This is a genomic window from Pseudomonadota bacterium (assembly GCA_039024915.1).
Classification (GTDB): Bacteria; Pseudomonadota; Alphaproteobacteria; order Rhizobiales; family MH13; genus MH13.
The window spans coordinates 1-57671 of record JBCCPK010000010.1; the positions used below are offsets into that span (position 1 = coordinate 1).

General features: G+C 59.8%; 53 protein-coding genes (1 of these 53 running past the window's edge). 36 read left to right on the forward strand and 17 right to left on the reverse strand.

Translation table 11 applies throughout. From position 1 onward, the window contains the following. Positions 1-124: 124 nt before the first annotated feature. The 3 genes from AAF739_16530 to AAF739_16540 form a co-directional block, all read right to left on the reverse strand. On the reverse strand, positions 125-565 hold the full coding sequence (locus tag AAF739_16530) for a YqaA family protein (protein ID MEM6384281.1): 441 nt from the start codon (positions 563-565) through the stop codon (positions 125-127). A gap of 165 nt (positions 566-730) precedes the next feature. Beyond that, positions 731-1336, reverse strand: coding sequence for a thermonuclease family protein (locus AAF739_16535; protein MEM6384282.1), 606 nt, complete (start codon positions 1334-1336; stop codon positions 731-733). 66 nt (positions 1337-1402) lie between these two features. After that, entirely contained in the window at positions 1403-1903 is a 501-nt protein-coding gene (locus AAF739_16540) for a thermonuclease family protein (protein ID MEM6384283.1), read from the reverse strand. 277 nt (positions 1904-2180) lie between these two features. On the opposite strand from AAF739_16540, the gene sdhC reads away from it, so the two are divergent. From sdhC to lpdA, 27 genes are all read left to right on the forward strand, one after another. Beyond that, positions 2181-2579: a succinate dehydrogenase, cytochrome b556 subunit gene (sdhC, locus tag AAF739_16545; protein MEM6384284.1), complete on the forward strand. Its 399-nt coding sequence runs from the start codon at positions 2181-2183 to the stop codon at positions 2577-2579. Positions 2580-2639: 60 nt separating this feature from the next. Beyond that, positions 2640-3014 (forward strand): succinate dehydrogenase, hydrophobic membrane anchor protein, encoded by a 375-nt coding sequence (sdhD, locus tag AAF739_16550; protein MEM6384285.1) that lies wholly within the window; start codon positions 2640-2642, stop codon positions 3012-3014. A gap of 6 nt (positions 3015-3020) precedes the next feature. Beyond that, on the forward strand, positions 3021-4871 hold the full coding sequence (gene sdhA / locus AAF739_16555) for a succinate dehydrogenase flavoprotein subunit (protein ID MEM6384286.1): 1851 nt from the start codon (positions 3021-3023) through the stop codon (positions 4869-4871). A gap of 78 nt (positions 4872-4949) precedes the next feature. Continuing rightward, positions 4950-5606 (forward strand): class I SAM-dependent methyltransferase, encoded by a 657-nt coding sequence (locus AAF739_16560; protein MEM6384287.1) that lies wholly within the window; start codon positions 4950-4952, stop codon positions 5604-5606. Between the two features lie 66 nt (positions 5607-5672). Further along, positions 5673-6470, forward strand: coding sequence for a succinate dehydrogenase iron-sulfur subunit (locus AAF739_16565; protein MEM6384288.1), 798 nt, complete (start codon positions 5673-5675; stop codon positions 6468-6470). Between the two features lie 405 nt (positions 6471-6875). Further along, positions 6876-8570 (forward strand): hypothetical protein, encoded by a 1695-nt coding sequence (locus AAF739_16570; protein ID MEM6384289.1) that lies wholly within the window; start codon positions 6876-6878, stop codon positions 8568-8570. Between the two features lie 1084 nt (positions 8571-9654). Next, complete coding sequence (locus tag AAF739_16575) at positions 9655-10584, forward strand: endonuclease (protein MEM6384290.1); 930 nt, start codon at positions 9655-9657, stop codon at positions 10582-10584. A gap of 72 nt (positions 10585-10656) precedes the next feature. After that, a complete protein-coding gene (locus tag AAF739_16580) occupies positions 10657-11202 on the forward strand; it encodes a thioredoxin family protein (GenBank protein ID MEM6384291.1) in 546 nt (181 codons plus the stop codon). Between the two features lie 70 nt (positions 11203-11272). Beyond that, the gene (locus tag AAF739_16585) at positions 11273-12535 is read left to right on the forward strand and encodes an MFS transporter (GenBank protein ID MEM6384292.1); all 1263 of its coding nucleotides are present in this window, start codon (positions 11273-11275) and stop codon (positions 12533-12535) included. Next, positions 12532-12987, forward strand: a complete 456-nt coding sequence (locus AAF739_16590) for a YaiI/YqxD family protein (protein MEM6384293.1) — start codon at positions 12532-12534, stop codon at positions 12985-12987. Before AAF739_16585 ends, AAF739_16590 begins: the two co-directional genes overlap by 4 nt. Before the next feature lie 258 nt (positions 12988-13245). Next, positions 13246-14934 (forward strand): BCCT family transporter, encoded by a 1689-nt coding sequence (locus AAF739_16595; protein ID MEM6384294.1) that lies wholly within the window; start codon positions 13246-13248, stop codon positions 14932-14934. A 147-nt stretch (positions 14935-15081) separates the two neighbouring features. After that, a complete protein-coding gene (creD, locus tag AAF739_16600; GenBank protein ID MEM6384295.1) occupies positions 15082-16500 on the forward strand; it encodes a cell envelope integrity protein CreD in 1419 nt (472 codons plus the stop codon). A 111-nt stretch (positions 16501-16611) separates the two neighbouring features. Further along, the gene (gene msrA, locus AAF739_16605; GenBank protein MEM6384296.1) at positions 16612-17271 is read left to right on the forward strand and encodes a peptide-methionine (S)-S-oxide reductase MsrA; all 660 of its coding nucleotides are present in this window, start codon (positions 16612-16614) and stop codon (positions 17269-17271) included. Positions 17272-17336: 65 nt separating this feature from the next. Next, a complete protein-coding gene (locus AAF739_16610; GenBank protein MEM6384297.1) occupies positions 17337-17579 on the forward strand; it encodes a hypothetical protein in 243 nt (80 codons plus the stop codon). Between the two features lie 268 nt (positions 17580-17847). Beyond that, positions 17848-18339: a hypothetical protein gene (locus AAF739_16615; GenBank protein MEM6384298.1), complete on the forward strand. Its 492-nt coding sequence runs from the start codon at positions 17848-17850 to the stop codon at positions 18337-18339. A gap of 162 nt (positions 18340-18501) precedes the next feature. Then, on the forward strand, positions 18502-19125 hold the full coding sequence (locus AAF739_16620; GenBank protein MEM6384299.1) for an AprI/Inh family metalloprotease inhibitor: 624 nt from the start codon (positions 18502-18504) through the stop codon (positions 19123-19125). A 102-nt stretch (positions 19126-19227) separates the two neighbouring features. After that, on the forward strand, positions 19228-20409 hold the full coding sequence (gene zapE, locus AAF739_16625; GenBank protein ID MEM6384300.1) for a cell division protein ZapE: 1182 nt from the start codon (positions 19228-19230) through the stop codon (positions 20407-20409). Between the two features lie 224 nt (positions 20410-20633). Next, positions 20634-21596: a malate dehydrogenase gene (mdh, locus tag AAF739_16630; GenBank protein MEM6384301.1), complete on the forward strand. Its 963-nt coding sequence runs from the start codon at positions 20634-20636 to the stop codon at positions 21594-21596. A 33-nt stretch (positions 21597-21629) separates the two neighbouring features. Then, positions 21630-22931, forward strand: coding sequence for a hypothetical protein (locus AAF739_16635; GenBank protein MEM6384302.1), 1302 nt, complete (start codon positions 21630-21632; stop codon positions 22929-22931). Positions 22932-22960: 29 nt separating this feature from the next. Continuing rightward, entirely contained in the window at positions 22961-24151 is a 1191-nt protein-coding gene (gene sucC / locus AAF739_16640) for an ADP-forming succinate--CoA ligase subunit beta (GenBank protein MEM6384303.1), read from the forward strand. An 8-nt stretch (positions 24152-24159) separates the two neighbouring features. Continuing rightward, entirely contained in the window at positions 24160-24372 is a 213-nt protein-coding gene (locus tag AAF739_16645; protein ID MEM6384304.1) for a hypothetical protein, read from the forward strand. Next, positions 24372-25292 carry a succinate--CoA ligase subunit alpha gene (sucD, locus tag AAF739_16650; protein MEM6384305.1) on the forward strand — a complete coding sequence of 307 codons (921 nt, stop codon included), beginning with the start codon at positions 24372-24374 and terminating at the stop codon, positions 25290-25292. The genes AAF739_16645 and sucD overlap by 1 nt, the downstream gene beginning before the upstream one ends. Positions 25293-25390: 98 nt before the next feature. Then, positions 25391-28387, forward strand: coding sequence for a 2-oxoglutarate dehydrogenase E1 component (locus tag AAF739_16655; GenBank protein MEM6384306.1), 2997 nt, complete (start codon positions 25391-25393; stop codon positions 28385-28387). 76 nt (positions 28388-28463) lie between these two features. Beyond that, positions 28464-30002, forward strand: a complete 1539-nt coding sequence (gene odhB, locus AAF739_16660; protein MEM6384307.1) for a 2-oxoglutarate dehydrogenase complex dihydrolipoyllysine-residue succinyltransferase — start codon at positions 28464-28466, stop codon at positions 30000-30002. 1 nt (position 30003) lies between these two features. Further along, positions 30004-30426 carry a hypothetical protein gene (locus AAF739_16665; protein MEM6384308.1) on the forward strand — a complete coding sequence of 141 codons (423 nt, stop codon included), beginning with the start codon at positions 30004-30006 and terminating at the stop codon, positions 30424-30426. 16 nt (positions 30427-30442) lie between these two features. Further along, a complete protein-coding gene (locus AAF739_16670) occupies positions 30443-30838 on the forward strand; it encodes an MAPEG family protein (GenBank protein ID MEM6384309.1) in 396 nt (131 codons plus the stop codon). A gap of 27 nt (positions 30839-30865) precedes the next feature. Beyond that, complete coding sequence (gene lpdA / locus AAF739_16675) at positions 30866-32281, forward strand: dihydrolipoyl dehydrogenase (GenBank protein ID MEM6384310.1); 1416 nt, start codon at positions 30866-30868, stop codon at positions 32279-32281. A gap of 21 nt (positions 32282-32302) precedes the next feature. Here lpdA and AAF739_16680 read toward each other — a convergent pair whose 3' ends face one another. Further along, positions 32303-32662, reverse strand: a complete 360-nt coding sequence (locus tag AAF739_16680) for a hypothetical protein (GenBank protein ID MEM6384311.1) — start codon at positions 32660-32662, stop codon at positions 32303-32305. Between the two features lie 167 nt (positions 32663-32829). On the opposite strand from AAF739_16680, the gene AAF739_16685 reads away from it, so the two are divergent. Further along, a complete protein-coding gene (locus AAF739_16685) occupies positions 32830-34854 on the forward strand; it encodes a M23 family metallopeptidase (GenBank protein MEM6384312.1) in 2025 nt (674 codons plus the stop codon). Positions 34855-34862: 8 nt separating this feature from the next. On the opposite strand, the gene AAF739_16690 is transcribed toward AAF739_16685, so the two are convergent. From AAF739_16690 to AAF739_16705, 4 genes are all read right to left on the reverse strand, one after another. Beyond that, entirely contained in the window at positions 34863-35486 is a 624-nt protein-coding gene (locus tag AAF739_16690) for a YitT family protein (protein ID MEM6384313.1), read from the reverse strand. 61 nt (positions 35487-35547) lie between these two features. Further along, entirely contained in the window at positions 35548-36777 is a 1230-nt protein-coding gene (locus AAF739_16695; protein ID MEM6384314.1) for an argininosuccinate synthase, read from the reverse strand. Between the two features lie 86 nt (positions 36778-36863). Continuing rightward, the gene (locus tag AAF739_16700) at positions 36864-37310 is read right to left on the reverse strand and encodes a DUF4149 domain-containing protein (GenBank protein MEM6384315.1); all 447 of its coding nucleotides are present in this window, start codon (positions 37308-37310) and stop codon (positions 36864-36866) included. Positions 37311-37343: 33 nt separating this feature from the next. Next, positions 37344-37796 (reverse strand): GNAT family N-acetyltransferase, encoded by a 453-nt coding sequence (locus AAF739_16705; GenBank protein MEM6384316.1) that lies wholly within the window; start codon positions 37794-37796, stop codon positions 37344-37346. A gap of 99 nt (positions 37797-37895) precedes the next feature. Here AAF739_16705 and AAF739_16710 point away from each other — a divergent pair, with 99 nt between their 5' ends. Then, positions 37896-38549 carry a LysE family translocator gene (locus tag AAF739_16710; GenBank protein MEM6384317.1) on the forward strand — a complete coding sequence of 218 codons (654 nt, stop codon included), beginning with the start codon at positions 37896-37898 and terminating at the stop codon, positions 38547-38549. A gap of 94 nt (positions 38550-38643) precedes the next feature. Here AAF739_16710 and AAF739_16715 read toward each other — a convergent pair whose 3' ends face one another. The 3 genes from AAF739_16715 to AAF739_16725 all read right to left on the reverse strand — a co-directional run bounded on the left by AAF739_16715 (position 38644) and on the right by AAF739_16725 (position 41173). After that, entirely contained in the window at positions 38644-39213 is a 570-nt protein-coding gene (locus AAF739_16715) for a hypothetical protein (protein ID MEM6384318.1), read from the reverse strand. 6 nt (positions 39214-39219) lie between these two features. After that, entirely contained in the window at positions 39220-40494 is a 1275-nt protein-coding gene (rlmN, locus tag AAF739_16720) for a 23S rRNA (adenine(2503)-C(2))-methyltransferase RlmN (protein MEM6384319.1), read from the reverse strand. Between the two features lie 109 nt (positions 40495-40603). Next, positions 40604-41173 (reverse strand): invasion associated locus B family protein, encoded by a 570-nt coding sequence (locus AAF739_16725; GenBank protein ID MEM6384320.1) that lies wholly within the window; start codon positions 41171-41173, stop codon positions 40604-40606. A 544-nt stretch (positions 41174-41717) separates the two neighbouring features. Between AAF739_16725 and AAF739_16730 the strand changes: the two genes are divergently transcribed. After that, positions 41718-42296: a sigma-70 family RNA polymerase sigma factor gene (locus tag AAF739_16730; GenBank protein MEM6384321.1), complete on the forward strand. Its 579-nt coding sequence runs from the start codon at positions 41718-41720 to the stop codon at positions 42294-42296. A gap of 172 nt (positions 42297-42468) precedes the next feature. Here AAF739_16730 and AAF739_16735 read toward each other — a convergent pair whose 3' ends face one another. Then, positions 42469-42678, reverse strand: coding sequence for a DUF1674 domain-containing protein (locus tag AAF739_16735; GenBank protein MEM6384322.1), 210 nt, complete (start codon positions 42676-42678; stop codon positions 42469-42471). Positions 42679-42822: 144 nt separating this feature from the next. On the opposite strand from AAF739_16735, the gene htpX reads away from it, so the two are divergent. From htpX to purH, 4 genes are all read left to right on the forward strand, one after another. Then, positions 42823-43740, forward strand: a complete 918-nt coding sequence (gene htpX, locus AAF739_16740) for a zinc metalloprotease HtpX (GenBank protein MEM6384323.1) — start codon at positions 42823-42825, stop codon at positions 43738-43740. Then, positions 43731-45125, forward strand: a complete 1395-nt coding sequence (locus AAF739_16745; GenBank protein ID MEM6384324.1) for a transcription antitermination factor NusB — start codon at positions 43731-43733, stop codon at positions 45123-45125. Before htpX ends, AAF739_16745 begins: the two co-directional genes overlap by 10 nt. Before the next feature lie 191 nt (positions 45126-45316). Further along, positions 45317-47161, forward strand: a complete 1845-nt coding sequence (locus tag AAF739_16750; GenBank protein ID MEM6384325.1) for a heparinase II/III family protein — start codon at positions 45317-45319, stop codon at positions 47159-47161. Positions 47162-47239: 78 nt separating this feature from the next. Next, on the forward strand, positions 47240-48838 hold the full coding sequence (gene purH / locus AAF739_16755; GenBank protein MEM6384326.1) for a bifunctional phosphoribosylaminoimidazolecarboxamide formyltransferase/IMP cyclohydrolase: 1599 nt from the start codon (positions 47240-47242) through the stop codon (positions 48836-48838). 19 nt (positions 48839-48857) lie between these two features. Here the strand turns inward: purH and AAF739_16760 are convergent, their stop codons facing one another. The 3 genes from AAF739_16760 to AAF739_16770 form a co-directional block, all read right to left on the reverse strand. Beyond that, positions 48858-49571, reverse strand: a complete 714-nt coding sequence (locus AAF739_16760; protein MEM6384327.1) for a hypothetical protein — start codon at positions 49569-49571, stop codon at positions 48858-48860. A gap of 74 nt (positions 49572-49645) precedes the next feature. Continuing rightward, positions 49646-51031 carry an MFS transporter gene (locus AAF739_16765; GenBank protein ID MEM6384328.1) on the reverse strand — a complete coding sequence of 462 codons (1386 nt, stop codon included), beginning with the start codon at positions 51029-51031 and terminating at the stop codon, positions 49646-49648. Further along, positions 51018-55847 (reverse strand): NAD-glutamate dehydrogenase, encoded by a 4830-nt coding sequence (locus AAF739_16770; protein MEM6384329.1) that lies wholly within the window; start codon positions 55845-55847, stop codon positions 51018-51020. Before AAF739_16770 ends, AAF739_16765 begins: the two co-directional genes overlap by 14 nt. 212 nt (positions 55848-56059) lie before the next feature. Between AAF739_16770 and AAF739_16775 the strand changes: the two genes are divergently transcribed. Then, the gene (locus AAF739_16775) at positions 56060-56491 is read left to right on the forward strand and encodes a metallopeptidase family protein (GenBank protein MEM6384330.1); all 432 of its coding nucleotides are present in this window, start codon (positions 56060-56062) and stop codon (positions 56489-56491) included. Between the two features lie 9 nt (positions 56492-56500). Here AAF739_16775 and AAF739_16780 read toward each other — a convergent pair whose 3' ends face one another. Continuing rightward, positions 56501-56809 (reverse strand): AzlD domain-containing protein, encoded by a 309-nt coding sequence (locus AAF739_16780; GenBank protein ID MEM6384331.1) that lies wholly within the window; start codon positions 56807-56809, stop codon positions 56501-56503. After that, positions 56806-57531 (reverse strand): AzlC family ABC transporter permease, encoded by a 726-nt coding sequence (locus AAF739_16785; protein MEM6384332.1) that lies wholly within the window; start codon positions 57529-57531, stop codon positions 56806-56808. Before AAF739_16785 ends, AAF739_16780 begins: the two co-directional genes overlap by 4 nt. Before the next feature lie 139 nt (positions 57532-57670). Here AAF739_16785 and leuD point away from each other — a divergent pair, with 139 nt between their 5' ends. Further along, a protein-coding gene (leuD, locus tag AAF739_16790) for a 3-isopropylmalate dehydratase small subunit (protein ID MEM6384333.1) crosses the window boundary here: on the forward strand, position 57671 shows a 1-nt sliver of it. It continues 605 nt past the right edge of the window; a 1-nt sliver of its 606-nt coding sequence is all that appears in the window; only part of the start codon is in view: it crosses the right edge, with 1 base visible at position 57671; its stop codon lies off the right edge, out of view.

Here is a 57671-nt window from a genome sequence, read left to right on the forward strand (position 1 = left end):
ACCCGGCGCGCGCCTAATATACCGCGGCCGTTTAACAAGTAACCGCCCCCCCCCACCCCCCCCCCCCAAAAAAAAGACCTCGCCCACTCGTCATGGGCGGGGTCGTCTCGGGACGTTTTTCCCATCAGCCAATGATCCCCAGCGTGATCGCTGCGAGGGATACATAGCGTGTCACCTTGGAAATCGTCACGAGCACCAAAAATACCCAAAGCTTCTCGCGCATGACGCCCGCAACCACCGTCAGCGGGTCGCCGATCACCGGTGTCCAGGCGAGCAAAAGCGACCACCGTCCCCATTTCGCGTAGAACTTTCGGCCGCGCGCCAGCGCTTTCTCGTTGCCCGGAAACCAGGGTTTGTCACGGTAGTGCTGGATGCCAAGCCCGAGATAGTAGTTCACGACCGACCCAAGCACGTTGCCGATGCTCGCGACGATCAACATGCCAGCCACCGAGTGCTGTCCGGCGGTCAGAAAACCGATGAGAACCAGTTCCGACTGAGCCGGGAAGACCGTCGCCGCGAGAAACGCGGATCCAAACATCACGGCATAGGCGGCTAGATCGAGCATCAGGTCGAATAGAGGAAGAATTCAACCGACAGCAAGATGGCAGCGCAAATTCCAAGTGGCACCGGAACGATGACCAATCTTAGCGTTCACCGATCCTTCTGAGCAAAAGCGTTTGCTGCATAGCTGAACACGCCGATGAGCAACGCATAAAGGCCAAGCGCCAAGCTAACACCAACCGCGGCTGTTATCCCACCACTGCGCAAGACCATCCTCAACAAGACGCGAACCGACCCAGCCATCCTCCGTCCGAAGCCGCGCCAGCGTGCGACCGTAACGGTCTTTGTCCCCGCGGACGACTTCAAACGGTGCACCGGAAAGAAGCTCGGACAATCGGTAGGTCGCCAACTCCGCAAGCTGTCTTTCCGCGTGGCAGCTTGGCGAAAACAACTCTGGCGCATCAAGCGACTGTAGGCGAATGCTCTCGCCATAGAGCCGGATGGTGTCGCCATCGATCACGCAGGTCTGTGTAGACGACGAGCGGCAAACCGGCATGGCGACCGCGCTCCGGGCGGGGTCTCGGCTTACAAGCTCCGTACCCAACCTGTCGGCTACAGCGGCGATCAGGGTAGATATGCGCTCGCGTTCGGTAACCAATCCTACGGCAAGCATCCCGACACACACGCCAAGCACAGCAATCATAATAAGGTTCAGCCATCGCGCCCGACGAAGCGATGACAACGCGACCACGTTTGAGCCATCCGAACGAAGGGCGCGACCGCCGGAACCGGCGCGCGATTGGCTGTGGTGCTTTGAGGCTCGAAGGTGGCGCATGCCCAAACGCTAGATGCGAATAGCAAACAAAGCGCAAAGAAGGGCCTTCAGAAACTGATTAAGCGGCTAACACCAACCGCGACCGGTATCCCACCAATGCGCGAGGCCCTCGTCCACCAGAACCGAGCTGATCCAGCCATCCTCGGTCCGCAAGCGGGCCAGCGTACGCCCATACCGGTCATCTTCGTAGCGAACCACGCGGAAGGGCGTGTTGCTCAACGCAACAGAAAGCCGGTCACGGGCTTGCAGGGCGAGAATTTCCTCGTTCTCACATTGTGCATCGGCAATTTCGGGCGCGTCGATACGCTCAAGGCGCAATTGCTCGCCGCGAAACAGCACGCTATCGCCGTCGATGACGCAGGTATCGAAATCACCGGTTCGGCAAAGGGGGACAGGCCCGGAATAGTCGAAGCCTTTCGGACCGGTGACCCGGTCGATCAGAGTGGCAAGCGCTTCGCCGCGGGCTTTGCGGTCCGCCTCCTCGCCTTGGGTCAATACCCAGGATCCACCCAAAACCAGCGCCAGGGCGGCCAGCACCAAAGAAAGAACGCCGTCGGTAGACCGCATGCCATTGCCCTTCCGTAGGCCTTGAACGATGCACCAGCAGATCAGTTAGGGCGGTTAGGGTTACCTTTCCATTAATAAGGCGGCAAAAGAATGAGGCCTACAGGCATCTTACGTAAACGTAATGTTTGTGCGGCAATAAAGCGGCCCGGCTTTCGACCATGGTCGGCTCGACCGAGCCGACCGGCGGCGTTACAACACACTTGAAAGCCGTTTCGGGACATCGGGGTCCCTCGGGTTCGGCGGCATCTCACTCGGTTGAGCATTGAAGGGCGCTTCCATGGCAAGCACCGCACCGGGCGACAATCGCCCGCTTTCACCGCACCTGCAGGTCTATCGGATGCTGTTCACGATGCTTATGTCCATCGTGCACCGCATCACGGGCGCAGCGCTGTATTTTGGAACCGTTCTGATGGTGATCTGGCTGCTTGCTGCTGCCTCGGGGCCACAACCCTATGATGTCGTGACCGACCTTTTCGGGTCGATCTTCGGGCAGCTTGTCCTGTTCGGCTTCACCTGGGCATTGATGCACCACATGCTTGGCGGCATTCGGCACTTTGTTTGGGATACCGGGCGTGGCCTCGACAAGTTCGGTCGAAACTTTCTCGCCCGAGCAACCTTGATCGGCTCTGTGTCGTTGACGCTGATCTTGTGGATCATCGGTTTCGCGGTGCGATGAGCTTTGCGGTGCGATGAAGTGTGAAATGGGAAACAGACGCTAATGGCTGGAACGTCTAAAATGCGAACGCCTCTTTCCCGGGTCCGAGGCTTGGGCTCGGCCAAGGAGGGCACCGATCATTTCTGGCACCAACGCGTGACCGCTCTCGCCAACGTGCCATTAATCCTGTTCTTCATCGTGATGGTGATCGGACTTCAGGGCGCCTCTCATGCCGAATTTGTCGCGGTGATGGGTTCGCCACTTGCCGCTATCATCATGATGCTTGTGGTGATCTCGGGAACGATCCACATGCGCCTTGGGATGCAGGTGATCATTGAAGACTATGTTCACAACGAACTGACCAAGATCCTGGCCCTTCTGGGCAACACGTTTTTCGCCATCATCGTCGCTGCCGCGTCGATTTTTGCGATCCTGAAAATGAGCTTTGGAGGCTGACGCTTCGTGGCACAGCAAAATGGCAATGGAGCCGCAAACGGGGCATCGGGTCCCGCGACGAACGGCCAAGCCTATCCGATTACCGACCACACCTATGATGTTGTGGTTGTCGGTGCGGGAGGCGCGGGTCTTCGTGCGGTTGTTGGGGCATCCCAAGCGGGCCTGAAAGTGGCGTGCATCACCAAGGTGTTCCCGACACGCTCGCACACCGTCGCCGCGCAAGGCGGGATTTCCGCGTCGCTGGGCAATATGGGCCAGGATGACTGGCGCTGGCATATGTACGACACGGTCAAGGGATCTGACTGGCTGGGCGATCAGGATGCCATTGAGTATTTGTGCAAGAACGCACCGGAAGCGGTCTACGAGCTCGAGCATTGGGGCGTTCCGTTCTCGCGCACCGAAGATGGCAAGATCTACCAGCGGCCGTTTGGCGGCATGACAACCAAATATGGCGAGGGGCCACCCGCCCAGCGCACCTGTGCCGCTGCCGACCGGACGGGTCACGCGATCCTGCACACGCTTTACGGCCAGGCGCTGCGCAATAGCTCGGAATTCTTCATCGAGTATTTTGCCATCGACCTGATCATGGACGATAGCGGCGCCTGCCGCGGCGTTGTCGCCATGTGCATGGAAGACGGTTCGATCCACCGCTTCCGCTCACACAAGACGGTGCTGGCGACCGGCGGCTATGGCCGCGCCTATTTCTCGGCAACCTCTGCGCACACCTGTACCGGCGATGGCAACGCGATGGTGCTACGCGCGGGTCTTCCGCTGCAGGACATGGAATTCGTGCAGTTTCACCCGACCGGCATTTACGGCGCGGGCTGCCTGATCACCGAAGGCGCACGCGGTGAAGGCGGCTACCTGGTAAACTCAGAGGGCGAGCGCTTCATGGAGCGTTATGCGCCATCCGCCAAAGACCTTGCATCGCGCGACGTGGTCTCGCGTTCCATGACCATGGAAATCCGCGACGGGCGCGGCGTCGGCAAGAATGGCGACCACATCTTCCTTCACCTCGATCACCTCGATCCCGACATCCTGCATGAGCGCCTCCCGGGGATTTCCGAAAGCGCGCGCATCTTTGCTGGTGTCGATGTCACCAAGGAACCCATTCCGGTGCTGCCGACGGTTCACTACAATATGGGCGGCATCCCAACCAACTATCACGGCGAAGTGCTCACAAAGGTCGGTGGCGACCCGGACACCGTGGTACCCGGGCTGATGGCGATTGGTGAAGCCGCTTGCGTGTCCGTTCACGGCGCAAACCGCCTCGGCTCAAACTCGCTGATCGATCTGGTCGTGTTCGGTCGGGCGGCCGGCGCGCGCTGCGGCGATACGCTGGAGCCCGGTGAGAAGCATCCGGAACTGCCCGCCGATTCTGCGGACCTGTCGCTCTCGCGCCTTGATGCGGCTCGCTACGCCAACGGCTCGACGTCGACAGCTGATCTGCGGCTGAGGATGCAGCGGGTCATGCAGAACAATTGCGCGGTGTTCCGTACCGGCGAAGTTCTCGAGGAAGGCGCAACGCTGATCAACGATGTCTGGGCCGGTACCGACGATATCAAAACGACGGACCGGTCGATGATCTGGAACACCGACCTGATCGAAACTCTCGAATATGAAAACCTCATCGCGCAGGCGGTGGTGACCGTTGAATCGGCGGTCAACCGCAAAGAATCGCGCGGCGCCCACGCACGTGAGGATTATTCCGAACGCGACGATGTGAACTGGATGAAGCACACATTGGCATTTGTTGATGTTGAGGAGAGATCCGTGAAGCTCGATGACCGGCCGGTGCACACCTACACCATGTCGAACGACATCGCCTACATCAAACCGAAAGCCCGCGTGTACTAGGAGCGTACGACGATGTCGTCCAACTCGCCTGATTCCGCTTCGCTGGTCGATCGCGCAAAGACCGTTGCGAAGTATGTTGTGTACCGGACACCGGCGATCAATTCGGTCACCCGCCCGAAATACCCGTACGGCTTGGTTCCTGCGCAGCTAACCTGGCTGTGCAATGCCATCGACGCGACGCGCCAAGCCGATGGCGGCTCGGAACCTGGCTGCATTGTTGAAATTGGCGTCGCGCAAGGCAAGAGCACTGTCTTCCTGCTCGAGCATATGCGCGATATGGGCGACACACGTCCCTATTACTGTGTTGATACGTTCTCCGGCTTTGTCGACGAGCATGTCGAGCACGAGGTGAACGCGCGCGAGAAGAAACGGGCCGCGTTCAGCGCGTTCTCGTACAACGACGAAGAAATCTTCAAGAAGAACATCGAGGCGAACGGCTTCTCCAACATGCACACGCTGGCGGGCGACGCCGTCAAAGTGGACTGGAGCAGCCTGCCACCCATCGACGTGATGCTGCTGGATGTGGATCTGTACATCCCCACCCTGCAGATCCTGAACAACTCGCGCCCCTTCTGGTCGGCCAACGCGCATATCCTGCTCGACGATGTGAAGCCCGGCGGCAACTGGGACGGCGCTGAACAGGCGTATCGCGAGTTCACCGAGGCCAACGATCTGCCTTATGTGAAGGTTGGCTCGAAAGGCGGTTCAATTATCCAGGGAGGAAAGCAAGCCTGACAAGCGCCCCGACGCCGTCGGGGAACAGGGGGCACATGCCCTCGGCAGGATCGGTTTGCAGCACACATGGTTCAACTGACGCTTCCGAAGAATTCCACCGTCTCCACCGGCAAGACCTGGCCGGCGCCCACCAAAGAGGACGGAAGTGCCGCGACCAACACGCGGCAGTTCAAGATCTACCGCTGGAGCCCGGACGACGACGAGAACCCGCGCGTTGACACCTACACGGTGGACCTCGACGATTGCGGGCCGATGGTGCTCGACGCCCTCATCTGGATCAAGAATAGGGTCGACCCGACGCTGACCTTCCGCCGCTCCTGCCGCGAGGGCATTTGCGGCTCCTGCGCGATGAACATCGACGGCACCAACACGCTTGCCTGCACCAAGGGCACGGACGAGGTGCGCAAGAAGGACGTGCCGATCTACCCGCTGCCGCACATGAAGGTGGTCAAGGACCTTGTTCCGGACCTGTCGAACTTCTACGCCCAGCATGCGTCGGTTGAGCCTTGGCTGCAGACGGCGACGCCGCAGCCGCAGGGCGAGTGGAAACAGGCCCGCGAGGACCGCGAAAAGCTTGACGGGCTGTACGAATGCATCCTGTGCGCGTGCTGCTCGACCTCGTGCCCCAGCTACTGGTGGAACGGCGACCGGTATCTTGGCCCGGCGGTGCTGCTGCAGGCCTATCGCTGGCTCATCGACAGCCGCGACGAGGAAACCGGCAAGCGGCTCGACAATCTCGAAGACCCGTTCCGCCTCTATCGCTGCCACACGATCATGAACTGCGCCCAGGCCTGCCCCAAGGGGCTGAACCCCGCGCTGGCGATTGCTGAGATCAAGAAGATGATGGTGGAGAGAAGGGTGTAGCGGTCGGGTGGCACACCCAGAGCGAACGCACACGAAAAATGGGTGTAGCGGTTGGGCGGCACGCCCGGAGCGGGCGCGCACCAACAGCTATGGTCACGCCACTTTCACCAAAGCCCCGGACTTGATCCGGGGCCTCGTCGAATAGTCGGCTCAAGGCCCCGGACACGCTGACGCGTTCCGAGGTTTTTCCATTGTGCCTCGCCCCAATCCCATGCCGTCACCCCCACCCTTATGGCGGGGGTCCATGCTTGAGATTCCACCTTCCATCGGGCCGCCGGCATCGCATGGACCCTCGGGACAGGCCGGAGGGCGACGCGCAGTGGTAAGCTGCGGCGCCAGCGTTGATCATCTGGCCAGCCCAACCTGTGCGTGCCATGTTGTCCGCTTCTACGGGCTTGGGAACACATGGCCGACATCGACGTTACGAATCGCAAGCAGCTTGAGGCGTTTTTAAGCACCGTCGCCGAACGCGAGGGCGGGCGCGAGCAAGTGATCGCGTTCGCGGCAAGAGCGGCGCTACGCGCCATGCCGGCGTTTATTTCTCTCAAGCTTGATGAACGGTCCGAACTCGCCCGAACTATCCTGCTGCCCTGTCTTCGCGCTATGGCAGCGCCATGGGCTGCGGCCACATATCCAGCCCATGGCGCTGATCTTGCGTCTGCTGCCCGCGCTGCTGCCGATGCTGCTGCCCGCGCTGCCGATGCTGCTGCCTACGCTGCCGACGCTGCCGACGCTGCTGCCCGCGCTGCCGATGCTGCTGCCTACGCTGCCGACGCTGCCTACGCCGCTGCCGACGCTGCTGCCCGCGCTGCCTACGCCGCTGCCTACGCTGCCGACGCTGCCTACGCCGCTGCCGACGCTGCTGATGTCGAGGCAATCGAGGCGGGGAAAACCCTCGCTCTTCAACCATTATGGCCAGACGGAGAGAGCAACTGGGCGCGCAAGAATTGGCAGACCCTCCGCCAAAGCCTTCTCGATCTTGAGGAAGATTGGGAGGTCTGGATCGACTGGTACGAAGCGCGGTTGCAAGGCAAACCAACCTTTAGGCTATCGGCAGCCGCCAACGAGCGCATCGAAGTCGCCCGCGTCCTTGAGATCGAGGAAGAGGACTGGAAGCAAGGCCCCGCCCACGTCAACGCCAAGATCAAAGCGATCATCGAGCGGGAGACGGAACTCGACATCGTTGAGCGGGAGGCGAACGCATTTGGTGAACCTCTGGACAAGGCCGACGAACCGCCGGCTGAGCCTGATCCGGGACCGGGTCCAGCATACTCCGCGACAAACGGCAAACTTGCGCGTACAAGGGCGCCACCAACCGAGGATGATGCGAACGCGAGCGAGAAGCTTCTCCCCCGGCTGATTTCGACGACCGAGCGGCTGGCTGCAATGGCTATAAAGCTAGAGAATTCGCACCCGGAACTTGCTTTCGCAATCAAGGAGTATGCCGTCGAAATCAATCGCCCGTTTGAGGAGCTAGACCTTGCCGGACTCTTCGCGACCGGCGGAGCGTTGATGGAAATGCACCTTGCATTTGAAAGTGCCGACGGGCCGACCATGACGGAAGAGCTTGAGCCCGAAGTTAACGGGCTTCTTGCCAACGTGGCCCGGCAGCACGGAGCCTTTCTGCTTGGCACGGAAGAAGGAAAGAACTTGGTCGAGCGCGCTGACCGGTTCCTTCAACAGGCACAACTGCTTCGTGAAATTGAAGCACCCGGGAACACCCTTCTCGGTATTCTCACTGATGACGCTGATCTCGTTGATGAAGAGACGAGGAGCGCGCACAGGCCGCTGCGAGACCTATTGCTTCACTTTGACTGGACCGTTGGCCGGACGGGTTACGCAGCAATGGTTACCGTCCGAAAGGCCGTCTTCTTCTGTTTAATGTCGATTGTTGCGGCAGGTGCTGTCGGCGGTGGTCTACAGCTATTTGGAACGCTCGCAGGCGATCCTCAAATGCAGTTTTTGCACGTTGTAATTCCGTTCGTTCGCGACTACGCGGCGCAAATCCTTGCCTTTTACCAACATAGCCCGGAGATGCGCGCCTACGCTGAATATGCGATCGCATTAGCCAAGAACGCAGACAGAGACAATAAAGCCTAGCCGTTTTCCCGCCGGGCGATGCGTAGGCCGTCATCGCTTTACGGTTCAGCCAGAAGGGTTCCAGCTCCACAGACCGTCATCCTCGGGCTTGGCCCGAGGACCCATGTGGTGCTTGCCGCTATTATGACGCGGCCGGGATGGTATGGACCGTAGGCACGAGGCCTAGGGTGACACTTGGTGATGGAACCGCTCGTTCAGCACGCTCGCGGCTGCGTTACTTTCGCTGCACGACCGACATCCTTCTTTGCTCTGTGCCTCCTTTTTTGCTCTGTGCCACCGACCCTACGTGTCTGCGGCACAACCGCTGGATTTATCCCCGCCCCCTATTCCTTCCCCCATCATCCCTCCCGCCTTTCGCCGATCATCTGACGAGGCGCTCGGGGTCGTGTCCCGGGCCGGTGGAGGGGCGAAGCGCTCAGTCTTCTTTATGGGGTCACGCCCAGCAAAGGTGCTGAGGGTGAAGTCAAAGGCGTCTGATGGTTTGCATCAGGCCGACAGTGTTGGTGGGGATGACGCTCCGGTCCATTCTTGTGGCTCTGTTCCTCCGGAACAACCGCAGGTTGTGGCTCTGTTCCTCCGGAACAACCGCAGGATGTGGCTCTGTTCCACGGCAAAAGCCGTCGGAACAACCGCGAATGGCCCGACCGCTTTCATCCCGAACCCATCCCTGGCGCGTTGATTCCGCTAGAGGTAGCGCCTTACGGTCCGGGTGGCTCGCCTGCCCAAGCCGCCTTTGTATAAGCCAAAGAACGCTTCGCACGGGGTGCTCGAGCCTCTGGTTCATCCGTGAGGCAGCGCCACAGACATATCAAAGACACAGGCGACGCCGCACGGCACCCCGTCTGCCCCGCATTGCTGATAGCGCTGGTCTTGCGCTTCCCCGGATCAAGTCCGGGCTCAACGTGCGATCAGCACGATGACACCGCGAACCGGCAATGTCGGCTCGCGCTTCTTGTGCTGCGCCTTTTGAGCTGCAAACGGAAGACATGCCCGGTCACACGAGTGTGAAGGCGCGGGGCTGGAGCGCTGCATCCAAAACGTGCTTGGCTGACGGGCCTCCGCCTGCCGCACCCACGGACCGTCCTTGCTCCTGCGCATCCTCCAGTTCGTCTTCGCCATCATCGCCGGGCTTGCGGCGGTGGTCGCGTTTCAGCACCTGCGCCTGTCGACGGCCTCCCCGCCGCCGGACAAGCCCGAAGGCGCGATCCGGATCGCCTCCTACAATGTCCACTACATCGTGCTTTTTCAGGGGGAAGGGCGCTGGGGCCTGTCGGGCTGGGAGGAGCGCAAGGGGCCGATGGACACCGTGTTCAAGGCGCTCGACGCGGACATCATCGCCTTCCAGGAGATGGAGAGCTTCTGGCGCGGCAGCGATGGCAGCATCAATCTGGCGCGCGACTGGCTGCTCGAGAACAACCCCGGCTATGCCGCGGCAGCGATGGGCGACTGGCGCGCCTTCCCCGGCACCCAGCCGATCTTCTACCGCCCCGAACGCTTCGGCGTGCGCGATCAGGGCTGGTGGTTCTTCTCCGAAGAGCCGGACCGGATCTATTCGCGCGGGTTCGATGGCGCTTCACCCTCCTTCGCCTCGTGGGTGCAGTTCGAAGACAGGGACAGCGGCGCCCTGTTCCGCGTGGTCAGCGTGCATTTCGATGCGTTCAGCCGGACCAACCGCAACGGCGCCGCCGCGCTGACCGCTTCACGCGTCGCGCCGTGGATCGAAGCTGGCGAGACGGTGATCCTTGCGGGCGATCTCAATGCGCTTTCGGGCTCGCGCATCCATGCGACGCTGGAAAGGGTCGGGCTGACGTTCCCCAGGGTCCCGCACGCGAGCTTCCATCTCAATCGCGGGCTGCATCTGTTCGGAGCAATCGACCATTTCGGTCTGTCAGGCACCGCCCAGGCTGTCGCCCGGCCCTTCGTGCTGCAGATGAGACCTGATGGTGTCTGGCCGACCGATCACCACCCGGTCGGCATCGACCTGAACATCGATCCATCGGTCCCTGATGGTTGATCATCGTCCTGCGTTGCGCTTGTCGGCGCGGGCCTCTACCCTCGCGTGAGACGACGCGGAAGGCGGTGCGGCATGCTCACCCAAGACACACACCCAATGGGCTGGAAGGCGGAAGCTTTTACGCTTCCCGATTGCGACGGAAACCAGCACAGCCTCGATAGCCTGATGGGCGAGAAGGGTCTCGTGCTCGTCTTCATGTGCAACCACTGCCCCTACGTGGTGGCCGTCGCTGATCGCCTCGCCGCCGACGCTCGGACGCTCATGGATGAAGGGTTCGGCGTGGCTGGGATCAACGCCAATGATTTCATCGCCTACCCCGAGGACAGCCCCGCGAAAATGAAGCTTTACGCCGAAAAGTGGGCCTTGCCCTTCCCCTATCTGGTGGACGAGGCGCAGCACGTTGCCAAATCCTATGGAGCGGTCTGCACACCCGACCCGTTCGGCTTCTCCGCGGCGGGCGAATTGCAATATCGCGGTCGTCTGGACGACGCTCGACGCGGCGATGCCTCCGGTCGGACGCCGGAACTTGTGAACGCGATGCGGATGATCGGCGAGACGTCTTCAGGGCCAGCCGAACAGTTTGCCAGCATGGGCTGCTCCATCAAGTGGAGCCGATAAAGCTGCGCGCATATCCTGCAGCTAATGGTGCACTTACGCTTTTCCGGATCGGCAGCGCCGACGTCTCGCCGTGACCTCAACCGCTTCAACCACTCTCGAAACGCCCGGCTTTGCGCGCTTCATAGCGGCCAACGCGCGCTGGCTTGGCGCGGGCTTTCTTCTGACCGCAAGCAGCTCATTCGGGCAGACCTGGTTCATCTCGCTGTTTGCTGGTGAGATCCAGGCCAAGCATGCACTGAGCGATGGCGCGTGGGGGAGCTTATACACGGTCGCAACGCTGGCATCGGCAACGCTGCTGTTCTGGCGCGGAGACTGGGCCGACCGTGTGCCCTTCGCCGCATTGGTCGCCGTCATCTCGATGGCCTTCGCAAGCGCACTTGTTCTGTTTGCCTTCGCGCCCACCGTTTGGCTCTTGGGCGTCGCCCTATTTGGTTTGCGTTTTTGCGGCCAAGGCATGTTTACCCATATCGCGATGACGGCCATGGGCAGGTGGTTTGCTGCGCACCGCGGGCGCGCGGTGGCGATAACCAACCTTGGCCACCCACTGTCAGAGATCATCTTGCCGCCAACGGTCGTACTGGCGATTGCCACGGTTGGCTGGCAACCAACGCTTGCGTTTTCGGCCTTCCTGCTCGCCATCCCGATTGCGCTCGCTTTGCGCCGACTTCTGTCGGGAAGCCGCACACCGAAGTCGGTCGAAGAGAACATGGATACGCCCGGCCTGTTCGGTCGCCATTGGACCCGCGCCGACGCCCGGCGTCATTGGTTGCTTCCTGCGCTGGTGCCGGTGCTCCTGACGCCAGGCTTTATCGGGACGGTGATTTTCTTTCACCAGGTGCACATCGCCGATCAAAAGGGATGGACGCTGCTGGCCATGACACCGGGCTACGCAAGCTTTGCTGGCCTCGCCATTCTGTTCAGCATCCTAAGCGGATTGGCGAGCGACCGTTTTGGACCACATCGGCTTTTGCCCTTTCTTCTCCTGCCGATGGGCTTGGGAATAGCGCTGCTGGGCCCCGCGTCGGACATTTGGCACTGGTACGCGGCGCTGGGACTGCTGGGCATAAGTCAGGGAATTTCCAACGCATTGGCGGGTGTCCTGTACCCCTTCGTTTACGGCACGCGACATTTGGGTTCGATCCGTTCGATGGCGACCACGATCATGATCTTCTCGACAGCCATCGGGCCGGGTATCACCGGCATCCTCATTGATCGCGGTATACCGTTTGCCGCTCAAGCTCCGTTCATGGGAGCTTGGTGCTTTGTGTTCAGCTTGCTGTGCTTGTGGATCAGCGTCCGGCTCAACAAGCAAATAGGAGTTCAGGCAGCATGACCATCTACGTCGACGCCGACGCATGTCCTGTCAAAGATGAGGTGGAAAGGGTGGCGGACCGTCTGTCGATACCGGTTGTTATGGTCTGCAACGGCGGCATTCGCCCGCCGCGCAACCCGCTGTTGAGGTTGCAAATCGTGCCAGAAGGCCCAGACGCTGCCGACCTCTGGATTGCCGAGCAATGCCGTTCCGGCGATATCGTCGTCACGGATGATATGCCCTTGGCGGATCGGTGCGTCAAAGCGGGCGCACAGGTGCTCAAGAACAATGGTGAGGTCCTCACAGCGGCCAATATTGGTGAGCGAATTGCCACACGGGACCTGATGGCCGACATTCGCGCCGCCAATCCCTTCCATCAAGGAGGGGGTAGGCCGTTTTCCAAGGCGGACCGATCACGCTTCCTGCAAGCGCTCGACAAAGCGGCCCGCCAGGCAGCTCAGTCGGCACGCTAGTCCCGAGAGACCTCAATCATTCTCGCGCATTCCGATGGCCTGAGGCGGCCTCAGTCGCGCGCGGCCGATGCACCCAAAAATCATCTCAGGTCACCCGATTGAAAAGGACCAATCCACAGTCGGTTCGGCCATTTTTTGCGATCTACATTCTAGCTTGCTAACATACGGCCGGTCCCCATCCGGGACGCCCAAGAAAAATGCCGATCGGTTGAAAAAGGTCTGCACGCAGCAGACCTGCCGAAGAGCACGTGAGGAAAGATATTTATGAAGCCTCCTATTACAGAACTGCCCATCAAGACTGCCGCATCAGGCTTCTACCGGGGCTTCACCAAAGACGTGACAATCACCGCCAAGATTCTGGTTGGTGCGCTCATTATTTGGGCTATCGCGTTTCCAGCGCAAGCAGCCTCCGTGCTTGGCGCACTCAACAGCATCATCCTTGCATCCTTCAGCTATTGGTACGTTTATGCTGTCGCATTCTTCCTGATCCTGTGCTTCGTCCTCGCGCTTTGGCCAGCCGCGGGAAGACTGAAGCTCGGAACGGAAGAAGACGAACCGGAATTCTCGAATTTCTCCTGGTTCTCGATGATGTTCGGTGCCGGTATCGGTATTGGCATGCTCACCTTCGCGACGGCGGAGCCCATGTATCACTGGGCATCGAACCCCGCGACCATTCAGGGGATCACCGAGGGCAGCACAGCGGGCAACGTCCGTGACGCTTATATCTGGTCGTTCACCCATTGGGGCCTTGCGGCCTGGGCCTGCTACGCGATTGTCGGGCTTGCGCTAGCCTATTTCTCCTACCGCCGCAGCCTACCGCTGACCATTCGCTCCGCGCTGACGCCGATCTTCGGCAACCGTCTGTCCGGACCTCTCGGCCACGTCGTGGACATCGTTGCGGTTGTGGCGACTGTTTTGGGCGTTTCGCAAACCCTTGGTTTCGGTGTTGAACAGTTCATTTCAGGACTGTCACGCATCGGCTTTGGTGATTGGCTGTACGCGGTCAACGATGCGGGCGAGCAATCCTCATCGACCTTGGGCATCATCTTCGCACTCACGGTGATCATGGGCCTGTCGACACTGTCCGCGCTGTCGGGTGTCGGCAAAGGCATCAAATGGTTGTCGAACCTGAATATGGGTCTGAGCTTCTTTCTGCTCGCGTTCTTCCTGATATTCGGATCGACCTTCTTCGGCGCTCAAGCGTTGGTTGTCGGCGTCTTCGATTACCTCGTGTCCATTCCGGGGAACATCATCACGGTCTGGTCCGCCGACGGGACCGAGACAGGCGATGCGCTGGCCGGCTGGCAAGGCGGCTGGACGATCTTCTATTGGGCCTGGTGGATTGCCTTCGCGCCATTTGTTGGCGTGTTCCTTGCGCGCATCTCCAAAGGGCGCACGGTCCGCGAGTATGTGCTTGGCGCCATGATCATCCCGGCGCTGATGTGCTTCGTCTGGTTTGCAATGGTCGGCGGCACAGCCATCGATCTTGAACTGTCTGGTGTCGCTGACGGAGCGATCACCGGCGCAGGCCAGGCTGACCAGCTTTTCGCGATGCTTGCGGTGATGCTCTCTGACGGGCTGGCGTTCGCGATGTCGATCATCGTCGTGATCTTGCTTCTGACCTATCTCGTCACGTCGGCCGATAGCGCTGTGCTGATCATCAACACGATCAATGCAGCCGGTGACGAAGGGCCGAAGGCGCGGCCGCACATCCTTTTCTGGGGTGCTGCACTGGCGTTCGTGGTCGGTGGCCTGATCATCGCCGGCGGGCTCGGCGCAATTCAGACCGCTATGGTGATCGGCGCACTGCCGTTCTCAGTCGTCATGGTCCTGATGGGTCTCGCTCTGATCCGCGCAATCTATCGCGATGGTCAGCGCGAGAAGCAGGGCCTGCCCACCACGTTCGTTGATGACGAACCGGCGGGTGATCGCGTTCCCGCAGAATAACCAAACGCTGTTGGCGCGGGTCTGATCAGGCCCGCGCCAACGCCTTAGTATGGCCTTGGCTTCGTCCCAGCACCCTCGAAACGCCGCCATATTTCCAGCCTAGCGCAGACGCCCCAGCCCGTCCGGGCCTCGACCGCAGGCAAATCCATGACCGATACCCTTGTTTCCGCCACCGGCCGCTTTGTGCGTTCTCCGGGCTTCAAGTTCTTCACGCTCGGCGTTCTCTCGCTTGTGTTGCTCATACCGGCATCTTTGGTCTGGTTGCTGGTGTCCGAACGCGAAGATCGCGCGCGCGATGTTGCAGATGAGATTGCAGGCATCTGGGGTGGCGCGCAGGCGCTGACCGGACCCTTTATCGTGGTCCCCTATGAGGTTGAGGTCACCACACTTGAAGACGAGCGGGAGAGCGTCAGAACGGTTCGCCGGGAGGCCGTCTTCCTGCCGGAGACGCTTGATGTCTCGGTCTCAGCGCGCAGTGAAGTACGCTCGCGCGGGATCTTCGATGTCCCCGTCTATGCCGCCGACCTGACCCTGACCGGACAGTTTGGAACGCTCTCCCCTCGGTCGGTCACGGCGGACGCAGCGCGCTTCTTGTGGGGCGAGGCGCGCTTTGCGCTTGGTATTTCGTCCGTCCGCGCGATCCGCAATGCCGTCGTGCTTGACATCAATGGCGATACCCGAGCTTTCGAACCAAGCTTGGGCACCAGCTCAGCTGGCGCGCTTGCGATTTCACAGCAAAGCTCCGGGCGACCAGGCACAGCGCTCGGTCAAGGTATCCACGTTCCGGGGCTGTTCAGTGGCGCACCCGAGCCATTCGAGTTCACGATCAATCTCGAATTGAACGGCTCACGGGCCCTTCACATAGCTCCGGCCGCACGGGACACGCGCGCAACGATCACAAGCGATTGGCCTCACCCATCATTCACAGGTTCCGCCCTGCCCTCCAGCTCCGAGATCAGCACCGATGGCTTTGGTGCAAGCTGGCAAGTCCCCCATCTGGGCCGTTCGGTTCCACTGGCCTTCACGTTGACCGGCAATGGCTTCCTGCAGCAACTGGCGCACGATCAGTTCGGGGTGCGCTTCTTTCAACCCGTCGACTACTACGCTTCGGTTGACCGGGCGCTGAAATACGCAATCGTCTTTATTGGCGTGGTGTTCATGGCCGTGTTCGTCATGGAGGTGCGCACGGGCCGCGCTGTGCACGTCGTCCAATATGTCTTTGTCGGCCTAGCGCTTGTGCTGTTTTACATCCTTCTCCTATCCATCGCCGAGCATCTTGGGTTCGCCCCCGCCTATGTGATCGCCGCCAGCGCGACCGCAACATTGATCGGGGCCTACTGTGCCCAGTCGCTCGGCGGAGTGCGTCATGGCCTTGTGGTGGCCGCCCTCCTGGGATCGGTGTTTGGGGTGCTCTATCTGTTCCTCCAGCTTGAAGACTTCGCGCTCCTCGCCGGCTCGGTTTTCGCCTTCGCCGTCCTTGCACTGACCATGTTCAGCACCCAATCCATCGACTGGTCGGGTGGTATCAAGAGCAAGACCGCTGACGCGAGCCACACGCGACCGTGAACAGATTTGGTTGGCAATCGCGCTCACGGGAAGCCATATCACGCTCACCAATGGTCACTGAACCATAGCGATTGACCAGAACGCCCACAGATCGATCGGAGGCAAAACCTCATGACCCGTCAAAACCGCCTCAGCGCCTTTGCCGTTGCGATTGCAACAACCGCACTGGTTGGCTTCTCGCTCGCACCATCTGCGAATAGTCAAAGCAATGACGAGGCCGCGAGCTCCGCGCAGACCGAAACGGCCATATTCGCTGGAGGCTGCTTCTGGTGCGTGGAAAAGGACTTCGATCACGTCGCCGGTGTGCTGGAAACGACATCGGGTTATATTGGTGGCACGACCGACAACCCCACCTACCGCAGCCACGGACCCGATGGACACCTTGAGGCGGTTGAAGTGGTCTACGATCCAACCGTGGTGAGCTACGAAGACCTTGCTTACACCTTTTTGCGGACCGTCGACGTGACCGATGACGGCGGCCAGTTCTGCGATCGAGGAAACTCCTATCGCACCGCGGTCTTCGCGATCGACGATGAACAACGCGCGGTGGCTGAGGCCGAAATCGCCAGAGCCGAGCAAATGCTGGGCCGGGACATCGTGACCCGCGTGCTCGACGCGTCCACCTTCTGGGACGCCGAAGGCTTCCACCAGGACTATTATCAGAAGAACCCGCTGCGCTATCAGTTCTATCGCACATCCTGCGGTCGTGACCGGACGGTTCGGCGCGTTTGGGGCGAGGAGGCTTACGCTGGGGTCGACAAGTCGAGTTAACCGCGCCACAGCGCCATACAATCTCACGCTTGCACCATGCAGGAGCGGTGTGAGACTGTGGCGCCATGCAAAAGACCCCTACAGCGTCCGGCAAAGCCATTCGTTTGGTCAGCGAGACCAAGCCTGAGGGCACCCTTGTTCCGGCCGATCAAGTCAGCGTGACAGTGGACTCCCAAGGGCAGGTGGCCATCGCCATCCCTGATGGCGACATCCCGCTGCATCCTCGAGCCGTCGCGCTTGTAGCGGCGGCTATGCAGCTGGAAGATGAGGCGGTCGTCGCGCAACTCGTAGGGACACTTCAAGGCTGAACCGCGAAGTCGGTACGCGTGGCGAGGCCTTGTCTTGGCCTTATCGAACCGGTATGGGCGTACGTAAATCTGTTACTCTTTGGTAGTACTTGGGCGCTAGGGATTCGGCAACAAAGCTTGGTACAAAGCTTTGTTGACCAAGCGTGTGGGGCGATAACGCTTTGTATTAGACTACTTCCGCGACCGTTCAGTCTGGGGAGACGAGACGGCCGGTTGGCCTACCAAAACTGTAGCGTACGTGTTGGCGGTTCTGCCGGGGAGAGAAACGATGTTTGATCGCGGGGTTCTGTTTGTTGGTACCGCGGGCGTAGGCCTGGGTGTTCTGGCAGAAGTCATCGCCATCGATGAGTTGCGGCAGGTTGGCAGGGATTTGCCGCTGCGCATCTACTCGGCCACCACGCACGAAGACTCAACCATTGATACGGCGCTGCAACGGGCGATGGCGCGGCTGCCGCTCGATAGCGCCGGTAGCGGGCTCAAACCGCTCGGCCTGTACGCATTTGCCGGCGCTCCCCGGATCGATCATGTCGTCATGATTGATGGAACTTTGCCCCGCTCGATCAAGCTCGCATTGGGCAGTAATCTTGATGTTCGTACATGGGATATGCAAACCGCCGAGGTCCATAAGTTGGCGCCCGGTCAGCGGGTGGTCCGTTATCTTGAGCTGGCCAGCCGTCTGCGCCCGCGCATCGCTGATCTTGTGACCGAGTTGACCGCGCTCGATGGTATCAATGGTGAAAGCATCGCGCATTCGGCGTGACAGCGGGGCAACAGCTTCAATCTTCGCATTGCCGAACGCCCGCCTTAACGCTCCGTGACATTGTCGAGCAGCACAAGGCCACATAAAAGCGATTCGCAAGGGGCGACATGAAAGATGCACGGGCCGGCGCAACCCGCCGGCAGCATCGGAAAGATCATAAAAATGGTGGACACAAGTCCCGCGACAAGTCGCGAACCAAACAAGACGTTGCGCGGCGTTGTCACGACGACATCACCCACGCGCTCATCCTTCCTCAAAGGTGCGAGCCTTGTGGGGCTGAGCTTTATGCTCGCCGGCTGCATGAGTTTCATGGACCGTCGCGGACCCGGGCCGCTGCCCGCCACGCCAACCACACCGGTGGCAAGCTCCACACTCAACCCACCTGTGCAGATGTCGGACCTATCGTCGGAATCGCTGGCGGAAGCTGCGGGGGAAGATGGGACGCCCATTGATGGCACCGTCGATACAGCACTTGCACCCCCGCTGGCAGATGGTGAGAGCGCGGAAGTAAGCGAAGATGATCTCATCGGCGTGTGGTCGGCATCCACACCATCGGCTACCTGCTCGATCAATCTCTCATTAACGACTTGGACTGGCGGCTACCGGGCCTCCACGCGCAACTGTGGCGATGTGCAGCTGGCAGCCCTCTCAGCCTGGTCCGTTGAAGGTCGGCAAGTTCTTCTGAAGGGCGAGGATGGTGCACCTCTGGCCCGGTTGTTTCGCACCGGCGGTACCCGTTATGCTGGGCAGCTGGAAAGCGGACAGGGCCTGACGGTATTCCGCTAGGATACACGCGCCACGTCTGTCGGGGGATTGACGCGGGTCGTAAGATAGTGAGGGCCGCGCATGGCACGCCGGGGGACATCGCCTAGACCTGTCAGCGGGCAAATGCAGCCGCCCGCCCCCTTGCTGCCTCCGCATCAACGGGTTGCGACGCGCTACGAAGCTCTCGTGCGCGCAGGCGACATAGATGACGATGCCATACAGAGGCGCGCCGCCGATCTGCTAGATCGTTTGAATGCTGAATTGTCAGAGCAACGGCTCGCCCGGAAGTCCAGCGCGCTGGGCTGGCTGTTTGCGAAACGTCGGGGCGAAGCGCCGGTAACGAAGGGTCTTTACCTCTGGGGCGGCGTCGGGCGTGGCAAGACCATGCTTATGGACCTGTTCTTCGATGTTGCGCCGCTCAAACGTAAACGTCGTGCGCACTTCCATGCATTCATGACCGATGTCCACGACCGCATCCACGCTCATCGGCAAGCGCTCAAAGAGGGTAAAACAAAACTCGACGACCCAATCCCGCCGGTCGCAACCCAGCTCGCCAACGAAGCCCGGCTTCTATGCTTTGACGAGTTCCATGTGGTCGACATCGCTGACGCGATGATTTTGGGGCGGTTGTTCACCCAACTGTTTCAGCGCGGTGTGGTGCTCGTCGCCACGTCCAATGTCATGCCCGCCAACCTATACAAGGACGGGTTGAACCGCGCACTGTTCATGCCGTTTGTCGAACTGTTGCATCGGCATGTTGACAGTTTCGAGCTTGATTCACACCGGGATTACAGACTCGATAAGCTTGCGGCGGCACCCACTTGGTACAATCCTCTGGGACCGGTTTCTGACCACGCGATGGACGCCGCTTGGGAACGTCTGACCGGAGCGGCGCCCGGCCAACAGGACACCATTGCCGTGAAAGGCAGGATCGTGCCCGTTCCCAAACAGGCCCAAGGGGTCGCTCGGTTTGTGTTCGCCGATTTGTGCGAGAAGCCCCTTGGCGCGGAAGACTATCTCGCCATCGCCCACCGCTTCCACACCGTCATGATCGATGGCATCCCGATGATGCGGGCGGAAAACCGCAATGAAGCCAAGCGGTTCATTACTCTGATCGATGCCCTTTACGATGTTGGCGTCAAGCTGATCGCTTCGGCCGATGCCGAACCGCATGCGCTGTATGATGCCAACAGCGGCAATGAAGCCTTTGCCTTTGATCGGACCGCTTCACGGCTCATCGACATGCGTTCGGAAGAGTATTTGCGCGCGCCCAGACGGGCCAAAGCAAACGCTCAAGCAGCCTGAACGCCTACTGTCGTCGGCGATCAGCTTACCTTTGCGTAAGCCTTTGTTTCGCTTCCATCTTAGGCCTTTGCCCAACTTGAACCGGTTCGGGTGCAGGTTTACGACCCAAAGGAAGGCGAAGCTGGACATTACCTAAACGTCAGCCATCGCGCGGCCCCGGGGGAACAGGGGCCGACAGCAACCGCACGGGCCTAGCCGGCTCGACCAAATTTCGGGGGAAGAGCATGGCTCGCAAAAAACTTGCAATGATCGGTTCAGGCCAGATTGGCGGAACGCTGGCGCACCTGGCGGGGCTGAAGGAGTTGGGCGATATCGTGATGTTCGACATCGCAGACGGCATCCCCCACGGCAAAGCCCTTGATATCGCGGAATCCTCCCCGGTCGACGGGTTCGACGCCAAACTGTCGGGCACAACAGGATATGAGGCCATCGCGGGTGCCGACGTTTGCATCGTGACGGCAGGTGTTCCGCGCAAGCCTGGCATGAGCCGCGATGATCTCCTGGGCATCAATCTCAAGGTCATGCAGCAAGTCGGCGCAGGTATCGCGAAATACGCTCCCGACGCTTTTGTCATTTGCATCACCAATCCGCTCGACGCCATGGTCTGGGCGCTGCAGAAATTCTCCGGCCTGCCCAAGAACAAGGTCTGCGGCATGGCGGGCGTGCTCGACTCCGCACGCTTCCGCTATTTCATCGCCGAGGAGTTGGATGTGTCGGTAGAAGACGTCAACGCATTCGTCTTGGGCGGCCATGGCGATACAATGGTGCCGCTCACCCGCTATTCTTCCGTCGGCGGCATCTCCTTGGATGATTGCGTCTCGATGGGCTGGATGAGCCAGTCAAAACTCGACCAGATCGTCCAGCGGACGCGCGATGGTGGCGCGGAGATTGTTGGCCTGCTGAAGACCGGCTCGGCCTTTTACGCCCCGGCATCGTCCGCGATCGCCATGGCCGAGAGTTACATCAAGGACAAAAAGCGCGTGCTTCCCTGCGCGGCGGCGCTGAAGGGCGAATACGGTCTCAACGACATGTATGTCGGCGTTCCGACCGTGATCGGTGCCAACGGCATTGAGAAGGTCATCGAAATTGACCTCGACATCGCCGAGCGTGAGCAGTTCGACAAATCGGTTGGCTCGGTGAAGGGCCTGATGGAAGCCTGCATCGGCATCGACGCCTCACTGGGCTGATCGGGCTCGCAGACACCGCAACGGACGGCGAGCATGCCCGCACCCCAGTCGGAAACGCACAACGGACTGCCGATATCATGGACACGTTCCATGGTGCTTGCCATGGTGCTTGCGGCCGTTTTATTTGCGGCATCAGCGGGTTCGGCTTTCGCTCAGAAAGGCCCGTCCTCCCAAACGTCCGCCGCGATTGACCCCGACGCGATTAGCTTCAACGAAGGCTTGCAGCCGATGATCGACCGCTTATCGGCGCAAGGATCAACGACCGAGGAAGAAGTCTTCACTCTCGCTGGCGCACAGTTCTTGCGCGGGGTCGAGAACGCGCTGCAAACCCGCTATCGGTACGGCGCGACACAGGGCATGCTCGGACTGGCGCTGATGCAACTCGGCCTGCCCGCCAATCCCGAGCCGGAGCCGTTTTCCGGTGCTGTCCTCGAAACGCTTTTCAGCGACGTCGATGCGCAGATGGACGCCGCACGCGAGACGCTTGGTTCGCTTGGCATCGTTACAACTTTCACAGTTCCGGTGGATGTCAGTTCGATCTGGTTCGACATTGATGCTGACGGCACGCGCTCTGATGCAGAAAGCCTGCCCGCCGTGATGGCTGGCCTGTTCGGTGGGCGAAGGGCGGGCGAAGCTCTGGAGGCCTTCGGGAGCGCTCCGGTCGTCGATTTCGATCAATCGGATGCTGCCTGGCTCACCGCCTACACGCACGTTCTGTCAGCGACCGCCAATCTCGTGCTCGCCTTGCAGCCAGCCGACATCATCGACGAAGTCTTTGCAGAGGGTGCAGCTCTGGACGCCCGCTTTGCCGGCGAGCGCAACAGGATGTTGGGTGGAGAGACCCGCGCGATCGACACGATCGTGGCGTGGATCCTGGTCCTCGAGCAGGTGCCGCTCGCCGAAAACACCAGCGCCGCCCGGGAGCATATGCTTGCGCTCGTTGCGGAAAACCGCGTGTTTTGGGATGCGGTCGCCACCGAAACAGACCAGCGCCGCGAGTGGATCCCCTCACCCACGCAAACCTCCGCGCTCCCCATCACCTTTCCCGGCGAGATAGGCCCGGCCTGGCTTGCCGTGCTGGATGACCTCGAAGCGCTGCTAGAGGGACGTCTTCTCGCTCCCCACTGGCGCCTGGGTGGCGCCGGCGCGACGCACGGCATCAATATCGCGACCTTTCTTGAAGAGCCGCAATCCACCGACATTCTCGGCCTCATACAGGGACGGGGCGTGTTGTTCGCAGTCGAGGAAGGCCCGGTGATTTCCGATGACAACTGGCAGGCATTCCGCACCCTCGTCGGGCGCGGAGGCAGCTTTTTCCCCTTTCTTTTGAATTGATCTGACCACATCGCAACTCAGGATTTGCCATGAACATCCATGAATATCAGGCAAAAGCGCTCCTCAAGAGCTTTGGTGCACCCGTCGCCGACGGCGTGCCCATTCTCGATGCCGCCGACGCAGCCCCAGCAGCGGACACCCTTGGCGGACCGGTCTGGGTGGTGAAAAGCCAGATTCACGCCGGCGGACGTGGCAAGGGAAAATTCAAGGAACTGGGCCCGGACGCAAAAGGCGGTGTGCGGCTCGCCTTCTCCAAGGACGAGGTGCTCAGCCACGTCGGTGAGATGCTCGGCAACACGCTTGTCACCAAGCAGACGGGCCCTGCTGGAAAGCAGGTCAATCGGCTGTACCTTGAAGATGGCGCGGACATCGACCGCGAACTCTATTGCTCACTTCTGGTGAACCGCGAAACAGGCCGCGTGTCCTTCGTCGCCTCAACCGAGGGCGGGATGGACATCGAAGCCGTCGCCGAGGAGACGCCGGACAAGATTCACACCATCGATGTGCATCCAGACGTTGGCGTCGATGCCGAGGCCGTTGCCCAGCTGAATGCGGCTTTTGAGCTCGATGGCGCCGCCGCCGAGGATGGCAAGGGCCTCTTCCCGATCCTTTACAAGGCCTTCACCGAGAAGGACATGAGCCTTCTCGAGATCAACCCGCTGATCGTCATGAAAGACGGCCACCTGCGGGTGCTCGATGCGAAAGTCTCCTTTGATGGGAACGCGACCTTCCGCCATCCCGACGTGATGGAGCTGCGTGACGAGACCGAGGAAGACGAGAAGGAAATCGAAGCCTCCAAACACGATCTCGCCTATGTGGCGCTCGATGGCGATATCGGCTGCATGGTGAACGGTGCGGGCCTCGCCATGGCGACGATGGACATCATCAAGCTGTACGGCAAGGAGCCGGCCAACTTTCTCGATGTCGGCGGCGGCGCATCGAAGGAAAAGGTCACCGCAGCCTTCAAGATCATCACCGCCGATCCGAACGTCAAAGGCATCCTGGTCAACATTTTCGGCGGCATCATGCGCTGCGATGTGATCGCGGAGGGCGTTGTCGCGGCGGTCAAGGAGGTCGGACTGCAGGTGCCACTGGTTGTTCGGCTTGAAGGCACCAAAGTCGAGGAAGGCAAAGCCATCATCAACGGCTCCGATCTGAATGTGATCGCCGCCGATGATCTCGACGACGCGGCCCAGAAGATCGTGAAGGCGGTGGGGTAGCGGGACCCATGGACGAGCAAAGCAGCTTTGACCTCATCGCCGCTTGGCTGCCCTTTCTCGTCCTTATTGGCGTGTTCCTCCTTTTTCTCCGCACAGCCAAGAAACAGCAAGACAGCCACGTGCGAGACGTCAACGCAGTCAATCAGCTTATCGTGGATACCAATCGGGAAATGATCGCTGAGCTCAAAGAGATCAAGCAGATCCTAAAGGACCAGAACTAATGTCCATTATTGTCGACAAAGACACCAAGATCATCGTGCAGGGGCTGACAGGCAAGACCGGCACCTTCCACACCGAGCAGGCGCTGGCCTATCACGGCACGCAGATGGTCGGCGGCATTCACCCCAAGAAGGGCGGCGAGACCTGGATCGCCGGCGACGGCGCGGGACCGAAAGCGGGCGCGGAGCTGCCCATCTTCACGACCGTTGCCGAAGCGAAAGAGGCGACAGGTGCCAATGCATCGGTTGTCTACGTGCCGCCGGCCGGCGCTGCAGCAGCCATCATCGAGGCCATCGACGCGGAAATTCCGTTCATTACCTGCATCACCGAGGGCATTCCGGTGGGCGATATGGTGAAGGTGAAGGCGCGGCTTGAAAAATCCAATTCGCGGCTTCTGGGGCCGAATTGCCCCGGCATCATGACACCGGATGAGTGCAAGATCGGCATCATGCCCGGCTCGATCTTCAAAAAGGGCAATGTAGGTATTGTATCGCGCTCGGGCACGCTCACCTACGAAGCGGTGTTTCAGACCACCAATGAGGGCCTCGGGCAGACGACTGCTGTGGGGATCGGCGGCGACCCGGTGAAAGGCACCGAGTTCATCGACGTACTGGAACTCTTTCTAGGGGACGAGGAAACCACCTCGATCATCATGATCGGTGAAATCGGTGGGTCGGCCGAGGAAGACGCGGCGCAGTTCCTCGCCGACGAAAAGAAAAAGGGGCGCTGGAAGCCGACGGTCGGCTTCATCGCTGGGCGCACGGCACCCCCGGGCCGCACCATGGGCCATGCAGGCGCCGTGATCTCCGGCGGCAAAGGCGGCGCAGAAGACAAGATCGCAGCAATGGAAGAAGTCGGAATTGCGGTTTCTCCGTCACCTGCCCAACTTGGCAAGACTTTGGTCAAGGTCTTGAATGGATAGTGCACATGCGATGTCGTGACTGAATCGCACACCGGTGTCGCTTGACGGGCAAGCGGCCGCAATAGGGAGCACGGGGAAACCCCCCGCGACAGAAGCCGATGGGACGGCAGGATGCGAACGCAGCGTTTGCTGCAACGTCATTCCTTTACGGCGGTAACGCCGCATACCTTGATCAGCTATACGCCGATTATCAGAAAGACCCCTCGCAATTCGGCTCGGAATGGGCCGAATTCTTTGCGCTTATGGGGGACAACGCATCGGATGTTGCGGAGAACGCGCGCGGCGCGTCCTGGAAGCGGCCCGATTGGCCGATTGCCGGCAATGGCGAGCTGGTGTCGGCACTCGACGCCAATTGGGGGCCTGACGAAAAGGTTGCTGCCAAGAAGGTTGAGGAAACGCTCAAAGCCGGAGCACAGGCAGCCGGCGGGCAGGTTTCCGAACAACAGGTCCAGCAAGCAACGCGCGACTCCGTTCGGGCAATCATGATGATTCGCGCCTATCGCATGCGCGGCCATCTGCACGCGGATCTTGATCCGCTTGGCCTGTCACAACAGGAAGACGCGCCTGAACTCGACCCCAAAAGCTATGGGTGGACCGAGGCGGACTATGATCGACCGATCTTTCTCGACAATGTGCTCGGCCTTCAGTTTGCGACTATCCCGCAGATGGTCGACATCCTCAAACGGACATACTGCTCGACCTTGGGCGTCGAGTTCATGCACATCTCGGACGCCGAAGAGAAGGCATGGATCCAGCAGCGTATTGAGGGCCCGGACAAGGGCATCGCTTTCACCGAGAATGGCAAGAAGGCCATTTTGAACACGCTGATCGAAGCAGAGGGCTTCGAGAAGTTTCTCGATGTGAAATACACCGGTACCAAACGCTTCGGCCTTGATGGCGGAGAGTCGCTGGTGCCCGCACTGGAACAGATTATCAAGGTTGGCGGTCAGCAAGGCGTCGAGGATATCGTCCTTGGCATGGCGCACCGTGGTCGCCTGAACGTGCTGTCCCAGGTTCTGGCGAAACCCCACCGGGCGATCTTCCACGAGTTCAAGGGCGGCTCTTATGCGCCCGATGATGTGGAAGGGTCGGGCGATGTAAAGTACCATTTGGGCGCATCGTCAGACCGAGAGTTCGACGGCCATACAGTCCATATGTCGCTGACGGCCAATCCATCCCACCTTGAGATCGTCAACCCTGTTGTGCTTGGCAAAGCGCGCGCCAAGCAGGACCAGATCGGCACCTGGGACGAAGAGCGGGAGGTGGTGCCGCTCGAGCAACGGTCGAAAGTGCTGCCGCTGCTTCTGCACGGCGATGCAGCGTTTGCCGGCCAGGGTGTGGTGGCGGAATGCTTCGGCTTGTCTGGCCTTCGGGGCCATCGGACCGCCGGCTCCATCCACTTCATCATCAACAATCAGATCGGCTTCACCACCAATCCGCGCTTTTCACGCTCCTCGCCCTATCCATCGGACGTGGCGAAGATGGTTGAAACCCCGATCTTCCATTGCAACGGGGATGACCCAGAATCGGTGGTTTACGCCGCCCGGATCGCGACCGAGTTCCGGCAGAAATTCCATAAGCCTGTTGTCATCGACATGATCTGCTATCGGCGCTTTGGCCACAATGAGGGCGATGAGCCGGCGTTCACCCAGCCAATCATGTACAAGAAGATCAAGACGCACCCAACGTCGTTGACGATCTATGCGGAGAAGCTGGTCAAGGAAGGCGTCCTGACGGTCGAGCAAATCGATGCACGCAAGGCAGAGTTCCGTAAGCACCTCGACGCCGAGTTCGAGACCGGACAAGCCTATGCGCCGAACAAAGCCGACTGGCTCGATGGCAAATGGTCCGGGCTCACTCAGGCCAGGGTCGACGACGATCCGCGCAGAGGATCCACCGGCGTCGAGATGGAAATGCTCAAGGAGATTGGCGCCAAGCTGACCGATACTCCCGAGGATTTCGAAGCCCATCGAACGATCAAGCGCTTCCTCGCCAACCGCAAGAAAATGTTCGACACGGGAGAAGGTATCGACTGGGCGACTGCCGAGGCGCTGGCCTTCGGGACGCTCGTGGTTGAAGGCCACCCGGTTCGGCTTTCGGGTCAGGATTGCGAACGCGGCACCTTCTCGCAGCGCCACTCGGTCCTGTACGATCAACGAGACGAACGCCGGTTCATCCCGCTCAACAATTTGCGGAAAGGTCAGGCGCGCTACGAGGTCATCAACTCGATGCTCTCCGAGGAGGCTGTGCTCGGTTACGAATATGGCTACTCATTGGCTGAGCCGAACGCGTTGACCCTGTGGGAGGCGCAGTTTGGTGACTTCGCGAACGGCGCCCAAGTCCTGTTTGACCAGTTCATCTCATCGGGCGAGCGCAAGTGGTTGCGCATGTCTGGCCTCGTCTGCCTACTGCCGCACGGCTATGAAGGACAAGGTCCTGAACACTCATCAGCCCGGCTTGAACGGTTCCTGCAGATGTGCGCCGAAGACAATATGCAGATTGCAAACTGCACGACGCCCGCAAACTATTTTCATATCCTGCGCCGGCAGTTGAACCGCGATTTCCGCAAACCGCTTGTCATGATGACCCCCAAGAGCCTGCTGCGGAACAAGCGCGCAACCTCAAAGCTCGAAGAGTTCGGTCCCGACAGTACGTTCCACCGCGTGCTGTGGGACGATGCGCAATTGCTACCCGATGAGCCGATCAAGCTTGCCGACGACGAGAAAATCCGTCGCGTTGTGTTGTGTTCGGGAAAAGTCTATTTCGACCTTTACGAGGAGCGGGAAAAACGCGGCATCACCGACATTCAGTTGCTGCGTGTTGAACAGCTCTATCCGGTTCCCTTCAAGGCGCTCATCAAAGAACTGTCTCGCTTCAAGCAGGCTGAAGTGGTCTGGTGTCAGGAAGAACCTAGAAACATGGGGTCGTGGTCGTTCATCGAGCCCAACCTGGAGTTCGTTCTTGGAAAGGTTGACGGCAAGCACAAGCGTGCGCGTTACGCTGGACGACCCGCAGCAGCGGCAACGGCAACCGGACTTATGTCCAAGCACATGGCACAGTTAAACGCATTCCTTGAAGACGCGCTTGGCGACTGACGGAACGATTAATCGGGACCGGCGGGGGCCGGATGATTGATAGGCTGGGCACGTCCTGGCGCTAGGGAGAATGGACATGGCGAATGAAATTCGCGTTCCCACACTTGGGGAATCGGTAACCGAAGCAACGGTTGCCAGCTGGTACAAGAAGCCTGGAGATGCGGTGAACGCCGACGAACCCCTTGTGGAGTTGGAAACCGATAAGGTCACCGTCGAAGTCCCTGCACCGGCATCGGGAACGATTGCGGAGATCGTCGTCAATGAAGGCGAAACCGTCGAGGTTGGGGCGCTTCTTGGCATGATGGGCGAAGGTGCCGCTGAAAGCGGTCCCGGCAACGGAGCTACGGCCGCGGCGCCAGCGGAAAGTGCAAGCCCGCCGGCAGCCACGCCCGCCTCAAGCAGCGCACTGGTCGACGTGATCACCCCCAGCGCGGGCGAATCCGTAACTGAGGCTGAGGTTGGTGAGATCTCCGTCAAGGTTGGCGATGCCGTGAAGGCGGACGATGTGCTGCTGGAGTTGGAAACCGACAAGGCCGCCCAGGAGATTCCTGCTCCCGTGTCCGGCACGATCGCAGAGATCGTGGTCAAGTCGGGCGATGTCGTCGAGCCGGGCAATCTGTTGTTGAAGATTGCCGAAGGAGGTGCGCCGGCCCAGGCCGAAAGCGCACCGGCACCAGCAGCGCCAGCACCGACTTCCGCACCGACACCGGCGGCCTCGTCAACGCAAATGCCCCCATCCCCCTCGGCAAGCCGTATGATGGCGGAAACCGGCGTCAGTGTTGCGGCGGGAAGCGGCAAGCGTGGCCAGGTGCTCAAGGGCGACGTGATCGCCGCCATCGAAAGTGGTGCCACCGCAGCTCCGCAAGCGTCTGCGCCAGCGGCGGTTGCGCGGCCAGCATCCGCACCGGAAGACGAAGAGCGCGAAGATCGCGTCCGCATGACCCGTCTGCGCCAGACGATCGCCAAGCGCCTTAAGGACGCACAGAATAGCGCCGCAATGCTCACCACCTACAATGAGGTGGACATGGGCCCAGTGATGGACCTGCGAAAGCAGTACAAGGAGTTGTTCGAGAAGAAGCACGGCGTGAAGCTCGGCTTCATGGGCTTTTTCGCCAAGGCGGTCTGCCACGCTCTCAAAGAAATTCCGGCGGTCAATGCGGAGATCGACGGCACCGACATCATCTACAAGAATTTCTGTCACATCGGCGTCGCCGTCGGCACCGACAAGGGTCTTGTGGTGCCCGTGGTTCGCGATGCCGACCAGATGTCGATCGCCGAGATCGAAAAGAAAATTGGCGAGTTCGGCAAGAAGGCGCGCGACGGCAAGCTCGGCATGGCCGAGATGCAGGGCGGTACCTTCACCATTTCGAACGGCGGCGTTTACGGTTCGCTGATGTCCTCGCCAATCCTCAACGCGCCGCAGTCGGGCATTCTGGGTATGCACAAGATACAGGAACGCCCGATGGCTATCGGCGGTCAGGTTGTCATCCGGCCGATGATGTACCTTGCTCTGTCCTACGACCACCGGATTGTGGACGGTAAGGAAGCCGTGACCTTCCTGGTGCGTGTGAAGGAAAGCCTCGAAGACGTGCAGCGGTTGGTTCTGGATCTATAAGATGTCTGCGCCCCGCTCTCTTTGTGTTCTCGCTCTAGCCGCCTGCCTTTTTGCGGGCCTTCCGGGCGCCGCATTGGCCAAAAAAGGTGGTGCGGCTGAGCCAGGCACACATGCCTATTCCGAGCTGATAGACGATCTGTTCTCGGCTTTGCCCCAAACGTTCGACGTCAGCGGCACCAACCCTGATGGAACCACCTACAACGGCTCCGCTTACCTGTATTGGGACCCCCAGGATGGTGAGTTGCACATAGAATGGCAGGTCGGGAAAGACGCTTTCATGGGCAGCGGCCCTATGATTGGCGGGGAGTTCATCATCGATTGGGGGCAGCAGCACCCGGCCATCTACCGGCTCGGTAACGATGGGAACCTGTACGGCACCTGGGCCAACGGACGCGGAAGCGAAACGCTGACATTCGCGCCCTAGGGGGACGCCAACCCTGATGACACCGGAACTTCTGGTTTTGCTACTGGCTGTCCTGTTGGCAGCGATCCAGCTGGTGCTCTACGCCGTCCCGGCCAACCTTGAGCTGGAGCCGGGGTACACCGCCGGTCCGCGCGATGGACCTCCCAAGCGGCAGCTTTCCGTGCGCACGCTTCGCCTCAAGCGCGCGTACGACAACCACATCGAGACGCTGCCCTGGTTTGCGATCGCCGTCCTCGTCGCCCACATAACGGGCGCGACGGATACAGTGACCACGGCAGCAGCTTGGATCTACCTCGCGGCGCGCCTTGTGTATGTGCCGCTGTACGTTATTGGCGTTTTCGGTCTGCGCTCCATCGTTTGGGCAATCGCCTTTTTCGCCATTTTAACCATTGTGGTGCGGACGCTGCTTTAGCGGTCCGCGGGAAGGAAACAACACCTCATGGCTGACACCTACGACCTCATCGTTATTGGCACCGGGCCTGGCGGCTATGTCTGTGCTATTCGCGCCGCCCAGTTGGGCATGAAGGTGGCCGTCGTCGAAAAACGGGCGACACACGGAGGTACGTGCCTGAACATCGGCTGCATCCCATCCAAAGCCCTGCTCCACGCGTCCGACGTCTTTGAGGAGGCCGGGCACACGTTCGAAACGCTGGGCATCAAGGTTGGCAAACCCAAACTCGATCTCGCCGCCATGATGACCCACAAACAGTCGGTGGTTGACGACAACGTCAACGGGATTTCCTACCTGTTCAAAAAGAACAAGATCACCGACTACATCGGAACCGGCACCATCACCGCGCCGGGTAAAGTCAGTGTTACCGCCGAGGATGGCAAGGAAACGAAGCTCGACGCGAAGCATATCGTGATCGCCACGGGCTCGGACTCGTCAGGCATCCCTGGCGTGTCGGTCGATATTGATGAAAAGACGGTCGTCAGTTCGACCGGTGCGTTGGAGCTCGACAAGGTGCCCGGGCATCTCGTGGTTGTCGGCGGCGGCGTCATCGGCCTTGAGCTTGGTTCGGTCTGGCGGCGGCTTGGGGCAAAGGTCACCGTAGTTGAGTTTCTCGACCATATCCTGGGCAATATGGACCTCGACACCTCCAAGCAGTTCCTGCGCATGCTCAAGAAGCAGGGTATCGAGTTCATGCTCTCGTCAAAGGTCACGGCCATCGAGAAGAAGGGCCGCAAGCAACATGTGACCGTCGAACAGGCCGGCGGTGAGGCGACGGCCGAAACGATCGAGGCGGACGTGGTTCTCGTCTCCACAGGCCGCGTGCCCTACACAAAGGGCCTCGGATTGGAAGAGGTTGGCGTGGCCATGGATGAACGCGGTCGCGTGAAAACCGATGGTCACTTCAAGACAAGTGTTGCCGGTGTCTATGCCATCGGCGATGTGATCGACGGTCCGATGCTGGCGCACAAAGCCGAGGATGAGGGCGTCGCACTTGCTGAGATGCTCGCAGGCAAAGCCGGTCATGTGAACTACGGTGTGATCCCGTCGGTGGTGTACACCGAACCGGAAGTGGCATCGGTGGGCAAGACGGAGGAAGAGCTGAAGGCCGCTGGTGTTGAATACAAAGCGGGCAAGTTCCCCTTTTCGGCGAACGGACGCGCGCGTGCAATGAACGCCACAGATGGCTTTGCCAAGGTGTTGGCTGATTCAAAAACCGATCAGGTTCTGGGCGTACACATCGTCGGTAAGGGCGCGGGCGACCTGATCCATGAGGCGGCGGTCCTCATGGAGTTTGGCGGATCATCGGAAGACATGGCTCGGACGTGCCACGCGCACCCAACGATGAGTGAAGCCGTTAAAGAGGCTGCTCTTGCCGTCGAAAAGCGGCAAATTCACATGTGACCGCTTGATAGGCTGAGCCGTTTATTTGCCTCGAAGCTTCTCAAGCTCGTCGGGAGGCTCGAACATGACCTTGACGCGCTCCGTGAGCCCATCGACGACCCCCAATTGTCGGTCAAGTTCGGCAATGCGCTGCGCAGCATAAAGGGCATTCGCTTCTGCCTGCGACAGCGCCTCTTCGTTTTCGGGCTCGCGAATGACGTCCGCCACGGTGTCAACGAGATGCGCGGCTTCTCCGATTACATCGGCATACCGCCGCTCCAGGCCTCGACGTTCTTTCGCGATGCCCGCCCGGACATCGCCAATATGGCGAACCAACGCGTCAAGACGGGCCTTATCGGACCTGGCGTCGCGTTGCGGGTTGCGGGCTCGAAAACTGCGCATCTTCGTTGATTGCCACGCGCGTTATGATTCGGGCAATCGCGGTCTACCGTGGGATGGCCGAACCACGGGCCAGCATTCACAATACCAACACATTTTGCATGCATCGCCCAAACTTAAACGCTTGAAAAGCCTTGTGCTCTCGCACCTCAGCGCGATAGATGAATGTGATGGCACCCCTCCGACGAAGCAAGAAACGCATAGATATCGGGACCGACCCCGCGATGTCTGTCGAGGCGCGCAGCAGTGCGCGCGTTGAGTATCGTGGTGTCAGCCTAAAATGGCTGGTCGGGACAGTCATCACTGGTATCGCCTCAACAGGCCTGATGATCGGCGCTCTGTACGCCGCGGTCGATGGCCGCCAACAATTCGCTGTGCCTCCCAGCGTTGCGGAAACCGAGTGGCTGGCCAACCTGCGCGATGACGAGGGGCGCATCACAAAAGGCGACAGGCTGACGCGGACGTTCGAGCCTGTGTCGAACCAACGCGTTCTGGAGGTTTCGACCATCCACCGCGAAGGCGACATGGATGTTGTGCGCCTGCAGCCATTTTCCCGGGTCATTGCGACACTTGCCCTTGAGACAACGGAACTCAGCGCGGACCGCCCACCGTTCAACCCTCTGACACTGTTCGCCGGTAATTCTGACGCCATCAGCGCCGAAAACACCGCGCTCATTTACGATGCGGATGTCGAGGGTGAAATCGCCGTTCGCCAGATACCGTTCCCCTTGGCGACCGCCATTCTGGATCAGGACGCGATCATGAGTCCGGAACAAGTGGCTTATGAAGTCGCTGATACCGCACGCTTCACTGTAGGTGGGCCGTCAGCTGAAGACATCGCAGCCGCGCTTGCACCGGCCGCCAACCTGGACCTGATCGACAGCGCCTTGGGCTTTGCTGATCCGACAGCGACGCTGCAAGATGAGCCACAGGGAACGGCCAGCGCTGCACTTGATGCTTTGGAGAGCTTTGCATCTGTTCGGGTGATCCCTGAAAATTTCTCGGTTATTGGAAAGGTCGAGCCCGGGGGTCTGGACGAAATAGAACAGCTCGACGAGATCATTGTTGCGCTCCGCGACGGTGATGTTCTCGGTGACGTTCTTATTGCCAATGGCGTGCGCGAAGGCGCAGTCGATCCGGTGGAGGAAGCCTTCCGCGCGTTCCTCGACACAACGGAAATGCGCGAAGGGTTCCGCCTGCGTATTGCCATGGCACCGACCAGTGAAGGCGGCGACGCTTTCGATCCTAAGCGTGTAAGCCTGTACGGGCCGGATCTGCATCTGCTGACAATCGCGCTGACCGAAGATGGTAGCTACCAGGTCGACGAAGAGCCTGTGGCCCTTGACCTGTCCAGTTTCGCCGATGCGACAACCGTTGTTCAGGGCACGGGCTCTGCACGCCTGTATTCATCGATCTACGAAACGGCGCTCGCCAACAACATTCCCATGGATATCGCCGGCGAGTTGATCAAGATTTTCGCCTACGATCTCGATTACCAGCGCGCCGCGCGCGGTGGCGACACCCTGGAAGTGCTTTACGAGTTAGATGACGATAATGATGCCGCTGGCGATGTGGTGTTTGCATCGATAACCGTCGGCAGCACAACGCATAAGTTCTACCGCTTCACTGCGGAAGACGGCTCTATCTTGTACTTTGACCAGAATGGTGTGTCGGCCAACAAGTTCCTCCTGCGCAACCCGGTTCCCAACGGCCGTTTTCGTTCGGCCTATGGCATGCGACTACACCCAATTTTGCGCATCAGGCGGATGCATAATGGCGTCGACTGGTCTGCCCCACGCGGCACGCCGATCATGGCGGCCGCAGACGGTACGGTGGTCGAAGCGAAATGGTCCTCCGGCTATGGCCGACTGATCCGCATCCAACATGCGAACGGCTACGAAACCGGCTACGCCCACCTCAACCGCTTCGCATCGGGCCTTACGATAGGCTCGCGCGTCCAGCAGGGCGAAGTCATTGGGTTTGTTGGTTCAACCGGACTGTCGACCGGCCCCCACCTTCACTACGAGGTGAAGGTGAACGGAAACTATGTGGACCCGATGGCTATCCGGGTTGCACGGGAAGAGACACTCTACGGCGCTCGACTGCTGTCCTTTGAGCGGGAACGCGCACGGATCGATCAGCTCATGGAGCAGGATCGAGGCGCCAGCATTCGTATAGCGTCGGCTGAAAACTGAGCCAAACCTCATCGGGGAATGTACCAGTCTCGGCGATGGTTAAACGCGATCAGGCCGTTCAACACCACTGCGCCGAGCACCGAGTACATCACCACCGATAGCGGGAAAAGCACGGCGGCCACGGCAAACAGGGCCGCATCAAAACCGAGTTGGATGTAGCCCGCCCGGATACCGAACGTATCCTGAACCCAGATCGCTACGACGCCCAAACCGCCCAGCGAGCCTTTGTGCCGGAAGATTGCCAGAAGGCCAATTCCCGTTACGACGCCAAACATGATCGCGCCCAAGGCAGGGTCAAGCCGCTCGATTGCAAACCCTAGCGGCATGTATTCAGTACCCACCGACAGCGCGACCACGCACGCCATGGATTTTAACGTGAACTCCCACCCCATCGCGCGGATCGCAAAAACGTAGAACGGCAGATTGACAACGAAGAACACAAGCCCGAATGACCAGCCCGTCAGATAGGATATGACAACCGCAAGGCCGGCAGTTTGTCCGGTTATCAGCCCCAAATGGGTGAGCAGGAACACGCCCATCGTGCACATCACGGCGCCGGTCGCGAGCCCCTGAACATCCTCCAGAGGTGTATGGGTGATCGTCGATCGAGGAACTGGGACGGGGCTTGGCATCTCTCACACCTAGCAAGAGATATGCCGAGCCGACATGGCGGGCATCGTTGCCAACGCTGACCTAGTCCGGCATCCGCTTGTTTCGCGCCGCAAGGGTTCGCAGACGCAGCGCGTTCAACTTGATGAACCCTTGAGCATCAGCCTGATCGTACGCGCCCTGATCATCTTCGAACGTGACCAATTCCTCCGAGTACAGCGACTTATCGGACGTGCGGCCCGTGACCATCACATTGCCCTTGTACAAGGTCAGGGCGACTTCGCCCTCGACATGCTCCTGGCTTGTATCAATAGCCGCCTGCAGCATGTGCCGCTCCGGGGAAAACCAGAAGCCGTAATAGATCAGTTCTGCGTAACGCGGCATCAGTTCATCTTTCAGATGCGCAGCGCCCCGGTCGAGTGTGATGGATTCCATGGCGCGATGGGCTGTCAGGAGGATCGTTCCACCTGGCGTCTCATATATTCCGCGGGACTTCATGCCCACAAACCGGTTCTCGACCAGATCGAGGCGGCCAATGCCGTTGTCGCGGCCAAGGTCGTTGAGTTTGGCCAGAAGGCTGGCTGGCGATAGGCGCTCACCATTGATGGAAACGGCATCGCCGCGCTCAAAGCCGATCGTGATGTCCACCGGCGCGTCTGGAGCATCCATCGGCGAGACGGTACGCATGTGAACATATTCGGGAGCGCCTGTCGCAGGGTCTTCAAGCACCTTACCTTCAGACGACGAATGCAAAAGATTGGCATCGACCGAGAAGGGCGCTTCACCCTGCTTGTCTTTCGGTACCGGTATCTGATGCTGTTCGGCAAACGCGATCAACGCTTCGCGCGACTTGAAATCCCACTCCCGCCAAGGTGCGATGACCTTGATATCAGGATCGAGCGCGTAGGCATTCAATTCAAACCGGACCTGATCATTGCCCTTGCCCGTCGCACCATGGGCGACGGCATCGGCGCCGGTCTCACGTGCGATCTCCACAAGGCGCTTTGAGATGAGCGGGCGGGCAATCGACGTCCCCAGAAGATAGACCCCCTCATAGACCGCGTTCGCGCGGAACATGGGAAAAACGAAATCGCGAACAAACTCCTCGCGAAGATCATCAATATAGATTTCTGTGATCCCAAGCAGTTCGGCTTTGCGGCGTGCTGGTTCGAGCTCCTCACCCTGGCCCAGGTCTGCGGTAAAGGTGACAACCTCCGCCTCGTACTCGGTCTGCAGCCACTTTAGGATGATCGATGTGTCGAGGCCTCCAGAATAGGCCAACACCACTTTCTTCACATCGCCTTTGGCGACCATGACACTCACTCCGGCTATCTGCGCTTGAAAATCAGGGCCGGTGTACGCGCCACATCATCAGGCTGCAAGCGCGATCCGAACGATCATCAGGTGCGGCTGAGTGCCAGGAACCAAAACACGATCAACAGCATCAACAGCTGCAACATGTTCATGCGCACCGACCAGTGATGAAGCGCAATCGCCGCATCCTTGGAAACCGTCGATCCCCGCGCGGCATCGTCGTTGAGCGCATTTATCCGAGGCATCATGATCTGCCGCGCGAAAATAAATCCGCCCGCAATGACGACCAGGACGATTGCTGCCGTAATGTTGACCCCGAAAGCGGCGACCGCCGCCAAGCCGCTGAGAATAGCCAACACGAGATAGTAGACTGGAAACATGGCGCGAGTGACGTCTCGGGCAGGCAGCTTATCGAGAACGCTGTGCACGATTGGGGCGACCCCTGCAGCAAACAGGACCATCCCGCCTGCCGCCAGCGCGATGAAAAAGAGCGAAGCGTAGAAAGCAAGGTCTGTCACGAAGGGACTGGTCATCCGATTGGATCCTTTTGCGCCGAGTTTCGGGCTCTATAACGGGCGGCGATATTGGATAAAACCGGCATTATGCCCCACCGCATCGTACAAACGGCGCGCCGTCATGTTGCCTTCGTGCGTATGCCAATAGACGCGGGCAGCTCCCATCTCATCGGCTTGCTGGTAGACCGCCTCAATCAGCGCTCCGCCGATGCCGCGACCGCGGGCTTCCGGGCTGGTGAATAGGTCCTCCAGGTAGATGTACCAGCCCTCGGTCCATGTCGCGCGGTGTGCGACCATATGAACCAAACCAAGCGCCCGACCATCGCCGAACGCGCCCAATGCCTTGAGCGGTTCATCAGGGTCGTGAAACCGTTGCCAGGTGGTCGAGGTGACAGATGCCGGTATATCGGCGTCGTAGAATTCGAGATAGCCGTTCCAAAGCGGGAGCCACTGCTCATACTCGGACGATTCAAAAGGCCGAATAGCTGGCTGACTGTTGCGCATCACCGGTCTCCAAGACAACGAAGCAAATTGAGCGCTGGGTCGCTCTCAGGCGCCCGATTACGGGCTGGCTGAAACCGACATAAGCGGTTAGCGTCAGCCATGTTTGAGGTTCTACCCAGTTTCTTGCCCGCATTTCCAACGTTAGCGGCGTTTTCGCTCGCGGCTATTGCATTGACCCTGACACCCGGGCCGGACATGACCCTATTTTTGGGACAAACGGTCGCCAATGGTCGCATGGCCGGTTTCATGTCCATGGCAGGAGCGTCGTCGGGCATCATCGTACACTCGCTGGCGGCGGCCATCGGCTTATCCGCCCTGATCGCGACATCCCCGCAAGCGTTCGAAGTGCTTAAATGGGTTGGCGCAGCCTACCTCGCTTATCTGGCGTTCGACGTGCTGCGCAACGGCTCCGGGCTGACCAGCGATCATACCGCCCAAAGCGTTTCGCTGAGACGGGCTTACCTCAAAGGGCTGACGATCAATCTTCTAAACCCCAAGATCATCCTGTTCTTCGTGACCTTCCTGCCCCAGTTCGTATCACCCGGTGATCCCTATGCCTCCCAAAAGCTGATGTTTTTGGGGCTGTTTTTTCTCGTCATCGCAATACCGCTCACGGTACCGATGATCCTCGGCGCGGAACACATATCGCGTTTCCTAAGGGGCTCGCGGCGCGCGACACGCATCTTTGACTGGCTGTTTGCGAGCGTGATGGCCGGATTTGCGCTGAAACTGCTGGCGACCCAAGCGCGCTAGTCCTCGTTATACAGCTCCCTGGCACTTTGCTCGCCCTAACAGGCGGCCACGATGATCGGGCGCGCTCAGGTCTTTGTGGCCCCATGAAAGGTTCTCAATCTGCGTGCGTACCAGCATCCTCGTGGGAGCGCTGTTGGCTGACGTGATAGCGCCGTTCTCTAAAGTCCCCGGCTTTTCGACCCGCCAGCAGCCAGTAAACCGACCCGCCTACCGCCCCGGCCGCAGCCGCGATCATGACACGCGGATCGGCCAAAGCTGCCCCCTCGCCAAGAATGTCAGTGATCTCGTAGACGCCGATCGCCAGACCCGCGAGTGAGAAAACCAGGACGCTGCGCAGCGCGAAGCTCTCTGTAAGAATGATCAACGCGGCGAATGGAACAAGCACCTGAGCGGCGATTGCCAACGTCCCGAAGCCGAAGGCGCTGAGGAACGCCACCCCATAGGCGCTTTCCTGTTCCAGCCCTCGAAACATGGCAAATGTGCCCAGCGCACTCGCTGCAACAACAGCAACGACGAAGCTCAGCGAGCAGACGAAAAGGCGCAAAACAACAAGGGTGAACGAGACCCGACCCGACGCGTCGTTTGGGGCCTTGTCATAAGCGCCCGGGTGCCAAGCCTGCGGCGTTTTCCGGTGAGGCGTCGGCTGCTCGGGCGCGTCAGACATACCGCTTCAAGAACGTCCGCCGAACGGCGCGCTGTCGTTGGCATCGATTGTATTGCCAGCCATTGCGGCGGCCATCGCCCGCTTTTTCCAGGCTGGCAAACGCTCGGACTCTGATTTCAATTGGCCGCAGGCAGCAAGAATATCGCGGCCACGCGGCGTCCGAACCGGCGAAGCATACCCTGCACGGTTTACGACATCGGCGAAGCGCTCGATCTGATCCCAGTCCGAACACTCGTAGAACGTTCCCGGCCAGGGGTTGAAGGGGATCAGGTTGATCTTCGCTGGGATTCCCTTGAGCAGGCGCACCAGCTCTTTGGCGTCGGCCAGCGAATCGTTCACCCCCTTGAGCATGACGTATTCAAAGGTGATCCGCTTGGCGTTCGAAACGCCAGGATAGTTTCGGCAAGCGTTAAGCAGCTGTTCAATCGGGTACTTCTTATTCAGCGGAACCAATTCATTGCGCAGATCATCGCGCACCGCGTGAAGCGATATGGCAAGCATCACCCCAATCTCATCACCACACCGCTCGATCATGGGCACAACCCCAGACGTCGAAAGCGTGATGCGGCGTTTTGAGAGCGAAAGCCCCTCCCCATCCGAAGCGATGAGCAAGGCCTGTTTGACGTTCTCGAAATTGTAGAGCGGCTCACCCATTCCCATCATCACTATGTTGGAAACGGCTCGGCCACCGTGGCTTGGTGCCGTCATACCCGCTGGTGTTTCGCGCTCCGGCCAATCGCCCAAGCGGTCGCGGGCAACCACAATCTGAGCCAGGATTTCTGCCGATGAGAGATTGCGAACCAGCTTCTGCGTGCCGGTATGACAAAAGGTGCACGTCAAGGTGCAGCCAACCTGACTCGAAACGCACAATGTCCCGCGGTCGCTTTCCGGGATATAGACCGTTTCAACGTCAACCGGCGGGTCAGTCGCATCTTTGCCGCGAAACCGCATCAGCCACTTTGCCGTGCCATCCTTCGATATCTGCTCGGCAACGATCTCGGGCCGGGCAATGGAGTACGTGTCCGCCAGCGTGGTGCGCAGGTCCTTGGCGATATTGGTCATCGACGCGAAGTCATCGACCCCACGAACATACAACCAATTCCAAAGCTGACGAGCGCGCATCCGGCTTTGCTTGGGCGGCACCCCAAGCACCTCCATCGCGCGTGCCAGCTCAGACCGGTCAAGCCCGATCAGCGAGGGAGCAGCCGAAGCGGCAGGTACAGCATGAGCAGCGGCCGGCGAGATTGGTGTCGGCCCGGCAAGATCAAGCGTTGCGTCCATCAGCGCTATAAAATCCGACTATCGTTGGTAGAAGCGCGCTGCATAACGCAAAAACCGCCACCCAGCAACGCGCTGGACGGCGGCAAATTGAGAGTTCAGCACCTTCAGATTAGCTGGCGCACTCTGCCGCTGTCCGGTTTGAACCAGCAGTAACGCCCGATAGCGAGAAACCGTATGTCACGGCCGTGCCGCGTGAAGACGTCCCGGTAACGCGCATCGTCGAGCCGGCGCGCATCGCGGCCAAGAGCGCGTCACCTTGAGACGGGTCATTGATAAAGGCACGCGGACCTTGGGTTAGGAAAACAAAATTGCTTGAGCCAACCGAAACATTCACCTGGCTGCCTTCTCGAAACGAATAGCCGACAAGCAACAGTGGCTCTGCGTTGACGTTCGCTGCGGGACGTCGCGTCATGTAGAAAAACACATCGCCATGCCGGCTTTCGGGCATGGGATCATACGTCTGCGCCGGCGAGACAATGAAGCACGCCTTCGCCCCCTCGATCGTTACGTTGAACACATCCCAGTCCCGGGTTTGCTCAACAAACGTTGGACCCTGTGCTTGCGCGGGCGGTATCGCGAACGCAGCTGCGCAAAGCGCGAGAAACAAACCTCCAAACAGACGCAAGACGGTCTGGGAAAAATCGCGCTTTGTAGGTTGATCACGGAAATGCGTTGGCATTGGGGTACTCTTTCGAACACTGTTCACGTCTTGGTCGGCACGGCCGAAAACAGAAGATTGATGCATGGTGTGGTCGCTCCAAACGATTAACCAATCCTTGCGTGAGAGCTATAATTGTCATGCTCGAGCATTGACGATTTATCAGCCCTATTTTGCACCCAAGGTCGTTAAGTGCCGGTTAAGGAACGTAGCCAATCCCGGTTTCCGGCACAGAACCGCCCGACCGTTGTGGATAAGCGAAGTGGGGCAACAGTGTGGCCATGCGGCATTCCGACCTGTCACCAAGGCACGCCTGAGGCCTTGCTAACGGCGCCCGCGAACGGTACTTCTTGGCGTGAATATAAGAGTATTCTTGACCATTCGCGTAAAAACGGGCGAGAATGCACTTAAGTAGAATTCCATAACACCAAAGTGGACAGTGCGGGCTGGCCAGGATGGTGGCAGGGAGCGGAGAGCGCGGACCTGCCATTCATGGAACCTCGACGGGGGACGGCAGCCGGTGCACGACAATCAGAGCGTCATCAAGCAAAAAACGCCGATAACAATGCCGAACTTGGATGCCAATCAGCACGCCATGTGGTTGGAGGCGGTTGCACGCGACCGCGATCGGTCGGCTTTCACCAGCCTTTTTGATCACTACGGCCCAAGGATCAAAGCGTACCTGATACGGCTGGGTGCTGATTCGGCGATGGCCGAAGAGGTCACGCAGGACGTGATGGTTACGCTGTGGCGCAAGGCAGCCCTGTTCGACCGAAGCAAGAGTTCCGTCGCCACGTGGCTCTTTCGGATCGCACGCAACAGGCGCATCGATATGCTGCGCAGGCGGCGGGCCATCAACGTCGATGCCGAAAGCTTGATAATCGAAGATGAAAATCTACCCGACCCGAACGAGACCCTCGACGCGGAAACACGCCAGGAACGCATCCGCGTAGCTTTGAAAGAACTACCGCCGGAGCAGCTCAATCTGGTTCAGCTGGCTTTCTTTACCGAATTGTCGCACAGCCAAATTGCTGAGCAGACCGGACTGCCCCTAGGGACAGTAAAGTCGCGTATCCGCCTTGCTTTCGGCCGGTTGCGGCGAATTCTGGATGCCGACAACGCGGTCGATACCGCGCCTCATTAACAGCCTTCGGCTGGTGCACAGCTGAAGGCCGCAGCTCTTGGGCGTATCAATGCGGGTCCTGTAGACCCCGCCAACGCTGTCATCAGGCTTTCGCCATTAAGCGACTTGATAGAGTTTATCACGGAGCGATGGGAATAGTCTTGTGAAGCCGGAAGCTGACCGCGGCACGAGATCAGAAGTCGGCGGTTAAGCCTTTGATTTCCCAATCATCGTAGCGGACGGGATCAAGGCCGCCGCGACCGTCTATCTCTCTCGCAGCATCCGACCGCTTGGCATCGATAGCCTTGCGCCGCGCCTCGGCTTCTTGCTTGGCTCGTGCCGCAGCGCGTTTGCGTCGCTCGTCCGGAGATAGTTGGGTTTCGATCACGCTGTCTTTGCTCATCAGCACCAAGCAACCTTGTTGGCTGTCAATTCCTCAAACGGGAGGTAAGGCGTGCCCTTGGCAACGTCAAACTCTTGAGTGTTTTTGACGTCATCCCCATACATAGGCAATGCGCGCCACACTGGTGAAGGGACACAGAACACGATGAGCACGATGCGTACGGCGATGTTGCTGGCTGCGATGACCGCGCTTTTTATGGGCGTGGGCTTTATGCTGGGCGGAATGGGCGGCGCGCTGATAGCGTTGGTTATTGCCGCGGCGATGAACCTGTTCAGCTTCTGGAACGCGGACAAGATGGTCCTGCGGATGCACAATGCCCAACAGGTCGATGAACGAACCGCACCGCAATTGGTCGCGATGGTCCGACAGCTGGCCGATCACGCGCAGATGCCGATGCCAAAGGTGTACATTGTCAACACGCCACAACCCAACGCATTTGCTACCGGCCGAAACCCTGAAAACGCTGCGGTGGCTGCGACCACGGGGCTGCTCGAAAACTTGACGCAGGAAGAGGTCGTCGGCGTGATGGCGCACGAATTGGCCCATATCAAGCACCGCGACACGCTGACAATGACGGTCACAGCCACCTTAGCTGGGGCAATCTCCATGCTCGGCAACTTCGCTTTGTTTTTTGGCAATAATCGCAACAACCCACTCGGGATTGTGGGCGTTCTCGTGGCGATGCTCGTCGCGCCCTTTGCGGCCATGCTTGTGCAGATGGCGATCAGCCGTACGCGCGAATATGAAGCCGATCGCCTTGCGGCAGAGATGTGTGGGCGTCCGGACTGGCTGGCCTCTGCCCTTGCCCGGATCGGCGGTTTGGGAGCTGTGCGCTATGAGACCGCAGAACGAAACCCTGGGACGGCACACCTGTTCATCTCAAATCCACTGAGTGGTCAACGCATGGCGGGGCTGTTCTCAACCCATCCGCCGATGAATGAACGCATTCGCCGCCTGAACGAACTTGGCCAGAGCTGGGGTGATGATCCATTCGTCATCCAAGGCCAGGAAACAGGCCGTGGGCGCCAAACGAGGACGCAAAGCGACGGGCCTTGGGGCTGAGTCCGACGGCGCGCCAACAAAACAAAGAGCGCGGGCCCCTCGCTTCGGGTTGGCCGACGCGACATGCCGCTGGTGCACTGATCTACACCGCGACGGTGGAGAAGTCGTCGCTTGAAGGGCACAGTGCCTTGCAGGGACTGTCAGAAGCGGATGCAGCCTTCGCAAGCGCCATTGCGCTTTCAGCTTTCCGCCGATTACCGACCATCGACCGAGCGATCCAGGCTTGCCTGGCCAAGCCGCTGCCGCCGGGTGCAGGTCGGCTCATGGCAATCTTGCGTACGATGGCAGCGCAGCTTCTGCTGCTCGACACCGAGCCCTACGCAGCGGTCAACTGCGCCGTGGATGATGCCAGAAGCTACCGCGAAACCTTGCCCTTTGCTGCGCTCGTCAACGCCGTCGGACGGCGCATGGCCAAAGACACACAGAGCCTGTTGGCGGACGCTCCGGACCATGATCTTCCGGCCTGGCTCGCCAAGCGATGGGTGCGCGCCTACGGAGCCGATGCATTTGGCGCAATCGCTGAGCAAGCGCGGCAACGGCCGGGACTGGACCTCACAGTCGCCGAGCCCGCCGAACGACCGCAGCTTGAAGCAGCACTTGCCGCATCCAAACCGCTCGCCATTGGGCCTTCGACTATCCGCCTTGAGACCGCACATTCGGCGATCAATCAGCTGCCGGGCTACGCTGATGGACAATGGTGGGTACAAGATCTGGCAGCTAGCCTACCAGCTCTGTTGCTTCTTGACGCCACCAACAAGGCCAAAGCACAGACACAAGCGTCGCCACAGCTGCGCCTTGTTGATGCCTGCGCCGCCCCGGGCGGAAAGACAGCGCAGCTGGCGATAAGCGGAGCCTCAGTAACCGCTATCGATAGCAGCGATCAACGCATGCAGCGGCTGAACGGTAACATGCAGCGCCTTGGCCTCAACGTGGACTGTGTGATCTCGGACGCTCGCGCGTTTTCCCCGAAAGAGCTTTTCGACGGCGCGCTTATCGATGCGCCCTGCACTGCTACCGGCACAATTCGGCGACACCCGGAGATAGGGCCAAGCCGCTCAACAAAGGATATTCGACGCTTGGCCGCCCTCCAGTCCGAATTGCTTGCGAACGCAAGACACTGGCTGAAACCGGGTGGCGTCCTTACCTATGCGACATGTTCGTTGGAGCCCGAAGAGGGAGAGCACCAGATCGCGGCGTTCTTGCAGGACAATGATGGCTGGGAGCTGATCGACTTGCCCCAATGGGCACGAGAGTTTTCCTCAAGCTCCAACCCCGCCTACCTAAGAACACTACCTGGCCAAGCGGGAGTGACCGAAGATGGACGTCAATGGCGCGGCTTGGACGGTTTTTTCTGCGCTTGTCTTCACAAACCGGTGGATTACTAAGACGGATAACACAAAAGGCGGAGCGCGCTGGATGCATTGAAAAGCTCAACACGGTTAACCTTGCGGCAATAATGTCTAACGCTGCCGAGGAGAATTCGATATTAATCGTGTTAGTTTGTGCTTAACGACGCGTACGTCATGTGCCGCAGTCCCAAGCATTTAGTTGTGTGATGTCACCCTTGGGAAGTCAAATGGCTCCGCTTAACGCCTCAACGGCAATTGGCGCCTACCCAGCCACCCATATGCGCCGCTTTGCAGCGGGGCTGTCCTCTATGCTGACCAACACCTGGTCAGCAAACCGTGCCATGTTCGAGATGGTGCCGCGGGACATGCGCACCGCCGACCCAACGCGCGGCGCCGAACTTGCCGAGGGGTACGTCGCGCTTGGCGATGCGTCTATCGAGCTTGATGGACGGAACCTGTTCGACGTTGCACCGCCGACCGAAAAGTTTGCTGAGCTGCTTCATGGTTTTGCATGGCTCCGCCATATGCGCGCCCATGGGCACCCCAGCACGAAGCTGTTGGCCCGAACGTTTGTCCTGCAATGGGTGGCCAAACGCGCCGATCATCCACGGATTGCCTTTGAACCAACGGTTTGCGCTCGCCGCGCTCTGAGCATGACCAATCAGGCCGCCTATTTGCTCGATGACGCGGATACCAACGACTACCGCGCAATCATGGAATCCATTCTCGCGGACATCCGGTTAGCGTTCATCAATCGGGGGCTGATCGCTGATCCGACCGAAAGGTGCATGATCGCGCTTGCATGCACAGCCGTGGCGCATGCTCTGTCCGGCCACAAGCCCCTGCAACGCAAAACAATCGGTGTCCTCGACCGCGCGCTGCGCGAGGCCTTCAATTCAGACGGTGGACCTGTCAGCCGTAGGCCGACCGATCTTGCGCAACTGCTGGCCGAAATGTTGTCCCTGCGCGCGCTGTTGGAAGCAAGGGCGTTTGCAACTCCAAAACGTCTGGAAGATGCAATCGCCGACGCCATGCGGACCATGCGCATGCTTCGTCACCCCAATGGGAGCCTTGCACGCTTTCAAGGTGCGAGCGACTTGACCCACCTCGCTCGCGGACTGGTAGCATCGATCACGACCTACGACACCGAACGCGGCGAATTGCCGACCCTCATCAAGGATACCGGCTACTGCCGGCTCGAAGCGGGACCATCGGTGCTTCTTTTTGATTGTGGATCGCCCCCGCCTGTCAACGCTGGCGCACGCGCGCACGCATCTTGCCTGGCTTTGGAATGGAGTGTCGGACCGGAGAAAATCCTGACCAACAGTCCGCCACCTTGGTACGGCCGCTTTCTCAGCCCGCTCGACCATCGCCGCACGGTGGCCCACAGCACCGTTTCGGTCGACGGTCGTTCATCTGCGCAGTTCGCGACGCCTGAGATCGACAGTCCGCTTCTGCCCGCAGGCCTCACGGTTTCCTATGAGCTCACAGATGCTGATGACGGAAAGACAATCCTTGCAAAGCATACGGGCTACAGGAAACGCTACAATCTCGATCACGAACGTAAGCTGATCCTAGCCCGGGAAGGCCGGCAACTCAGGGGGGTCGATCGGCTCCTGCTCAAAACAGGCACGCCGGCAAAGACATCGCGAACGCCCTACACCCTGCATTTTCATTTCGAACCCGGCCTGCGCATCAAGATGATCGACGATCAGACGTGCCGAATTCGGACGGCCATGCGGATGATCGAGTTTACCGTCGACCAGGGACTGTTACGTCTGGATGACGTCAATGAAGATCGCGCCTACCGGGGACCGGCCCGTTCCATCGAACTGTCCGTGACGTCGACGCCAGCGGAGATTGCCGAAATAAGATGGTCGTTCACGGTGCTTGATGAGCACGATGACACGTTGATTTCGCAGACCGAGACTGAGCCGACGGACTCATCGGACCAGGAACCAGCGCCCGGGGCTGCTCCAGATGACGATGGATCGCCAGACGAAGCCCTCGACGATGACTTGGAGGCTCGCGAAGATGGTGATCCACAAGATGAAGGGCTGAAAGACAAATAGCCCGTTCGCCTCACTGGAAAAACCCGCAAGGAGCGTGTTAGCGCCTGTCGCAGACCCACCCCTTGCACAGTGATCGAGATGTCTGACGCTTCCGAACTCCGACCCGTCCGACGCGCGCTTTTGTCGGTATTCGATAAACAGGGCATCGTCTCTTTTGCCCGCACCCTTGCAGCCCTCAACATCGAAATTCTGTCAACCGGTGGGACGGCCAGTCTACTGATGGAGAACGGCGTTCCGGTTCTCGATGTGTCCGAGGTCACAGGCTTTCCTGAAATCATGGGCGGGCGCGTCAAAACCTTGCACCCGAAGGTCCATGGCGGATTGCTCGGGGTACGGGGCGATGCCGACCACCAGAAGGCGATGGATGAGCATCTGATCGGTCCGATCGATCTGCTTGCGGTCAACCTTTACCCATTTGAGCAGACCGTTGCTTCGGGCGCGTCGGCAAGCGACGTCATCGAGAACATCGATATTGGCGGCCCTGCTATGATCCGGGCAGCGGCGAAAAATCACCGCGACGTTGTGGTGGTCACCGACCCATCTGACTACGCGACCATCGTGGATCAATTGACCGGCCCTGATAAGGCGACGTCTCTGTCGTTTCGAGAAAACCTGGCCCGTAAGGCGTTCGGGCGGACAGCGCAGTATGATGCTGCTGTCGCCTCATGGTTTGGCAGAGATGAGCCGGACAATCTTGAAGAAAGGTTCGCGGCTGGCGGCGAAAAAGCGCTCGACATGCGCTATGGGGAAAATCCGCACCAAAAGGCTGCCCTGTACCTGAACGGAGAGACCCGCCCCGGCGTGGCACGGGCTGATCAAGTCCAGGGCAAAGCGTTGTCTTTCAACAACATCAACGATGCCGATGCCGCCTTCGAATTAGTCAGCTCGTTCGACGCCGGTGAGACAGCGGCGGTTGCGATCATCAAACACGCCAACCCATGCGGCGTGGCAAGGGCTCGGGACCTGAAAACCGCCTATGAACGGGCTTTGCTTTGCGACCCGGTTTCTGCCTTCGGTGGGATCGTTGCACTTAATCGGGATCTCGATGCCGAGACCGCCGAGGCTCTGACCGCAATCTTCACCGAAGTCATCATCGCGCCGGGCGCAAGCGAAGCAGCGCGGTCCATCATCGCAAAAAAGAAGAATCTGCGCCTCCTCCTGACCGATGCACTAGCGGATCCCCGATCAGCTGGTCTTCTTATCCGCAGCGTCGCCGGCGGTTATCTGGTCCAGTCGCGCGACGGGCTGGAGGTTGCTGATCTCGACTTGAAGGTTGTCACCGAACGGGCACCCACCGATACCGAACTTGCCGATCTGCGGTTTGCCTTCACCGTCGCCAAGCACGTTAAGTCCAACGCGATCGTTTATGCCAGGGACGGCGCAACCGTTGGGATTGGGGCCGGGCAGATGAACCGGCGCGATTCATCGCGTATCGCCGCAGCAAAAGCTAGTGAAGCCGCTGAGCTTGCGGGGCTAGATCGGTCGCTGGCGGACGGATCAGTCGTCGCGTCAGATGCCTTCTTCCCGTTCGCAGATGGCCTGCTGGCGGCCGCCGAAGCAGGCGCGACCGCGGTTATCCAACCTGGCGGGTCCATTCGCGATGACGAGGTGATCGCGGCTGCCAATGAAGCGGGCCTTGCGATGGTCTTTACCCGGGCGCGCCACTTCAGGCACTGAATTGCATCGCGGTCGGATGCTACCGCTCCTTCGGCGCGTTCGCCTGCAGCGGCAGCGGGTCGTCCGAATTCACGACTTCCAGTTCACGAAGTTCTGCATGGGTCATGTACAACATATCCGCAGGCGGCACTTCGAGCGACATATCGATGAACCCAGCGCTCACGCCCATATCCAACGCGTAGACCTTGATCAGGGCGCTGACGGCTTCATCCCCCGGCCTTTCAACGACCCGCTCATCTGGCTCGAGGTGACCGGGGAAGAAGCGGTGGATCCCGAGCACATCGTCTTCCGCAAACCGCTTGAGCCCGCCAAGAAAGGCGTAGCTGCAAGCGGAGGCACAATCACCAAGCCGCAGACTGTAGCCGCCGCGCGGCATGCGTTGGGCGCGCGCAACTTGTGTGTTGAACCCAAACCGGCGAAACTCGCGCCCTAGCCTAACACCGGCAAGCACATCACCGCCTGGAGAATGCAGCATGACCGTCAGGTTGCCGGCATCCAGATGATGGCTGCGAACGAACTGGCGGAATTGAGCTGCAGTGTAAGGTTCGATGTCACCACTCGCACGGATGTAAACGCATTCATCACATTCGCGATCGTTTGTGATCAGAGCGAAGCGCATCGGCTGGCCGTCAAGTTGGGCAAGCGCTGATGGCGCGCCCAATAGCCCCGTCGCGACAAGCAGCATGCACCCGGCGACAAGCAATCGACCTGACTGGTACAGAGCATTCAGCAAGCGAGCCCTCCCATTCTGAGTGAAATGTCAATCAATCGGCTGAAAAGCGCAAGCCCGTGCCGACTGCACCTCGCTCACCGTGGCGACGAGGGGGCCCGAACGGTCGCAAGCACCAACCCGCCAACGATGAAGAACAAGACAAGGATCGACACCCCTGCGCGTTGATCGAGCGTGAGTGCGGTGATTGTCGCCACGGCCCAAGGACCGATAAAGCTGGTGACTTTTCCCGAAAGGGCAAACAAGCCAAACGTCCGCGCTCTCGCGTCCGGCGGCGCAAGGCGCGCGAGCAGAGCGCGGGACGATGCCTGCAGCGGCCCTGCAGCTGCACCCATCAAGCCGCCAAGAAGCAAGTAAACCTGCTCGGGAGGCGTCGCGAACAGACCGTCCGCAGGGGCTACAGGAAAGACAAAAAACAAGCGATCCGCGCTTAACGAGACCACCGCAATGCTTGCGAACGTCAGAACGGCGAGCGCGGTCAGAATGATGGGCTTGGCTCCGAGGCGATCTTCAAGCGACCCGCCGATCAGAGCGCCCGCTGTCCCAGTTATTGTCAACAGGATGCCGAATAAACCGACCTCGGTTGTCGACCATCCGAAGACGCCGGTCCCATAGATGCCACCGAAAGCAAACAGTGCGATGAGCCCATCAGCATAAATCATATGGGCGATCAGAAAACGCAGCAGCGGCTGGTCGCCGCGCAGCTCTTTCAGCCCTCGTCTCAGATCAGCCAGACCGTGCGCCACGGCTTCCGAGGCAGAGCGCAAGGATCGCGCCTGATCTGGCGTGAAAAGCAACAGCGGCAGCACAAGCACAGCAAACCAGAGCGCCGTGAATGGTCCTACCGCCCGGTCCCCTTCACGCTCCGCTGGATCGAGCCCAAACAGAGGCTCCAGACCGAACAAGGTTCGGCCGGTCTCTGCAGAGGCCACCATGAAGCCGATTGCGATGACGATCGTGACGATCGCAGCGGCGTAGCCTGCCGCCCAGCCATGAGCGGACAAGCGCCCAAGCCGGTCTGGCGGAACGAGGCGCGGCATCATCGCGTTGTTGAACACCCCGGCCATTTCAGCGGCGATGGTGCCGATGGCAAACAGCGCAAGGGCCAAAGGCAGAGCGTAGCTGGCACCCGGCTGGGCGAACCATAGGCTGCACGCGCACACCATCATGATGACGCCCAGCATCACGATCCATGGTTTGCGGGGTCCGGCAGCGTCGGCGATTGAGCCCAAAACGGGCGACAGGAAAGCGATGGCGAGCCCTGCGGCGCCGGTCGCAAAACCCCACGCCGCCTGTCCTTGGGCAGGTGTCGCGGCGAGAGCAGACACGACATAAGGTCCGAACACGAACGTGGTGACGAGCGTGAACCACGGCTGCATCGCCGCGTCATACAAAATCCAACCCGCCAAACCCTTGCGATCGGCGTAGAACGCCGCAGAACCGGAAAGGTCAGACGAGGTCATCCAGCAGACCGCCAGCGACTGCGAGCATCGACACCGTCAACTCATCGCTGTCGACAATTGCCCAGATCGCTTTCGCTGCCCTTTTGACCTTTGCTTCCCGCGCCGAACGCCATGCATCAATCCCACCTTCCTGGGTCAGCACATCAATCGTCAGTCGCCGCCGTGCCGAGGCCAGCGACTGCCGCGCCTGGTCGAGGGCAAGTGCGTCGTAATAATCGCTGACCTGAAGTTCGCGCGCTGCCGCATCGAGCTTGCCCAGGCCAAAGATCGCGCCCAGCTCAAAGTAGGCGGCCGCGACCGTCTGCGGATCGAGATCGCACGCATCGCGCACCAAAATCATATCGGGAAGAACCGCATAAACCGACATGGCCGCCAAACGATCAGCCAGAGTATCGGGAACGCCCTGCTCGATCAGCCTCTGGGTATCGCTGGCGATACGCTCAGCGACCGGCTGCGCCATCGTCGCGGGCAATACGGGGGCAAAGGCGTCAATGCCTTGGCGATAGTGGGCGACGACATCCGCAAGGCCTTGCTTGAAGTCCACGTTTGTCAAAAACCAGCCAATCCGGTCGATGACCAACCGCTGCGCAGTGGCGTAAAGCTCCAATTGCAAAGCGCCCTCGATTTTTGCGTCAAGCGCGTCAATCTCTTCGTTCAGATCGGTCAATTGGTACGCGTCTCGAACGATCGCAAACGCACACGCTATGTCGGCCTTCGACGCACCGGTCGTATCCGAGATGATCTGGATGAGCGTCGCTCCACCCCGGTTGATCATCGAGTTGGCCAACTGCGTGGCGATGATTTCGCGCCGCAACCGATGGCCCTCAATTTCCGCCTCATACGGCTCATGCATTGGCTTAGGGAAATACCGGTAAAGCTCGCGGCCGAGATAGGCGTCATCGGGCACGTCGCTTTCAAGCAGCGACGAGAACAGGTCGATTTTTGCGTAAGCCAACAACACCGCCAGTTCCGACCGTCTAAGCGCCTGACCTTTGTCCTTTCGTTCTTGCAGTGCGACCGCGTCAGGCAAGAACTCAACTTGCCGATCGAGCAAGCCGTTGCCTTCGAACGTTTCCATCAGGCGAACCTGATAACCGAAGTCCGTGTCGGCCTTGGCCTCGGTCAGGGAGATGGACAGGGTCTGCAGGTAGTTGTTGCGCAAGACAAGCGCTGCGACTTCATCCGTCATCTCGACGAGCAACGTATTTCGCGCTTCACGCGTTAGCTTGCCGGCGGCCTCCGCCCCGCCAAGAGCGATCTTGATGTTCACCTCGAGGTCCGACGAATTGACCCCTGCCGAGTTATCTATAGCGTCAGTGTTCAGCCGAACACCGTGCAGACCCGCTTCGATACGCGCCTTTTGGGTGATGCCTAGGTTGGCGCCCTCCCCGATCGCCTTGACGCGGAGCTGCGGCGCGTTGATCCGGATAGCATCGTTGGCACGATCACCGGCATCCAAATCGCTTTCGTCACTTGCCTTGATGTAGGTGCCGATACCCCCGAACCACAAAAGATCTGCCTGTGCCTTCATGATTGCGGTCATCAGCTCATTGGGCGTGACGGACGCGTGATCGATATCGAGCACCGCCCTTGCTTGGCTGGATAGCGCGATCGATTTTGACGAACGCGGGTAGATGCCACCGCCCTGGGACAGCAGATTGGTGTCGTAGTCTTGCCAGCTTGAGCGCCCAAGATCGAAGAGCCGTTGCCGTTCCTTGAAGCTGGTTTTCGGATCGGGTTCAGGATCGAGGAAGATATCCCTGTGGTCGAAGGCTGCGATCAGTTTGATCGCGGGCGACAGCAGCATACCATTGCCGAACACGTCGCCCGACATGTCGCCGACGCCAACAACCGTGAACGGCTCACTTTGAATATCGACATCCATCTCACGGAAGTGCCGCTTAACCGCTTCCCAGCCGCCCCGGGCGGTGATGCCCATCTTTTTGTGGTCATAGCCTTGCGAGCCGCCTGAGGCGAAGGCGTCGCCCATCCAGAAGCCGCGAGCTTCTGAGATCGCGTTCGCGGTGTCCGAGAACGTCGCCGTGCCCTTGTCGGCCGCGACCACTAGGTAAGGATCATCACCATCGATGCGCACAACCGTGTCAGGTGGCTCGATACCTTCCAATGTCAGATTATCGGTCACGTCGAGAAGCGACGAGATAAAGATCTTGTAGGCTTCGGTGCCTTCCTTGAACCACGCATCCCGATCCTCGCGGGGAGGCAGTTGTTTTGGAACAAAGCCGCCCTTGGCGCCAAACGGTACGATGACCGCGTTCTTGACCTGCTGCGCTTTTGCCAAGCCCAGTACCTCAGTGCGGAAATCTTGCGGGCGATCGGACCAGCGCAGCCCGCCGCGCGCGATCATACCGCCGCGCAGATGGACCCCTTCAACGCGTGGGCTGTATACTGAAATTTCGCGCACTGGCCGGGGTTCCGGCAAGCCATCGACATTCCTCGAATCGATCTTGAAGGCGAACGTCGGTTTGTCCTTGCCATCTGGCCCAGGCTGGAAAAAGTTCGTGCGCAAGATCGATTGGATGAGGTTAAGAAACCGGCGCAGAATCGTGTCTTCATCGAGGCTCGAGACCTCGTCGAGGGCCATGCGGATAACGGCACTGATCTTTTCAGACTGTTGGTCTCGCTCGGTCTCTGTCCGGTTTGGGTCAAGCCGCGCATGAAACAGGTCAACCAGTCCGACAGTGATCGCCTCGTGCTTGATAAGCGTGGTCCAGACGTAATCAGCTGAGAAAGCGAGACGGGCTTGCCGCAAGTAGCGCGCAAGCGCACGCATCATCGCGACATCGCGCCAGCCCAGGTTCGCCGAGGCAATCAGCGTGTTGAACCCGTCATTTTCGGCGTGTCCCTGCCAGACGGCAAGGAACCCCGCCTTGAGCGGTTCAGACAATGTCTCCAGATCGATCGCTTCGCCATTGGCGCGCTCGAGCAGGATATCGTGGATCCACACCGGCTCAGCGTCCCGGCGCTCCACCCTGTAGGTGCGCTCGTTGATGGCCCGGAAACCCATCGCTTCAATGATCGGCATGCGATCCGACAAGGCGATCGGTTTGCCGACATGATACAGCTTCAGATCAAGTTGTTTGCCGTTCGATTCGGCCCGCGATCGGAAGGCAAGCTCAAGGCCTCGTCCCTCACCCAAGCTTTCCATCGCCAGCGCATCATCAAGCGCCGCTTCGCCGGTAAACGCCTCCCGGTAGGCACCCGTGAACGCGTCCGCATAACGCGTCAGCAGGAGCCCCGCGCGGACTGTATCCTGGCTCGAGCGCACTGCGGAGCGGAAGGTGTCCGCCCACGTCCGCACGATATCGGAAACCCCGCTTTCGAGGGCTGACTGCTCCAGCTGCGGTGTATCGCCCACCGAACGCCCTAAAATAAAGTGGACGCGGGCCAGAGGTCCTTCAGGATAGGCGACATACCAGGCGGAAACCCTTGCATCGTACTGTTCGGCCAGCCAGTCGCCGATGCGAATGCGCATGGAGGTCGAGTAGCGTTCGCGGGGGACGAACACGAGGACCGACACGAACCGGTGGAACTTATCGGTCCTCGATAACACCCGGATGCGCGGCCGTTCACCCAACTGAAGGATCGCAGACGCAAATCTGTGAAGCGTCTCGATATCGAGCTGAAAGAGCTCATCGCGTGGATAGCTTTCAAGAACGTTGGCAAGCGCGCGGCCGGAATGGCTGTCGGGATCGTAGCCCGACCGTTCCATGACCTGCTCGGTCTTCCGGCGGAGATAGGGGATGTTTCTCGTTGAACGGGTGTAGGCGGTCGCTGAAAACAGACCGACGATCCGCAGCTCACCGAACAAGCGGCCATCGTCGGTATAGGTCTTCAGCCCGATATAATCCATGTGGGTACGCCGATGAACGCGGCTGCGCACATTCGCCTTGGTAACCAGCAAGGGCTCCGGCCGGCGCAGAAAATCAAGAAGCTCTGGCGTGTGGGTCACAAACTGTTCGCCCTTGCGCAGAACCATTAAATCTGGATTGGACAGCAGACCCAGCCCGATATCTTCGGTGCGCTCGAGCGCACCGCCCTCGCCATCATCTATGAACTTGTAGTCCCGCATCCCAAGGAACGTGAAGTTATCGTCGAGCACCCAATCGATGAATTGGATACCCTCGGCGAGCTCATCGACAGGCAGCGCGGGGGGGTCGTTCTTGTACCCCATGACGACCTGCTCGATCCGAGCGCGCATTGGCTTCCAATCGCGCACGGCAACCCGCACATCGGACAGCACCGCCTCAATGCCAGCTTCGAGTGTGTCACGATCAGACACCGAGTCCATTTGATTGACATGGAACAGGATGACGCTTTCGCGGATTGCGCCGTCATCATTGTGCGGTCGCTTGTGCCCAAACACATCGGTCAGGTGGCCACGCTCATCGCGCGCAACCCAAAGCACCGGATGCAGAACCAGGCGCAAATCCACGCTCACCGACTGCAACTCAGCCATAACGGAATCGACAAGGAACGGCATGTTGTCGTTGACAATTTCAACGACCGAAACCTCCGCCAAGGCGCCGTCCGCGCTCATCGCCTGCGGATTGTACACACGAACGAACGCTTCACCGGCCCGTCGCGTCGCGATCCGTTCGTACGCCTGCTCCGCGATCCGCGCCAGCTCTGGCGCCGCATAGCCGACCAGATCCTCGGCCGCACCGTCTTTGAATAGGGCAATGGCGAAGCGGCACAAGGCGTCCGATTGCTCAACTGTCCCCGCCAACAGCTTGACGGCTGCTTCAATCAGCTTGCGCTTTTGCACCTCAAGTGAGGTACCTGAATCGTGACCCATGCCTTTTGCCCCCGCCGCGAGCCCACTTGGTTTGTGGGTCTGAATTTGTTTGTCAGCCAACTATTGACGATTGGCTGGGACATGTCGAGGAAGCGTTAATCTTGCGCAGCGTATGCCAGACCCTTAGAACGCTAAGGCCAAAGGCTGGGTACTTTGTATGGAGCGGCAGTCGGGAGTTTTGAGGCGGGCTCCCAGTTGTGAAAGCGTAGCGCATGGGCCAGAAAATCCCTGACTTTCCCACAACGCGGTGGGCCGACGCCCTGGCACCGTCGCTCGACGACATGGAGCTCATGGCAATCGACGCGCTCAAAGGGCTGCCAGAACCGTTTGGAAGCCTTGCGGAGCGCGTGACCATTCGGATGGCGGACTTCCCCGAGCCAGAGGTGTTGGCTGAACTTGAGCTGGAATCCCCTTTTGAAATCCTGGGGTTGTTTTACGGCGAAGGGCTGTCCGACGGCGGCGGCACGTTGGAGACCGGCCGGATGGACAACGCAATCTGGCTCTACAGGCGGCCGATCCTCGATTATTGGGCCGAGCATGAAGAAACGCTCGGTGCGGTTGTCCGCCATGTGTTTATTCACGAGCTGGGCCACCATTTCGGGTTGTCCGATGACGACATGGACCGGATCGAGGCCAGCGCGTAGAAGCCGAGCTCAGGCGGCAAGATAGGTCCAGCCAGCGGCCAATAGCATAGCGCAAACCATCGCAACGACAGGCTTGCGCGTCACGAGCATGGCAATCACGGCCACCCCGACTGCAACCAGCTCACGGCCACCTTCTCGCGCAAGGAAACTCACGACGATTGCCGCCAAAACGGACGACGACATAGCCTCAAGGAAGCGGGTCAGTCTTGGTGAGATAGCGACGATCCGCATGACTGCAGCCCCGCCAACCCGCGTTGCCAAGGTCACAGCCGCCAATAGGAAAATAGCCGCGTAGGCGGAGATCGGATCGACGCTCACGACGCTGGGGAACCTTTGGCATCCGAAGGGCCAAAGGCCCCCACAAGCCCGCCCACAATTGCCGCTGCGATAACGTTCCAGCCCGTGGGCAATATGGGCATCGTGACAGCCGCCACGATGCACGCTGCGGCGACAGGGATAGCTGCACGAAAACTTCCGACAGTATTGACCGTCAAAGCCGCGAAAAACGCCGCCATCACAACGTCAACACCAAACCGATCAAGGTTGCCGAGTATGGAACCGGCGAACACCCCAAAAGCGGTTGCGACGGCCCACACAGCCCACAAGATGAAGCCTCCGCCCAACAGTTGCCCCGCGTCGCGCTCGCCATCTTTGATTGCCTGGTAGCAATCGGCGAAGTTTGCGTCGGACAACCAAACCAAGGCGCCGAACCAGTGTTTGCCCCGCAGTGTGTTGACGTATGGGCCCATGGCAGCACCAAGAATGATGTGTCGGGCGTTCACGGCAAGCACAACCAGAACCAGCGAGAGCCATGGTAGCGGCACGCCCCAAAGATCGAGTGCGGCGAACTGTGCAGCACCGGAAAACATCAGAACGCTCATCACAATCGCCTGGTCGGGGGTGAGACCAAACTCCACCGCCGCAACGCCGAATGCGACCCCAAACGGGATGATGAAGATGCTCAGCGGCATCAGACTGAACACGCCACGGCGAAATCCGACCTGCGTAAACGTCATTTGAAAGCGATCATTGGCTGCCATGGTCGCGCCCTCGCAGAGACGAGCCGAACCGTCAAGGTACCAACGTCGAGCCGGCGCCACGCCCCTGCTTGTCGGGCTAGAGAGGAGTTGATAGATCACCAGCCACGCCCTTGCACAGCTGATCCCAAACGGACGTTTTA

Excerpts from the sequence above, each read along its gene's own strand:
- mdh (MEM6384301.1), top strand. The coding sequence starts at position 20,634 with ATGGCTCGCAAAAAACTTGCAATGATCGGTTCAGGCCAGATTGGCGGA.
- sdhD (MEM6384285.1), top strand. The coding sequence starts at position 2,640 with ATGCGAACGCCTCTTTCCCGGGTCCGAGGCTTGGGCTCGGCCAAGGAG.
- sdhC (MEM6384284.1), top strand. The coding sequence starts at position 2,181 with ATGGCAAGCACCGCACCGGGCGACAATCGCCCGCTTTCACCGCACCTG.
- AAF739_16655 (MEM6384306.1), top strand. The coding sequence starts at position 25,391 with ATGGGACGGCAGGATGCGAACGCAGCGTTTGCTGCAACGTCATTCCTT.
- AAF739_16565 (MEM6384288.1), top strand. The coding sequence starts at position 5,673 with ATGGTTCAACTGACGCTTCCGAAGAATTCCACCGTCTCCACCGGCAAG.
- AAF739_16535 (MEM6384282.1), bottom strand. The coding sequence starts at position 1,336 with ATGCGCCACCTTCGAGCCTCAAAGCACCACAGCCAATCGCGCGCCGGT.
- AAF739_16665 (MEM6384308.1), top strand. The coding sequence starts at position 30,004 with ATGTCTGCGCCCCGCTCTCTTTGTGTTCTCGCTCTAGCCGCCTGCCTT.
- AAF739_16570 (MEM6384289.1), top strand. The coding sequence starts at position 6,876 with ATGGCCGACATCGACGTTACGAATCGCAAGCAGCTTGAGGCGTTTTTA.
- AAF739_16785 (MEM6384332.1), bottom strand. The coding sequence starts at position 57,531 with ATGGCAGCCAATGATCGCTTTCAAATGACGTTTACGCAGGTCGGATTT.
- AAF739_16610 (MEM6384297.1), top strand. The coding sequence starts at position 17,337 with ATGCAAAAGACCCCTACAGCGTCCGGCAAAGCCATTCGTTTGGTCAGC.
- AAF739_16715 (MEM6384318.1), bottom strand. The coding sequence starts at position 39,213 with ATGTCTGACGCGCCCGAGCAGCCGACGCCTCACCGGAAAACGCCGCAG.
- AAF739_16690 (MEM6384313.1), bottom strand. The coding sequence starts at position 35,486 with ATGCCAAGCCCCGTCCCAGTTCCTCGATCGACGATCACCCATACACCT.
- AAF739_16705 (MEM6384316.1), bottom strand. The coding sequence starts at position 37,796 with ATGCGCAACAGTCAGCCAGCTATTCGGCCTTTTGAATCGTCCGAGTAT.
- sucD (MEM6384305.1), top strand. The coding sequence starts at position 24,372 with ATGTCCATTATTGTCGACAAAGACACCAAGATCATCGTGCAGGGGCTG.
- AAF739_16695 (MEM6384314.1), bottom strand. The coding sequence starts at position 36,777 with ATGGTCGCCAAAGGCGATGTGAAGAAAGTGGTGTTGGCCTATTCTGGA.
- AAF739_16680 (MEM6384311.1), bottom strand. The coding sequence starts at position 32,662 with ATGCGCAGTTTTCGAGCCCGCAACCCGCAACGCGACGCCAGGTCCGAT.
- AAF739_16530 (MEM6384281.1), bottom strand. The coding sequence starts at position 565 with ATGCTCGATCTAGCCGCCTATGCCGTGATGTTTGGATCCGCGTTTCTC.
- AAF739_16685 (MEM6384312.1), top strand. The coding sequence starts at position 32,830 with ATGGCACCCCTCCGACGAAGCAAGAAACGCATAGATATCGGGACCGAC.
- creD (MEM6384295.1), top strand. The coding sequence starts at position 15,082 with ATGACCGATACCCTTGTTTCCGCCACCGGCCGCTTTGTGCGTTCTCCG.
- AAF739_16645 (MEM6384304.1), top strand. The coding sequence starts at position 24,160 with ATGGACGAGCAAAGCAGCTTTGACCTCATCGCCGCTTGGCTGCCCTTT.
- AAF739_16635 (MEM6384302.1), top strand. The coding sequence starts at position 21,630 with ATGCCCGCACCCCAGTCGGAAACGCACAACGGACTGCCGATATCATGG.
- AAF739_16730 (MEM6384321.1), top strand. The coding sequence starts at position 41,718 with ATGCCGAACTTGGATGCCAATCAGCACGCCATGTGGTTGGAGGCGGTT.
- rlmN (MEM6384319.1), bottom strand. The coding sequence starts at position 40,494 with ATGGACGCAACGCTTGATCTTGCCGGGCCGACACCAATCTCGCCGGCC.
- AAF739_16590 (MEM6384293.1), top strand. The coding sequence starts at position 12,532 with ATGACCATCTACGTCGACGCCGACGCATGTCCTGTCAAAGATGAGGTG.
- AAF739_16735 (MEM6384322.1), bottom strand. The coding sequence starts at position 42,678 with ATGAGCAAAGACAGCGTGATCGAAACCCAACTATCTCCGGACGAGCGA.
- AAF739_16620 (MEM6384299.1), top strand. The coding sequence starts at position 18,502 with ATGGTGGACACAAGTCCCGCGACAAGTCGCGAACCAAACAAGACGTTG.
- odhB (MEM6384307.1), top strand. The coding sequence starts at position 28,464 with ATGGCGAATGAAATTCGCGTTCCCACACTTGGGGAATCGGTAACCGAA.
- lpdA (MEM6384310.1), top strand. The coding sequence starts at position 30,866 with ATGGCTGACACCTACGACCTCATCGTTATTGGCACCGGGCCTGGCGGC.
- msrA (MEM6384296.1), top strand. The coding sequence starts at position 16,612 with ATGACCCGTCAAAACCGCCTCAGCGCCTTTGCCGTTGCGATTGCAACA.
- AAF739_16710 (MEM6384317.1), top strand. The coding sequence starts at position 37,896 with ATGTTTGAGGTTCTACCCAGTTTCTTGCCCGCATTTCCAACGTTAGCG.
- AAF739_16615 (MEM6384298.1), top strand. The coding sequence starts at position 17,848 with ATGTTTGATCGCGGGGTTCTGTTTGTTGGTACCGCGGGCGTAGGCCTG.
- zapE (MEM6384300.1), top strand. The coding sequence starts at position 19,228 with ATGCAGCCGCCCGCCCCCTTGCTGCCTCCGCATCAACGGGTTGCGACG.
- AAF739_16700 (MEM6384315.1), bottom strand. The coding sequence starts at position 37,310 with ATGACCAGTCCCTTCGTGACAGACCTTGCTTTCTACGCTTCGCTCTTT.
- AAF739_16770 (MEM6384329.1), bottom strand. The coding sequence starts at position 55,847 with ATGGGTCACGATTCAGGTACCTCACTTGAGGTGCAAAAGCGCAAGCTG.
- AAF739_16670 (MEM6384309.1), top strand. The coding sequence starts at position 30,443 with ATGACACCGGAACTTCTGGTTTTGCTACTGGCTGTCCTGTTGGCAGCG.
- AAF739_16540 (MEM6384283.1), bottom strand. The coding sequence starts at position 1,903 with ATGCGGTCTACCGACGGCGTTCTTTCTTTGGTGCTGGCCGCCCTGGCG.
- AAF739_16580 (MEM6384291.1), top strand. The coding sequence starts at position 10,657 with ATGCTCACCCAAGACACACACCCAATGGGCTGGAAGGCGGAAGCTTTT.
- AAF739_16765 (MEM6384328.1), bottom strand. The coding sequence starts at position 51,031 with ATGACCTCGTCTGACCTTTCCGGTTCTGCGGCGTTCTACGCCGATCGC.
- AAF739_16775 (MEM6384330.1), top strand. The coding sequence starts at position 56,060 with ATGGGCCAGAAAATCCCTGACTTTCCCACAACGCGGTGGGCCGACGCC.
- AAF739_16750 (MEM6384325.1), top strand. The coding sequence starts at position 45,317 with ATGGCTCCGCTTAACGCCTCAACGGCAATTGGCGCCTACCCAGCCACC.
- htpX (MEM6384323.1), top strand. The coding sequence starts at position 42,823 with ATGAGCACGATGCGTACGGCGATGTTGCTGGCTGCGATGACCGCGCTT.
- AAF739_16725 (MEM6384320.1), bottom strand. The coding sequence starts at position 41,173 with ATGCCAACGCATTTCCGTGATCAACCTACAAAGCGCGATTTTTCCCAG.
- sucC (MEM6384303.1), top strand. The coding sequence starts at position 22,961 with ATGAACATCCATGAATATCAGGCAAAAGCGCTCCTCAAGAGCTTTGGT.
- purH (MEM6384326.1), top strand. The coding sequence starts at position 47,240 with ATGTCTGACGCTTCCGAACTCCGACCCGTCCGACGCGCGCTTTTGTCG.